This window comes from Rhodococcus sp. UFZ-B548, from assembly GCF_903819475.1.
Lineage (GTDB): Bacteria > Actinomycetota > Actinomycetes > Mycobacteriales > Mycobacteriaceae > Rhodococcus_F > Rhodococcus_F erythropolis.
Window position 1 is genome coordinate 57,672 of record NZ_CAIJDS010000012.1, and the last position, 57,217, is coordinate 114,888.

Here is a 57,217-nt window from a genome sequence, read left to right on the forward strand (position 1 = left end):
GCGCCGGCCTTGAATCCGAGCCCACCTGCCTTGGGGGCGGGAGGCGCGGCAGCAGGCGTCGGAGCTTCCGCGGGTGCGGACGCTTCAGCAGGTGCTTCGGCGGCGGGTTCTGCCTTCACGGGTTCGGCGGCGGGTTCTGCCTTCACAGGTTCGGCCTCGGGAGCCGGTGCCGCAGCTGGCGCCGGGGCTGCAGCAGGAGCTGCCTTCCGAGCGCCGGGAGCCTTTGCGCCCGATTTGAATCCGAGTCCGCCGGCCTTGGCGACCGGTGGAGCCTTCGGGGCTTCCGCCTCGGCGGCGGGGGCCTCTGCGGGAGCCTCGGCGGGTGCAGCCGGAGCAGCGGCAGGTGCTTCAGCAGCAGGTGCAGCCTTCGCGCCAGGAGCCTTGGCCCCGCCCTTCATCTGCAGTCCCTTGCCGCCGGGAGCCTTGGCGCCGGACGCCAGGCCCAGACCCTTCGGCTTGGCGACGGGCGCAGCAGCTTCGGGTGCAGCAGCCTCAGCTGCCGGTGCTTCCGCTGCCGGTGCGGCAGCGGCCTTTGCTCCGGGTGCCTTGGCGGCGCCCTTCATCTGCAGTCCCTTGCCGCCGGGAGCCTTGGCTCCGCCCGCAAGACCGAGCCCCTTGGGCTTTGCCGCAGGTGTGGCCGGTGCAGCAGCTTCGGCGGCGGGAGCTTCCGCGCTTGCGGCGGGAGCCGCCTTCTTGGCGCCGGGAGCCTTTGCCCCGCCGGCCATTCCGAGGCCCTTGCCTGGTGCCTTGGCGCCGGGAGCTTTTGCGCCTGGTGCTTTGGCGAGGCCCTTCATGGCCAGACCCTTGCCTGCCGGTGCAGCCTTGGCTTCCGGAGTCGCGGCGGCTTCCTCGACTTCGGCGACCCGATCCTGCTCGACAGTCTCAGCCTTTGCCTCAGCAGCGACCGGGGCCTTCTCACGCGGGATCACCTTGATGTTCTCGCCGAGCTGGGCGGGATCGAGGCGGGTGACGGAGTTCAGCATCAGCTGCGCGACGTCGACGACCTCGACGCCTTCGCCCTGGCCTTGCTCCTGGCGGGCAGTGACGCCGTCGGTGAGCATGACGCGGCAGAACGGGCAACCCGTGGCGATCTTCTTGGGGTTGGTGGAGAGCGCTTCGTCGACGCGGTCGACGTTGATGCGCTTACCGATGTTCTCTTCCATCCACATGCGAGCACCACCGGCACCACAGCACATGGAACGTTCGCCGTGACGCGGCATTTCGACCAGCTTGGAGCCTGAGGCTTCCATGAGTTCACGGGGAGCGTCGTAAACCTTGTTGTGGCGTCCGAGGAAGCACGGGTCGTGGTAGGTGACGTCTTCGCTCACGGACGCAACCGGGATCAGCTTCTTCTGGCGCACCAGACGGTTGAGCAGCTGGGTGTGGTGCACGACCTCGTAGTCGCCGCCCACCTCCGGGTACTCGTTGCCGAGGGCGTTGAAGCAGTGCGCACAGGTGACGACGATCTTGCGCTTCTTCTGCTCGATACCGTCGAAGACCGAGTTGAGCATCTCGATGTTCTGCATTGCGAGCTGCTGGAACAAGAACTCGTTGCCGGCACGACGTGCGGAGTCGCCGGTGCAGGTTTCGTCGGCGCCGAGGACCATGAACTTCACTCCCGCGGTGGCGAGGAGTTCGGCGACAGCCTTGGTGGTCTTCTTGGCACGGTCTTCGTAGGCGCCGGCGCAGCCGACCCAGAAGAGGTACTCGTAGTCCTCGAAGCTGTCGGCGTCCTTGCCGAAGACGGGGATCTCGAAGTCCATCTCGTTGATCCAGTTGAGGCGATCCTTGGAGTTCTGGCCCCAGGGGTTGCCCTTGTTCTCGAGGTTCTTGAACAGGCCGGCGAGCTCGGAGGGGAACTCCGATTCGATCAGGACCTGGTAGCGACGCATGTCGATGATGTGGTCGACGTGTTCGATGTCGACGGGGCACTGTTCGACGCAGGCGCCGCAGTTGGTGCAGCTCCACAAGGTTTCGGCGTCGATGACCGGGGCCATCTCACCTTCGACGGTTTCACCGACGAGCTTGCGGTCGGCCTCGAGGCGTGCGGCCTCGGGGATGGCTGCGAGTGCGGCTTCCTTGACGTTGCCTTCGCTGTCGACGAGTCCGATCTCGTCGCCGCCCATGTCCTTGCGTCCACCAGCGAGCAGGTACGGGGCCTTGGCGTAGCCGTGGTCACGCAGCGACATGATGAGCAGCTTGGGGGAGAGCGGCTTTCCGGTGTTCCAAGCAGGGCACTGGGACTGGCAACGCCCGCACTCGGTGCAGGTGGTGAAGTCCAGCCAGCCCTTCCAGGAGAAGTCTTCGATGTTTCCGGCGCCGAGAGTGTCTGTGTCGGGGTCGACGTTCTCCATCGTCAGGACTTTGCCCTTGGACATCATGGGCTTTGCCGCGCCGAGCGCGACGGTGCCGTCGTCTTCACGCTTGAAGTAGATGTTGAAGAACGCGGAGAAGCGGTGCCAGGCGACGCCCCAGGTGATGTTGCGGCCCACGATCGCGAGCCAGATCATGCCGGTCATCAGCTTGACGAACGCGAACACCGAGATCATGACGGGGCTGGCGGGAAGCAGTTTGGCGACCTGCATGGTGAAGAAGTCGGTCCACGGGTTGGCGTGACCGTAGGTCGCGATCTTGCCGGCCTTGACCATGATCATGCCCAGGCCCTCGAGCAGGACGATGCCCTCGATGACGTAGGCGGCCTTGAAGTTGGAGCCGCCGAACCGGGACAGGCGCGCAGGCAGGCGCGGGTGGTTGAGCTGACGGATCACGATCAGCGTGGTGATACCGATGACGGTGCCGAGGCCCAGGATCTCGTCCCACAGGTGCCACGCCCACGTGTTACCGAAGATGGGCCAGTGGAACTCGGGGTTGAACGTCTGGCCGTAAGCCTCGAACCAGAGCAGGAATCCGCCGAGGAAGCCGACCATGACGAGCCAGTGGGCCCAGCCGACGCTGCGGAACTTGTTCATGCGCGTGTGCGCGATGAACTCGATGATCATCTGCTTGAAGCGAGGGAAGAACGGGCGCCATCGATCGGGTGCCGACTGGCCGATGCGCACGGTGTTGAACATCCTCAGCGCGCCTGAGAGGAAGATGTACCAACACACCAAGCTCAGCAGAGCACCAATCGTGCCCAACGTAATCGTCAGGGCATTCATGTCGCGGCCTTTCGTTTCAGGGCGACGCGTCGGCCACCTCGGGACAGCCCACTGATACTAACCTGCGTTATGTTACCCGCCAGTAACTAGCATTACCAGCCTGTAGATACCGACTGGTAACCGCTCGTGGCCTGGAGAGATCAATCTTCTGCGTCGGACGGGCTTGGTCAAACGCAGACATGTCTGGTCGTCACGTTAGGCGGTGGCCGTCGGGCTCCTTTCTGTCAGGCAGCCCTAACTCGGTTTCCGGGCAGGTGAGGACAACCGACCGGCTGTTATCGTTACGCCCGTCACGCACAGGGGAAACGGGTGGTGTGAGTCATCGACTTGCGCCCGCTCGCTCCCGGGGAGGATCAAAAATGTTCATTCGTAAAGCTGCGGCCATCGCAGCGATGACCATTGCCGCTACGGGCATCGCTGCAGGTACTTCTTACGCAGCTCCGGAGACGTCACCCGACGTTTCGTACACCGCCGAGGTCGTCGACCAGGCTGTTGTCACCACCATCGATGCCGGGGCATTCCGGGTATCGGGTGACGGCACATACGTCGACTTGCAGAACAGCCAGGGCGCAACTCTCGTGAGCCTGCCGCTCGCGTTCAACCTCGGGGACGTTCAGTTCCCGTTCGACGAGACCATCAGTGAGGACGGCAAGACCCTCACCCTCAAGCCGAACCTGGACCCGGCCAGCTCCAAGCCGAAGCCGGTCGCTGCCGAGTTCACCCCGGTTGCTTCGCCTGACGAGGATCAGAAGGCAATCGAGAAGTTCCAGTCACAGCTCGGGCTTGCCACGCAGATCGGTAGCCTCACCGGCACGATCGTCGGAGCAGTCATCGGTTGCATCGTGGGTCTGCCCGGCCTGGTTATCGGCTGCCTCCCCGGCATGGTCACCGGTGCCGGTATCGGTGGAGTCGCCGGTACCATCCTCGCCGGCGGCGGAACCGCAATCGTCGCGGGCATGGACCTGATCAAGGTCCTGAACGCTCCGGCCGGAACAACTCTCTTCCAGTAAGCAGCTCTACCGGTTAGACGTCACGAACGCCGAAACGGGCGCCACACCTTCGAAAGGTGTGGCGCCCGTTTTGCTGTCTCGGGGAATGCGTGCGATCAGTAGTCGCGAACCTTCAGGCCTGGATTGGCGGCGAGGATGTCGTTGATCGGCGTCGCGTACTGCGTCGGTGCTTCTTGTCCGAACAACGTCTCGGCCTGAGCGATCTCGCAAAGGGGAGAGGTGGCGACGTTGGACGCACTCGTGATGCCCACTGCCAACGTTCCGGAGACGATGGGGCCACCGCTGTCACCCTGCAGGACGCAGATGTTGGTGGTGAAGCCGTTGTCGAGGGTGTGATCCAAGACCTTGGCGACGCGGTTGACCCCGGTGACGACGCCGCAGCTGAAGCCGGTGGTCGATCCCGCCTTGCAGACCGGGGCGCCCACAATGGGATCGGCGGTACCGGTGATATTGACCGAACGGTTGAACGGGACCCGCACGCTGTTGTTCTCGAAGCGGTACTTCGCGTTGTCGTCGATGTTGATGATCGAGTAGTCACGCCCGTCGAAGCTGCTCTTGGCGAAGTATCCGACGCGGGGCCCGGTCTGGTTGTTCACCATCGGGAAGACCTGGCTGGAGTTCGAGGTGCCGGCAGCGGCACGGTTGGGATCGCAGTGACCGGCGCTGATGTTGACCGTGCGTCCTGAACCGTCGGTGCCGTTGAAGCCGAATGAACAACGCAGTCCGGTGTTACCGGAGGTTGCGCCGAAGGCGTCTCCGCCCAGTGCAGCGTCGCCGGTTGCGGATCCGGTTGCGGGAATGAGGTCCGCGACGATCGGGGGAACCAGTAGCGGAGCAGCGGTGTGGACGACGGTCCGCTTCAGGAACTCAGGCAATTCGATGCCGGCAGCAGGATCGGCGGTGAGGGCGACTCCGTTGCCGACCACGTCGACGGCGATGCCACGCACGAGGTCTGCGACCTCGGCAGGCTGCGAATCGAGCCAGGTGTTGAGTGCCGAGAGTTGACCTTGCAGAGCCTGCTCGCTCTGCGCGACGTCCTTGACCTCGAAGCCGGCCTTCTCGGCGGCCTCGCGGGCAGCATCCTTGTCGCGACCGTCAGCGAGAGCGACGATGCCCTTGCCGAGATCGTCGAGCCACACGCCGGCAAAAGAGTCGGGAAACTGGACGCGCGCGATGGCGGCGAACTCTGCGAGCTTCTGCGCGAGTTCGGAACGCGAGACGAACTGGTCGGGCGTCAGCGCCAAGTCGTGCTGTAGGGCTTCGGCGAGTTCGACGGGCAGATGGGCTGCCTGATCGGATACCCCGGATTCATTCGGTTCTGCGTTCGCGACCGCGGTAATCGGTCCGAGGAGCAGCAGCGCGGCCGAACCGAACACTGCGGCGCGACGTGCGATGGAGCTTCGCATGTGGGCCTTTCCACTTCGTTGACCGCGTACCACCCCCCTGGGAGCACACGGATACGGCTCACGGACTTGTGGTGAGCCGATCACAGTCGACCATGACTATATGGGTTCGAACGCGCTATTCCCACCCGTTACATGAGCAAACAGCGCTGACCCCGACCGACAACAGCACTGTGCCCGCCGATCAGAACAGATCGGCGGGCACAGTGCTGTGAATCAGGCGTTGGTCAACCCGCAGTGCGAACGCGGATTCCGGAACCGATACCGCCACCGGATGCACGATCTGCAGCGTCGAGGATGTCTCCGACCGGGATACCCAGATTCGAGGTTCCACCGGAGGTCGCGAGTACCAGGTTCGCTTCGTTGCAACTGGGTGCGCCGCTGCTGTTGGAACCGCTGGTGATGCCCAGCGCCAGGGTTCCGGAGACGATGGCGCCGCCACTGTCCCCGGCGAGGGTGCACGCGGTACCAGCGAACCCGCGGACGGTTCGTGAATCGCCGTCAGCCATGACCAGTTGTGTTTCGACGCGATCGGCTGCCACGACGCCACAGGTGAAGGACGACGTCTGACCCGACTTGCAGATGGGAGCGCCGATCACGGGACGTGCTGTTCCGGTGATCGCGAGGGTGGTCCCGTTGGCACCGCGGACGGCAGCGCGGTCGAGGCCCGCGTCGATGCCCGACTGGTCGAACTTGATGACCGAGTAATCGAGATCACCGGCGTTGTTGCCGACGGAAGACTGTGAGAAGGCGCCGATCAACTGACTGTCGTCGACGTTCGCGTGATTCGGCAGGTAGACCGGCGACTTCGAGCCCTCGGCCGGATTGCAGTGTCCGGCACTGATATTGAGTGCATTGTTCTGATCGTCGACGGCGTTGAACCCGAACGAGCAGACCGAGATGTTCTCGGTCGGCGTCTCGCGAATGGGACCTGTCGACGTGATGTAGGTGTCGCCGCCGAGCGCTCCGGGATCAACCGATCCGCCACCGTCCGGGCTGAGAACGATCTTGGTGTTCTCGAGCAGGGTCGGAAGATTGAGTGCCTGCCCGACGGGGCTGTTCGCAACGTCGATGACGACCTGGTTGTTCAAGACGTCGATAGTCGCCGAATTGACTGCGCGTGATATTTCCTTGGGAAGCCCGGCGATCCATCCGTTGACGTCGGCCAGCGTCTTCTCGAGGGTGTCGGCGGAGACGGGGGCGACGTGGGTGCGGTATCCGTCGTCGGCCGCGATTCGAGCAGCTTCGGTGGTGGTGACGGCTACGACGGGTTGACCGTCGAGTCCCATCCACGATCCGGCGTAGTCGCCGGGGCGCTCGGACTTGAATTCCTGGGCGTACGCGCCGAGTTCCTGAGCTTTGGCAGCGCGGTCGAGATACTCCTGTGGGGAGATCTTCAGATCGCGTGTGATCGCCTCGACCAGCTCAGCCGGAAGCTGGTCGGCTTCGAGCTGTTCGACATGCGTGTCGGAGGCGGGCTCTGCCGATGCCGTCGTGGTGAATGGAGCTGCGAGCAGTAGTGCCGAGGCGCCGACCACAGCGGTGCGGATCGCCAACGAGTTACGCATGAAATCCCTTCAAGTCCCCGGCACCGAGCCGGTAGGTACCGCACCCACCATAGGGGAAAAGTTTCGACGAGGAATATGCGCCTCCTGTCTGGCTGTTCAATCTTTCTGTCTAACTTGGCATTCCGGGTCTCGGGGCCAATGGCATGACGGGCATGTCGGGATTCGGCACCACCGGATCGGTTGTGTCGGTCGGGTTGGAGGGCTGCGTCGGCGTTGTCTGTGTATCAGTGGGGTCGGTCACGGCGGGAGTGTCCGGGGTAGCCGGATCGACCGGATTCAGCGGTCCGACGACCGGCGGCAGGTTCTCGATCCGAAGGGGGTCGAGCTGGATGGTGATCGGCGATCCCTGTTGCGCGGGGACGTTCGCCGTAGTGGATTTCTCGGTACCGGTGCCCGGACTCGCCGGGATGGGCTGGGATTCGGATGAGGTCGATTCCGCGTCGGATGACCACGACTGCGCCGTCGGCTGCGCGCCGAGAGCGGGTACTTCCGACGGGAGCGAGGTCGCTGAGTGCGAAACCGTGCCGGGCTGACTCGCCGCAGTGGCGGGCGTGGTGCCGGTGGGCAGGGGAGATTGTGCGTCGAGAATCCCGGGCGCTGAAATGGTCGGAGTGTGTCCGATGATGACCGCGGCCGCGCACCCCGACACCGTCAGAAAGACTGCGGCGGCGGCTGCGGCGATGATCGGTCGGCGCTCCGACCGCCACTGACGATTCAGCCAACCGTCGACGCTCGGTGCTTTCGTGCCCGGTACTTCCACGCCGGATTCCGGCTCCGGTTCGATCAGGACGAACGGCGGAAACTCCTCGAGGGTGTCCTCTGGCTCGGCAAGATCGGTTGGCTCGGGTTCGGAACAGGTAGAGGTGATCGAGTAAGGCGCGGCCAACGCTGCGGCTCCGCGGGCTGCACTGTCGTCGGCATCCGGATCCGCGAGCCACGCCGCGGAGGCCTTCTCTTCCGGAATCAGTTCGACGCCGTCGAGATCCATGCTGTCGAGTGCGCCGCGCAGTGCGTCGACGGAATCGTTCGACCAACCTGCCGGGATCACCGCAGAGATGTTCAGGTTCTGATCAGTGAGTGTTCGGACCTCCTTGACCAGGCAATACATTGCTGTTGCTACGAGTTCCTCTCCTCGCGTCATGTGCTCGGAGAAGTTGTCGGTATCGTCAGTTCCGACCCTGTCGAGGAACCCGCGCAAGCCGGTTGACCCCAACGCGGTTTCACCTAGCTGCACGGTGCCGTCAGGAGCGTGGTGCAGCACCGATTCGCGTTCGAGGATCACTGGTTCCGAGTCGGGCTTCGCGATCGCAGCAATGCTTCGTTTATTGCCGACGGCGAGTTCGACTCCCCACTTCATAGCGATCCCCGTTTCACAGTTACCGAACTTTGCTCGGCATGCATGTCCTGATTCCTGTGAAAACTATCACTTAAACGGATATACGCAACCCTCCGGACAATATGCAGCTAACTATTTGTTCGGCGGTGTCATGCTGCGAAGGATGGTGAGCAGTTCCGAACGAGACTGCGCCCCGACGCGCCGCTTGATGCGTGCGACATGGTGCTCGACGGTTTTAGCGGAGATGTAGAGGCGTTCGCCGATTTCCCGATAGGTCAGGCCGACGACGACGAGTTCGGCAACTTCTTGTTCGCGCTCGGTCAGTACCGACGGTGGTGCCGCGCTGTCGGTCGAATCGGTTGCATTCGTCTCGGCCGTCGACGTTGTGCGTAGCGAGCGCGCAACGTGGAGCAATGCGGTGGCCGATTTGGTGTCCGGTGTGCGCAATGCTGCTTCGCCCGCCAAGCGGGCCGCGTCCCAGGGCAGCCCGATGCGGTTGAGTGTTCGCGCTGCAGCTTCCACGTCGTCTGCGTCGACGCTGCCCTGCATGAGTAGGAGCCATTGGCGTCCGGCGGTCGCCAAACCGGCTGCGTAAGTGTGGGTTTTGGCTGATTCCGCGAGTGTATGGGCGTGTGGAAGGAGATCGGCCGGTGACTGCGAGAGGATCGACGCCTGGACGCCGTACCAATGCAGCGGCGACGACCACAGCGGAGGCTCGCCGAGTGCTCGGAGGAGCGTGCGTGCGTCGTCGACCAGATGCTCGACCTGCTCGGCCTCGTCGAGTCGTACTGCCGCAAGCCACAGTTCGCCGATGGGAAGCAAATTGAAGAGATCCACGCTGCAGGACGAGAGGGTGCCGGCTGCGCCCGACCAGGCTCGCCGCAGCTGGGCGAGATCGCCGGAGCGTCGAGCGAGACCCACGATCATGGCATGCAGAAACAGTGCGTCACGCTCACGGAGGGGGCCGCGGACTACCTCCTCCGGTAGATCTTCGACAGCAGTGTCGTGCCCACGGGTCATCGCGATCCACGCGTCGAGAAGGTGAAGCCGCGCCCACGTGTGACTGCTTGCGTCGTCGGCGGCGATCGCGGCCGCGACGACAGCGGCGGCCCGTTCATGGGCGCCGTTGTGCAGGAGTGCAAGAGCTACCAGCGCCGGGGCGGAATCAGGCTGGAATTCAGATGTGCCGGAGCCGCCGGGGAGCGAAAGTGCGCGCGACATCGTGTTGAGCGCACTCGGTGCACTCCCCGTGACTGATTGCATCAGTCCATTGGCCAGTGTGGCAGCGCCGACAGTGGAGCTCGACGGTGATCCTGTGTGCCCGGTGAGCGCCGCGTTCGCGTCATCGACGTTGCCGATGCCGAGGAAGGTGATTGCGGCGAAGGGGGATTCGGTTTCGGTGCGCCCTGGCCCGAGCCAGGTGTAGAGATCTGCGGCGGCGCGGAGTTGGCCGCATGCTGCGGACGAAGCTGCGCGGATTCGCACCGCCGCAGCCAGTCTCGCGTTGTCGAGATCGGGTTCGGCGATGACGGAATCGGCCAGGCGGCAGGCAGTGTCGAGGTCACCACTCCGAGCCGAAACCTGGGCGTACAGCAGCGTGTCCGCCACGCCGAGAGGCTCGATCGAATTCACACGACGAAAAAGATCTGCCGCGACCGTCGGCGTGCTCGCGTCGACTGCGTCTCGTAGTACAGCCGTGAGATCGCGGTGGCGGATGCCGGAGTCGAAAAGTCTTCGTGCTGTATCGATATCGAGGGTTCTCGCGTTCGCTCGTGATTCGACGATTCTGATCAGCTCGCTGCGGATACGTCCTGTGCTGGTCGACTCTGCCACAACGCTCGCGACGAGAGGTGATCGCGAACCGAACAGTCCGGTGGCCAGTGCTCGGTCGAATGCCGCTGTGAGACTGAACTTCTCCTGTCCCAGATCGAGCTCGAAAGCGTCGATGTCCGGGACGGCGAATGAAACCTCGATGATCTCACGCTCGATCGGATGCAGAGCGGTGACCTGATGGAGGATGTGTGTGCGTACGGCTGTCGCCATTTCCGGGCGGCCCGCCGAGGCGGCGGCGAAATACGCTTCGACGGCCCCGAAGGAACCACCGGCCAGATGCTCGAGCGTCAGCACGGCACGATCGTCGAGCGGAACTCTTCGCTCCGCGGCGATCTTCCGAATATCTGACCGGTTCAACGGGTTCAGATGTAGGACGGTACCGAAACTCGAGATGTTCGAGTAGATCGGTGCGAGTGGAGGATCGATCCGATCGGAGGCGATGACAACTCCGAGGTCGTCACGTTGAACCAGTTCGTTCAGGGCACGGATTTCATCGGAGGTCAGAGCCTGTGCGTCTGCGATCACCACAATCGCATCGGCCGGGGCGTCATGCGTGACGACGGTGACCACTGGTCTGTCACCAGATTCGATCCTCTTGCGCACCGCCCTCGTCACTTGGGGCCGAGCGCTGGCGTCGGTCCCGGTGACGAACAGGCGCAGTGGCGATGCAGTCAGGTCGATGCCGCGCAAAAGTCCTGCAATGTAAGACGATTCGGTGCCGCTGTCACGGTTCATCGAAAGCCCGCCGGTCAGCGGATCGGCGCGGTGACGCCGCCGACGACACCACCGACCACGTTTCCGACACCACCGACGACGTTACCGAGACCTCCGACCACGCCGCCGACACCGTCCCCGACGCCGTTGACCAAACCGCCGACACCGTTGCCGATGCCGGTCGCAGCATCACCGATACCGGTTCCGACGCCTGCTCCGGGCGCGGGCGCTGGTGCCGGTGCCGGGGCGGGAGTCGGTGCGGGCGCCGGGGCGCCGGGTGCGGCAGGTGCAGGCGCCGACTGGGCGGTCTCACCTGGTGCGGGAGCAGATCCAGCTGGTGCGCCGGCAACCGGAACTGCCCCTGGTACCGTCGTCGAACCGCCTGCGGCAGCAGGAGAGCCGGGCTGATTGTTCTGAGTAACGTTGTTCGCAGTCGTGGATCCGGTGCCTGCTGCTTCGGCTGCCGTGGTGCTGCCGGGGGTAGAGCCCGGCGTGGTCGAAGCGGTGGACGAGGTGGACTCACTGGTGGTGTCCGCCGAACTGGACGGAACGTTGATCTTGTCCATGGCCGTTCCGATTCCGAGTCCGCCTGCGGCGAGCACGATGAACGCTCCTACCACCGCAGCAACGACGCCCACCCTCGACGAGCGTCGAGTCGCCGTGTTCTCTTCCTCTGTCGGCTCGGCAAGCAACGGAGTGGAGAAGGCAGGAACCGGTGCGGGCTTGCGCGACGGCTCGGCGGGAATCACTGCAGTGGCGGCGGCCGGCACTTGCGAGTCTCGGGCGTCGAGGGCGAGTGCCGCGGCGCCGGACGCCGCGCACGACGCGGGATCGGCGTCGGCGATCACCGGAACACGAAGCTCCGCGGACAGTAGTTCGGCGACAAGGGGAATGGACGAGCTTCCGCCGGCCAGAACAACCTGATTGACATCACTGGACTCGACGCCGGCAGATCGCAGGCTTTCGCGCACCAAGGCCACCGATTCGGTGAGGGCGGGCCTGATCAGATCCTCGAGCTCGGAACGAACCAGTCGAATGTCGCTGACGGCGCCGGGAAGCGTCACGCGAGCAACGGTTTCCGTCTCGGTGGAAAGTTCCTCCTTGGCTGCGCGGGCTTGCTCGCGCAGAGTTTCCAGCGCTGCAATCGTCTCGGGAGCAAAGGGATCAAGGGCTGCGAAGTGGTCGGAAACCGCATCGAGCAGGTGCACGGTGACGAGGTGATCGAATTCGTCGCCGCCGATGTCCTCGCTGCGCAGTGGCTTTCCGAAGATCTCGCTTCGTCCGCCGGTCGTGGACATCATCGTGACGTCGAGCGAGCGAGCGCCGAGGTCGTAGACGACGGTCAGACCGTCGTTGGCAGCGTTTCCGGAAGCGGCGAGCCACGCCATGACGGCCGCGGGTTCGGCGACGAGAGTAGCCCCGTGAACCCCGGCGTCGTCCAGCGCGGACTCCATGGTGCGTGCTGTGTGGCGGTTCCACCCCACCGGATGAGCCAGGACAACAGTTGGCCCTTCTTCGCGGCCAGCCTGGCCGACGAGCGCGCCTACCGCTGTCGCTGCGAGAGACTCGCCGCGGTACTCGGTACCGTCGGCGGCAAGTATCGGGATCGGGTCTCCGACGCGCTCGACAAATCCGGTGATGACGGATCCGTCGTCCAATTGCAGCGCACTGGGTAAGCGGACCTGTTGCGTTTCACCGGTCGAGCCGTCGGTGACAGCTACGAGAGTGGCCGAACCGATGCTGATGCCGAGCCCTGCCGCCATGAACGAACTCCCCTGGTCGTGGGCGACAGAAGGACTGTCGCGGTTGTCTGCGATGTCGGTTTCAGGACCTGGATCGTTACCGGATCGGAGGCGTCGCGGCGAAGTAGGGGACCGATCCCCTAATCGGAGCAAATCCCCCTATTCCGAGCGGGCGTACCCCGTAGGGGGCTTCCCCGTCTGTCCACGCAGAAGAGGGGGGTGCTCCCCGTTGGCCCCAGTCGCAAAAGTTCTTAGCGTTGATTCCACTCGCTACCTCTGGCAGCGCACCAGTTTCCGGATCACCGGCAACAACCCACCGGCAACAACCCGGTCAACGAACTTCAGGAGAACCCGCCATGGCAACGAACGCCGTACTCGAATTCATCCTCGGGCTACTTCGTGACGACGAGGCAGCTGCCAACTACTGCGCCAACCCGACCGCGGCACTCAATGCTGCCGGTCTGTGCGACGTCAGCCCCGCCGACATCGTCGCGGTCGCTCCGCTGGTTGCCGAGTCCGGACTCTTTGCCGGTGGCGGCGCCGACCTGTCCGCGATCGTCAACGCCGGCGCGTCCGCTGCGGGTGCCATCGGCGGCGGTCTCGGAATCGGTGGTGGTCTCACCGGTGGACTGGGTGGCGGCCTCGGCGGCAGCCTGGGTCTCGGTGCCGGTGCAGGCCTCGAAGTCGGAGGCGCCCTCGGCGGCCAGTTCGACCTGGTCGGCGACTTCGCAGCAGCCCTCAGCGCTGCGCTTGCCATCGGCGGCGAGATCAGTGCCGACCTCGGCGCAGCCTTCGGCGCCGTCATCGAAGCCGGCCTGGGCCTCGGCGGTGCACTCGATCTCGAAGGAGCTCTCGATCTGGGCGCACAGCTCAGCGCGGCTCTGGGCGGCGCCCTCGGAGTGACCGGCGGTCTGACCGCGGAACTGGGCGCAGCCATCGACGCCGCCATCGGTGCGGTCGGCGGACTCGACCTGACGGCGGGGCTCAGCGGAGCCCTCGCACCCGTCTTTGCCATCGGTGGCGACCTCGGAGCCGACCTCGGACTGGCTCTCGGTGGACTCCTCGGCGGCGCAGCAGACCTCAGCGGTCTCCTCGACATCGGCGGCGAACTGGGCGCGAGCCTGACCGGCGCACTGGAATCCGCCCTTGCACTGGGCGGCGGCCTCGATCTGGCCGGCGCTCTGACCGGCGACCTCAGCACGGCGTTGTCCGGCGCGCTCTCCGGTGTCCTGGGAGCCGGCGGCACGATCGGCGCCGATCTGGGTGCATCACTCGGCGGCGTCCTCGGAGCGATCACGGATGTCAGCGTTCTCACCGATATCGCGGGCGGCCTCGATCTCGGTGCTGCACTGAGCGGCGCACTCGGCGGAGCTCTCGGAGTTGGCGGCGGCTTGGAAACTGCACTCGGCGGCGCACTCGACGCAGCACTGGGCCTCGGCGGAGGACTCGACCTCGACGCCGTACTCGGCGGCGGTGCAGACCTGGGCGCTCAGCTCAGCGCGGCACTCTCCGGCGCCCTCGGTGCCGGCGGAACGGTCGGCGCCGATCTGGGCGGCGCACTCGGTGGACTGCTCGGGGGAGCACTCGACCTCGAAGGCGGTCTCGGCGCAGACCTCGCAGCGGCTCTGGGCGGCGGTGCGAATCTGTCGACGGCCCTCGAAGGTGTCCTCGGTTCGGCACTCGGCGTCGATGCCGGGCTGGCGGGCGGTCTCGGCGGCGCACTCGACGCAGCGCTGGGCGCAGGCGGACTTACCGGAATCGACCTCGGTGGTGCACTCGGCCTGGGCGGCGAAGCAGGCTTGGCAGCCGGTGTGGCTGCGGCTCTCGACACCGCTCTCGCAGGTGCAGGCGGCTTGGGTGCTGTCGGTTCCGTGGGCACGGACCTCACCGGCGCGCTGGACGGTGCGCTGGGCGCCGGCCTCGGGCTGGGGGGCTCTCTCGACAGCGTTCTCGGTGCCGAAGGCGCACTCGGTGGAGCGCTGGACACGGCACTGAACCTCGGCGGAATCGACACCGGTTCGATCGGCGCCGACCTGCCCTCCGTCGACCTCGGCGCAGTGAACCTTGGCCCGATCTCTGCTGAACTGCCTTCCGTCGACCTCGGAAGCATCGCGGCAGACGGCCTGAACCTCGGCGGTGTGACCGGCGACCTCGGAGCAACGGTGGGCGGTGCTCTGGACGCAACAGCAGGTCTCGACGCAACAGCAGGTCTCGACGCCGCCACGAACGCTGCGGCTGGTTTGGGTGGGTCGCTCGGCGGAGCACTGAACGGCGTCACCGATCTCGGTGGATCGCTCGGCGGGGCTGTCGGAGCAGTCACCGACGTGACAGGTTCGATCGGTGCCGACGTAGCCGCGGCTGCCGGTGGCACCGTCGACGGTGGCGGTACCGTTGGCGGCGGCGGAGTCGCTGACCTGGGTGGATCCCTCGGTGGAGCAGTCAGCGGCGTGTCCGACCTGACAAGTTCCTTGACCGGTGCGCTGAACCCGTGGTCGTCGATCGATGCGACCGACGCTTTCGGTGCGGGCTCCGATTCGGGACTGAGCGCCGATACCGGACACTCGCTCTTCGCCGAGGATTCGGTTGCAGCGCCGGTCGATCACATCGACCCGGTTGCGGTTGTCGATCACCTGCATCCCTGATCTGCTGACGCAGGAACTGAAATCGGTCAAAATGACCTGATGTAACAAATCCGGCCCTGCGTGCGCTATGCGTTCGCAGGGCCGGATATTCGAGTCGGGAAGAATTGCGGGTCAACGTAGCTCATGAGTGATTCAGCGAGTCAGGTAAGCAGTCGGAAGGCGCGCGTCGCGTCGTCGACGGCGTCGTTGCTCGAACGAACAGCCGTCGTGGCGAAGGATTTCGGGCGCACGGATCTGGTGCGCCGACTCGAGAATGCTCAGGTCAGAGTCAATGATCCACGTATTCGTATCGTGGTGGTCGGTCCCCTCAAACAGGGCAAGAGCCAGTTCGTCAATTCTCTGCTCGGCATTGACGTGTGTTCGGTCGGTGACGACGAGACCACTGCCGTGGCGACGGTCGTGCAGTACGCGGAGACCGCGGTCGCCGAATTGATTCTCGCCGATCCGGGTGCGGCGCCCATCCGGGTGCCCCTCCCGCTCGAAGAACTGATGGGGATCACCCCGGCCACGCCTCGCGCCGAAGGGCGTGAAGTTCTGCGTGTGGAAGTGGGTGTTCCCAGTCCGCTGTTGGCCGACGGTTTGGTTCTGATCGACACCCCCGGTGTCGGTGGTCATGGAAATCCGCATGCTGCAGGAACATTGGGATTGATCACTGCGGCCGATGCCGTGTTGGTTCTGTCGGACTCCAGTCAGGAGTTCACCGAACCCGAGCTGGGATTCATCCGCCAGGTCGTCAATCTGTGTCCTGCGGTGGCCGGTCTGATCAGCAAGACCGATCTGTACCCGCACTGGCGACAGATCCTCGACGCCGATCGCGGACATCTCCAGCGCGCCGGGTTGGACCTGCCGCTCATTCCGATCTCCTCGGTACTGCGGTCGCACGCACTGAGGCTGGGGGACAAGGAACTCGAGGCGGAATCCGGATTTCTGGACCTCTATCAGTTCCTGCGGGACAACGTGGTTGCGCGTGCCGAGTCGAACACGCGACGCGCAGTTGCGATGGACGTGCGTTCCTCGGCAGCACATCTGACGTTGGAGATGGGCAGTGAGCTTGCGGCGCTGAAGGATCCGTCCACCGCTCAAGCGGCGGTCGCCGGCCTGCAGCGTGCCCGGGCAGCGGCCGAGGAACTGCACAAGAAGACCTCGCTCTGGCAACAGAGCCTCGGCGACGGCATTGCAGACCTCGCCGCCGACATCGATCACGACCTCCGGGACCGGTTGCGCCGGGTCACCCGCCAGGCCGAAGAGACGGTCGACGAAGGCGATCCAGGTAAGGACTGGGACGTAGTGGGGGAGTGGCTCGAACAGGAGATCGCCACCGCTATCGGTGACAACTTCGTGTGGGCTCACGATCGAGCTCAATGGTTGGCAGAAGTTGTGGCGCAGCACTTCGCGGAGACCGGCGACGTCGCGCTCCCGCATCTCGACGTCGCCGACACCGACGGTTTCCTGGAACCGGTTGGCGCGTTGTCGGACCTCGAATCCGGCCGTATCGGCATCACTCAGAAGGTCCTGGTCGGCATGCGCGGTTCGTACGGCGGCGTCTTGATGTTCGGCTTGATCACCACGATGATGGGCATGGCACTGGTCAACCCGATCTCCATCGGAGCCGGGGTTCTGCTGGGCACCAAGGCTTATCGCGAAGACAAACAAGCACAGGTGCTCAAGCGTCGGGCCGAGGCGAAAGCGGCTATCCGACGGTTCGCCGACGACGTCAGCTTCCAGGTGGGCAAGGAGTCGAAGGACCGCCTCCGCCTGGTGCAGCGGCTCCTGCGGGATCACTTCACCGACATCGCCGAGCAGGCGCTGCGCTCGATCAACGAATCCCTCCGCGCCACGCAGGAAGCTGCGCAGTTGGAGTCGAGCGAACACGCCGCTCGTATCAAGCGTCTGGAGACCGACATGCGCGTCGTCGCAGAGCTTGACACCGTTGCCGGAAAGCTGATCGGCGAAACTCCGGCTCCTGCTTCGGCAAAGGTGAGCAACGCATGAGTGCCACGACCGCCGTGACCGCTGTGGAGTCGGCACATGCTCTGATCGACCAGGCCAGACGGGTCTACGCGGACCAGCCGCAGACGCGAGCCCAGTTGGACGAATGCGCTGCCCGACTCGGCGAGCCACTCCGGGTGGCGCTCGCCGGCTCCCTCAAGGCGGGGAAGTCGACGCTGCTCAATTCGCTTGTCGGACAGGATATAGCGCCTACCGACGCGACGGAGTGCACGCGCGTCGTCACCTGGTATCGGAACGGGACAACGCCCCAGGTGACTGCGACGGCCGAGAACGGTGCCGAGTTCAACGTGCCGGTGACGCGCCGCGACGGCAGGCTCACGTTCGATCTGGGGGAGTACACCGCAGACTCGGTGGACCGCATCGACGTCGACTGGCCGTCTTCGGCATTGGCTCGTACGACGATCATCGACACCCCAGGTACGTCGTCGCTCTCGACCGAGGTTTCGGCCCGAACCTGGGACATGCTGGTTCCCGATGGTGGTGCGCCCGGCGCGGACGCGGTGGTCTACCTGCTGCGCGCCCTGAACGCCAGTGACATGCAGTTCCTCGGGAAGATCGCTGATCATGTCGGCGGAGAATCCGGCCCGCTCGGAGTGATCGGTGTTCTCTCGCGTGCCGACGAGGTCGGCGCAGGCAGGCTCGATGCGTTGTCTTCGGCGAAGGACGTCGCGGCACGATTTGCCGAGGAATTGGAGCGAACCGGCCTGTGTCAGTCGGTGGTTCCCGTGGCAGGTCTGCTGGCACTCGCCGCACGGACGATGAGGCAGAGTGAGTTCGCTGCCTTCTCGGCGCTCGCGCAGGTCCCATCCGAGGATCTGAGCCTTGCACTGCTCTCCGCGGATCGTTTTGCCAGGCAGGACAGTCCGCTCCCGGTCGACGCGGCGATGCGGGCGCAATTGGCCGATCGGTTCGGGCTCTTCGGAATTCGCCTCGCCGTGACGTCGATCAAGCTGGGGGCCACTGATTCACCGTCTCTGGCAGCCGAATTGCTGGAGCGAAGCGGACTGGACGACCTTCGTCAGGTGATCGACGTTCAGTTCGGGCAGCGCGCGGATCAACTGAAATCGCACACCGCGCTGGTGACGTTGGGCCGAATCCTCGAAGCCGATCCGAGTGAGGAAGGCGATCTGATCGCGGCGGAGGCACAACGGTTGCTTGCCGATGTTCACGGTTTCCACGAACTTCGCCTGCTCGGGCGACTTCGTTCGGTACACACAGATCTGCCACCCGACGACCTGGCACAACTACAAAGGCTGATCGGTGGCTACGGAATCCGGGCCAGTGACCGGTTGGGCTGCGAACCGGAAGAATCGCCGGAGGTCCAGCGTGCGCAGGCTACCGCGGCTGTCCGGCGATGGCGGGAGTTGTCCAGGCATCCGCTCTTCGACAGGTTCACCTCCCGCGCCTGCCTGGTTGCTGCCCGCAGCGCCGAGGGCGTCTTGGCTGAAATTGTGCCCGAATAGGGACCCGTTCACTGTGCGAGCGCTTGGAGAGGGTTCTATCTTGAGTTCGGGATGACCCGGACATAACTCCCAGGTTCGGGTCCCACCTCGATGGGAGCACGCGCATGGCGAGTGACATCAAGTCCGCTTCACCGGATCGAGCCACCCTCGTCCTGGGGACGCTCATCCTGGTCGCTGCGGTCGCGAATCTCAATCTCTCGGTCGCGAATGTCGCGCTGCCGGACATCGGGCGGGCCTTCGACGCCAGCCAGACGCAACTGAACCTGATCGCGGTCGGGTACTCGTTGGGCCTGGCCGGAACGGTGCTCTACCTTGGGGCGTTGGGAGACCGATACGGCCGCAAGATGCTGCTGGTCACCGGCATGGCGCTGTCTATTCCGGCGTCGATCGTGGCTGGATTCGCCGGGAACTTCGAAGTGCTGTTCCTTGCTCGGATAGTCGGAGGCGTCTCGGCAGGTCTTGCATTCCCGACCACGCTGGCGATCATCACGGCGCTGTGGGCCGGACCGGCACGGACCAAGGCGATTGCCATGTGGTCCGCAATCGGTGGCGCGATTTCAGCACTCGGTCCGATCGTCTCGGGGGCGCTGCTCGAGCAGTTTCACTGGGGTTCGGTCTTCTTCGTCACCCTTCCGTTGGCTCTCGTGGCACTGATCTGTTCGCTGGTGTTGGTGCCCGCGCACGTCAACGAGACGACCGAGCGAGTTGATCACCTCGGAGGCATAGTGTCGATCGTCTTCATCGGGGCGCTGGTGCTGTCCATCAACTTTGCGCCGGTGAAGGGTTCGGGCACGTTGGCTCTGGTGCTCGGGGCGATAGCGGTCGTCGCGGGTATCGGGTTCTTCCTGCAACAGCGACGCGCGGTCAATCCGCTGTTCGATCTTCACGTAGCTGCGCGCCCGACCTTCTGGGTCGCGGCGGTGGGCGGGTTGGTCGTGTTCGGTTCGCTCATGGGCGCGATGTTCATCGGCCAGCAGTTCCTGCAGAACGTCCTCGGCTACTCGACGCTGGCAGCCGGTGCGGCCATCATTCCGGCTGCGCTGGCGATGGTGATCGTTGCGCCGCGCTCGGCGACCATGATCGAAAGGTACGGCGCCCGCGTCACGCTGCTCTCCGGCTACCTGTTCGTGGTTCTCGGGTTGTTTGTCGCGCTTTTCCTGTGGAACGAAAGCACACAGTATTGGCAGGTCGCGCTGGCCTATGCGCTTGTCGGGATCGGGGTCGGCCTGGCAGGCACACCGGCATCGCGTTCGCTGACCGGATCCGTTCCCGTGCACCGCGCTGGTATGGCGTCGGGAACCTCGGACCTGCAACGCGACCTGGGCGGCGCCATCATGCAGTCGATTCTCGGCGGAATACTCACGGCCGGGTACGCAAAATCGTTGGGGAATGCGATCTCGTCCTCGCCGAACGCATCCGAGGTGACTCCCGAAACTCAGGCCGCGCTCACCAAATCTTTCTCCAGCGCCGAAGTTCTCGCGGAACGCTACCCGCAATACGCGGACCAAATCATGACCGCCGCCAAAAACGCCTTCCTGGACGGGGATACAAACGCCTACATCGCGGCGATCATCATCGTGTGTGCCGGTGCCGCGGTGGTGACGTTCTTCTATCCGCGCCGCGAGCGCGAACGTGTCCTGCTGGCGCAGTACGCGGCAGAATCCGATCTCGCCGCGGAGAAGAGTTGAGCGCGCTCTGGTACTGATGAAGGATGCCACAGCTACTTCACATCGATTCGTCTGCCGAACTCCACAACTCGACCTCTCGTGATCTCACCGCCCTGTTCGCTCAGCAGTGGTCGAACAACAGTCCGGATCACACGACGGTGACGGTGGACCTGCACCGGGATCCCTTGCCGCACCTCGCGGACGCGGCTCTGCACTATGCACCACGTTTGCGGGTCGAGGGAGAGATTCCGGATCCCGCCGCGGAAGCACTACAGGCTCGGGTCATCGAGCAACTTACCGCTGCAGACGTAGTCGTGATCGGCGCGCCGATGTACAACTGGTCGATCCCGTCCACGTTGAAGGCGTGGATAGATTACGTGCACGTCCTGGGGACTACGGTGCCTTTCGACACGCGTACTCAGCCGCTCGCAGGTAAGCCCGTGGTGATCGTGTCCAGCCGTGGGAACACCTATGCACCGGGCTCGGGGAACGAGGCCAACGATCACACCGTCCCGCCACTCGTTCAGGTGCTCGGGGTGTCGATGGGAATGGATGTCTCCGTCATCACCGCGGAACTGACTTTGGCGCAGCGTATTCCGGCGATGGCACCGCTGATCGAGCAGGGTGACGCGAGCCTGCGTGCTGCCCGGGAGTCGTTGACCGAGCTGGCCCGTACCTTGGGGGCCTGATCAGGAAGTTCGACCAGGTTCAGGTGAGAAGCGAGATCATCGACGCCACGTCAGCCGGCTCTACGTCGTAACCCGGGAAGTAGCAGCACACTTCGTCGGCATGCTCGCCGAACCGCCGCCGAATCTCGGCAGCACACTCTTCGGGGGTGCCGACGACGGCGAGTGTGGTCAGCATCGGATCGGTGATCAGTGATGCCATGTCGGCGTAACCACCTCGCTTCGACAGGGCATTGAGTTCCGGTTGGACCTCGCCCCACCCTTCGACGTCGAGCACCGGACGGTATGCGGGCGTCGAACCGTAGAACGAGAGCAGGGCTCTGACGCCTCGGGCGGCCGCGGCAAGTTGATCGTCGCCGCGGCCGACGCCGACGATGACCTGCGGGATGATCGTGAATTCGTCTCGGGTGCGGCCGGATTCACGGAGGCCGGCATCGACGGCCGGAAGTGTTCGTTCGAGGAAATGGCGTTGCGTGTGGAACGGCATGACCAGGAGTCCGTCGGCCACCTCCGCCGCCGTCCGGGTCATCACCGGTCCGAGCGCACCCATCAGGATGGGCGGCGGTCCATAGGGATTGGGGCCTGGATCGAACGTCGGGGGCATCAGAGTGTGGGTGAAGAACTCGCCGCGGAAGTTCAGCGTCGAGGTGTTCTCCCACGCCGTGAAGATCGCCTTGACCGCTGCGACCGTCTCCTTCATGCGGGCCGCTGGACGCGACCACGTTGCGCTGTAGCGTTTTTCGATGTGTGGTTTGATCTGCGATCCGAGACCGAGGCGAAAGTGGCCGCGACTGAGCAACTGTAGGTCGTTGGCCGAATGCGCCAGATGCATGGGACTGCGGGGGAATGCGATGGCGACGTTGGTCATCAGGTCGAGGTCGACGGCCGATGCCGCTTCGACGAGCGGGAAGAACACGTCGTGTGGTCCCTCGAAGGTGAACAGGCCACCGGCGCCGGTGTCCGCGAGTCCACGGCTGCGAGCAGCGCCCGCGCCCGGCGCGGAGTCGAGTTGTACGTGAACCTTCATCGGCGTACTCGCAGCCAGGTGCTGACACCGGGAGCAAACGGAGCGATCGCCGCCACTGCTACAAGGACGCAGTAGAGAATCGGACCCCATCTCAGAACTCCGGCGCCGATATCCGCGGCGCCGTCGACCAGAGACATGAAGCCGAGTCCGGCCGCGATGCTGAGGGCTCCGACGATCGCCGTCATCACCCGCCCGGCGTTCTTGCGGGCACGGAGGAGTTGAAGGCTCATGAGTGCGAGCAGGATCAGGACGAGAGCGCCGCCGCCACTGCCGGCCAGGACGACCGTGACGGCATCGGAGATGTCGGTGGACGAGTATCCGGGATTGTCGCGCGCAGTCGATTCTTCGAGGGCTGACCGGACGTCGTCGAGGCTGGTGACTACCACTCCGGCGATACCGGCCAGGACGACGAACGAGCCGATCCAGGCAGAGGTGGACAAGGTCACGGCCTTGGGTATCTCGTCGTTCGCTGCAGGTCGGAGCGGCCGAACCGAGACGTCGGGTCGCTCGGGTGCCGGGCGCGCCGGCGCCGGTCGAGCAGGTCGAACGGGAGAATTGTCGGGATCGGTCACCGGCCGATCGTAGCCATTCGGAGAGATTCGGAAGTGATGTGGCGCACTTTTTCGGCTTTTCGGGGAAGGCGGGAACAAATCTACGTGGGCTGTAGTTGACCATTTCGACAAGCTTGAGCGCCCTCGGCTCAACTTCAAGTTGACTCCCGGCCACGGTCGGAGGCAAACTTGAGCGGAGGACGCTCACCAAGCGAAAAACTCGCGGTCATGTTCGAGATCAACCACTCGGGCAGAGAACCGCAGAACGAAAGGTAGGAACACTATGGCTCGTGCAGTCGGTATCGATCTCGGTACGACCAACTCGGTAGTTGCAGTGCTGGAGGGCGGCGAGCCCGTAGTGGTCGCCAACGCCGAAGGCTCACGTACCACCCCCTCGGTGGTCGCATTTGCCAAGAACGGCGAGGTTCTCGTCGGTCAGCCCGCGAAGAACCAGGCAGTCACGAACGTCGACCGCACCCTCCGCTCCGTCAAGCGCCACATCGGCACTGACTGGAACGTGGAAATCGACGGCAAGAAGTACACGCCGCAGGAAATCAGCGCCCGCACGCTCATGAAGCTCAAGCGTGACGCGGAGGCTTACCTCGGCGAAGACATCACCGACGCCGTCATCACCGTCCCCGCATACTTCGAGGACGCACAGCGTCAGGCAACCAAGGAAGCCGGCCAGATCGCCGGCCTCAACGTCCTTCGTATCGTCAACGAGCCCACCGCGGCTGCACTGGCATACGGACTGGACAAGGGTGACACCGAGCAGACCATTCTGGTCTTCGACCTCGGTGGCGGCACCTTCGACGTCTCCCTGCTCGAAATCGGCGACGGCGTCGTCGAGGTTCGCGCAACCTCCGGTGACAACCACCTCGGTGGCGACGACTGGGACGAGCGCGTCGTCGCTTGGCTGGTCGACAAGTTCAAGGCTCAGAACGGCATCGATCTGACCAAGGACAAGATGGCCCTGCAGCGTCTGCGTGAGGCTGCGGAGAAGGCGAAGATCGAGCTCTCCAGCTCGCAGAGCACCTCCATCAACCTCCCGTACATCACGGTCGACGCGGACAAGAACCCGCTCTTCCTGGACGAGCAGCTCTCCCGCAGCGAGTTCCAGAAGATCACCTCGGACCTGCTCGATCGCACCCGTGCGCCGTTCCAGGCAGTGATCAAGGACAGCGGAATCGCTGTCAAGGACATCGACCATGTCGTGCTCGTCGGTGGTTCCACCCGTATGCCGGCAGTCTCCGATCTGGTTCGTGAACTGACCGGTGGCCGTGAGCCCAACAAGGGTGTCAACCCGGACGAGGTCGTCGCAGTCGGCGCCGCACTCCAGGCCGGCGTGCTCAAGGGCGAGGTCAAGGACGTTCTGCTCCTCGACGTCACGCCGCTTTCCCTCGGTATCGAAACCAAGGGTGGCGTGATGACCAAGCTCATCGAGCGCAACACCACCATCCCCACGAAGCGTTCCGAGACCTTCACCACCGCTGACGACAATCAGCCTTCGGTGCAGATCCAGGTCTTCCAGGGTGAGCGCGAAATCGCTTCGCACAACAAGCTGCTCGGCTCCTTCGAGCTCACCGATCTGCCGCCCGCCCCGCGTGGCGTTCCGCAGATCGAGGTCACCTTCGACATCGACGCCAACGGCATCGTGCACGTGACGGCGAAGGACAAGGGCACCGGCAAGGAAAACACGATCAAGATCCAGGACGGCTCCGGTCTGTCCAAGGAAGAGATCGAGCGCATGGTCAAGGACGCCGAGGCTCACGCCGAGGAAGACAAGGCACGTCGCGAAGAGGCAGAGGTCCGCAACCAGGCCGAGTCGCTGGTCCACCAGACGGAGAAGTTCGTCAAGGAGCAGCGTGAAGGTGAGAACGCGGGCAAGGTCTCCGAGGAGATCCTGACCAAGGTCGAGGCAGCGGTCAAGGACGTCAACGACGCCCTGGCAGGCACCGACATCGCTGCAGTGAAGACCGCAGTGGAGAAGCTGGGCACCGAGTCGCAGGCTCTGGGCCAGGCCATCTACGAGGCTTCCGCTGCAAACGAGGCCGGAAACACCGACGGCGCAGGCAATGACGACGACGTCGTCGACGCCGAGGTTGTCGACGAGCCCACCGACTCGGACAAGAAGTGACCTCGGACAACTCCGAGAACAACCCGGTCGACCCCGAGACCGGTGCACAGGGAGAGGCGGCGGGGGAATCCCTGCCGCCGCTCGACTCGGAAGACACAGGGGTAGTTCAGGAAGCAGAGTCGATCGTGGAGGAAGCATCCGCCACCGATCAGCTCGCCGAACGAACTGCGGATCTGCAGCGACTTCAGGCGGAGTTCACCAACTACCGTCGTCGCGTCGAGCGTGACAAGCAGGTCATCAAGGAAACCGCGCGCGCTTCGGTCATCACCGAACTCATCGGAATCCTCGACGACCTGGATCGCGCTCGGGCACACGGTGACCTCGAATCAGGTCCACTGCGTGCACTCGCGGACAAGCTCAACACGACCCTGACGGGTCTGGGTTTGACCGACTTCGGTAACGAGGGCGACGATTTCGATCCCGCACTCCACGAAGCGGTGCAGCATGAAGGCGAAGGCCACGACCCCGTACTCGGGACGGTCATGCGCAAGGGTTACAAGCTCGGCGACCGGGTCCTTCGGACCGCAATGGTGGCCGTGACGGACCGGGTAGGCGACAAGCCTGCAGACGGTTCAGAACAAGAAGCGAAGTAAGAGTGAGAGGAGGAGACGCCCAGTGAGTCAACGGGAGTGGATCGAGAAGGACTTCTACAAGGAGCTGGGCGTCTCGTCCACCGCGACGGCCGACGAAATCAAGAAGGCGTATCGCAAGCTGGCCCGGGATCTTCATCCCGACGCCAACCCTGACGATGCGAAGGCCGAAGAGCGTTTCAAGTCCGTCAGTGAAGCTCATGCCGTTCTGTCTGATCCGGACAAGCGCAAGGAGTACGACGAGGCCAGGCGTCTCTTTGCCAGCGGAGGCTTCGGTCCCCGTGCGCAAGGTGGCGGTGGATTCAACCCCGGCGCTGGTGGTTTCGACATCAACGACCTGTTCGGCGGCGGTGCCGGCGGGCAGGACTCGGGTCTCGGAGACATCTTCGGCGGATTGTTCAATCGCGGGGGAGCGGGCCAGCGCACCGCTGCGCCCAACCGCCCGCGTCGAGGCAAGGACCTCGAGACCGAGACGACGCTCGCCTTCCGCGAAGCGGCGCTCGGTGTCACCGTCCCACTTCGTCTGACCAGCCCGACGTCGTGCACCACGTGTCACGGCAGCGGCGCAAAGCCGGGCACCAGCCCGCGAGTGTGCCCGCATTGCAACGGAACCGGCGTGGTCAGCCGCAACCAGGGCGCATTCGGATTCAGTGAGCCGTGTGACGACTGCCGGGGAACCGGCTCGATCATCGACTCGCCTTGCGAGGACTGCCACGGTAGCGGCGTCACCAACCGGACACGGACCATCACGGTTCGCGTGCCGGCAGGCGTGAGCGACGGTCAGAAAATCAGACTCAAGGGCAAGGGCGAAGCGGGTCTCCGCGGAGCTCCGGCGGGTGACCTGTTCGTCAACATCCGCGTCAAGCCGGACAATGTCTTCGGCCGTAACGGCGACGATCTGACGCTGACGGTTCCGGTGAGCTACGGCGAACTGGTGCTCGGGACGACACTGTCCGTGCCGACCCTGGACGGCCGTGTCGGAGTGAAGGTTCCGGCCGGAACGGTGGACGGACGCATTCTGCGAGTTCGCGGACGCGGCATCCCCAAGCGTCCCGAGGGGGCAGGCGACCTTCTGGTCACCGTCAAGGTATCCGTCCCGCAGAAGTTGGACGACCCGGCGATCGAAGCGCTGAAGACCTATCTCGAAGCCGAGAAGGCGAGCGGGTTCGATCCACGGGCCGGGTGGGCCGGTGCATGATGACCGAACGACCGCAGAATCAATGGGATGCGACGGTCGATCCTGACGCCCAGATCTTCGTGATCTCGGTGGCAGCCGAGTTGGCCGGAATGCATGCGCAGACCTTGCGTAACTACGATCGACTCGGTTTGGTCACCCCTCACCGAACCACTGGTGGCGGACGACGCTACTCCCCGCGTGATGTTGCGCTTCTGCGTGAAGTGCAACGGCTTTCGCAGGACGAGGGCGTCAACCTCGCCGGAATCAAACGGATCATCGAACTGACCAACCAGGTCGAGGCTCTGCAGCATCGCGTCCGCGAACTGGCCGAGGAAATCGCGAAAGTCCATGCGGGCTATCGCCGGGACCTCGTTCCGATTCCACGCAACAACGCGTTGGTGGTTTGGAAGCCACGAAACCAGCGATAGTTCAGACCTTTACGCAAACGGCTCCACGCCCTGCTCGGATTCACCTCATCGAATCCCGCAGGGTGTGGGGCCGTTTTGGCGTTTCCACCCAGCGGGAATCGGTCTGTCGAGGCCGCCCGAATATGCATAGCGTCCGCTTCCATGACTCCTCTTTTGTGCGTTTGACGTTATCCAGATCACATTCTATGCTCCAACCCAAGCAACTGCTTGCTAGATCATCAAGCGGGTGCTTGGTTGGCTGGTGCTCGAAATCAGGCGTTCCCACCGGCCGATCCTTCTTTCGTCAGGTATTCGCCTGACGTTCGGTGCATACATGTGTTCTAGGAGTGCAGACATGAATCGTCGGCCCATTCTTGTTGCGGCAGTTGCCGTGACGGCTCTGGCTCTCGCGGGGTGTAGTGGTTCTTCGGAGTCCGAAGGTGGCGCGGATTCGCCGTACCGCGTCCTGCTGACCGGCGGGATCAGTGCGCAGGGTGTTCTCGCGGCGAACTCGCAGACTTCCCTGCTGGCCACGAAGGCCGGCGTTCAGGTCCAGAACGAGGCCGGGGGCATCGGCGGCCGTCAGATCGAGCTCACCACTGTCGATGACGCGGGTGATGCAACCATCGCCGTCACCAAGCTGCGCGAAGCCATCAACTCGGGGAACAAGCCTGACCTCTACCTCAACTCGGGTCCTTCGTCGATCGCGGCTGCGGTTCTCCCGATCCTCAAGCAGAACAACATCCTCTCGCTGAGCATGGCGCCTTCTCCCGATTCCACGGACCCCTCGAAGTTCCCGCTGAACTTCGACCTGGCTCCGGGCGCGACCGACACCGCTCGCGGCATCTCCGAGTATGCAAAGACCAAGGGCTACAGCAGCGTCGGAGTCCTGCACGGTAGTACCGCTTACGGTGAACTCTTCGGCGAGGAGATGACCAGTGCGCTCGAGAAGGTCGGTCTGAAGGCTGCCGGCAACGAAGAGTACGACGCCGCTGCTCTGGACATGACGGCGCAGTTGCAGTCCCTCAAGAATGCCGGTGCAACGGCAATCGCGTTGGACGCGTACGGCGCCCCGCTCGGATACGTGTTGCAGAGCCTGGAGCGACTCGGCTGGGACGTGCCGTTGATCGGCAACACGTCGGTCTCTGCCACCAACCTCATCGCCAATGATCCGCCCGCCGGTGTGCTAGGCACCCCGCAGGTGAAGAACCTGGTGACGCAGGTGTTCACCAGCACGGTGTTCGATCCGAACAACGTGCTCGTCAACACGATGGTGGACACGATGGCGTCGCTGGGCTCGATCCCGTCGACGCTGATCCTCGCGGACAACTACGACGCATTCCCCCTCGTCGCGGCAGCAGCGGAGAAGGTCGGCAGTTCGACCGATCCGAAGAAGCTCGCCGAAGCACTGGAAACCGCAGAGGTTCAGGAGAATGCCAAGACCGCATTCCTCTCGCGCTACAACTTCAGCTCTGACAACCACGGCCCGAACCCGGATACCAGTGAGCTGAAGTTCATCAGCCCGACGAAGATCCTCAACGGTCAGTTCGGAAACCCGGCTGCGTCATGACCATTCTGTGGTCCGGATTGGCGCTCGGCGCGGTCTACGTGCTGGTTGCCATCGGGTACAACATCGTTTTCGTTTCCTCCAACACTTTCAACTTCGCTCAAGCTCAGCTGATGATGGTGGGCACTTTCGTCGCCTACACGGGTCTCGTGACCCTGAAACTTCCCGTTCTCGTGGTGGCCGTCATGGCAACCGTGACCGTGATGCTCCTCGCCTCGGTCGAGGAGATCGTCGCGATCAGACCGGTGGCCGATCACCAGAACCAGCTGGTCACCACGCTTGGCGTTGCCACGCTGCTCAATGGTGCAACTCAATTGATTTGGGGTAGTGAACCTCTCACGGTTCCGTTCTTCGGATCGAACGAACCGATCACCCTACTCGGCGGCCGTACCTACCCGGTCGAGATCGCTCTGCTTGTTGCGGCGATCGCACTGGTCATCGGGTTGAGTTACGTCTCGAAGAAGACCATGACGGGTCTGGCTCTGATCGGCATCTCCGAGGATCGTGAAGCCGCGATGCTGCGAGGAGTCAACGTACGACGGTTGGCGCTGGGTGCGTTTGCCTTCTCGGGTGCATTGGCCGGTGTCCTCGGACTCCTTGTCGGCCCCAAGACGTTTGCAGTTGCGACGTTGGGTGCCGCGCTGGCCCTCAAGGGATTCGTGGCGTTGGCGATCGGCGGGTTCGGCTCTCTGCCAGGCGCTTTGATCGGCGGCCTGACCGTCGGCCTGGTGGAATCGTTCACCGCCCTGTGGGCGGGAAGTCAGTACAGCAATATCGCCGTCTTCACGGTGCTGATCATCATCTTGATGGTCAAACCTGCCGGCTTGTTCGGCAACGTCCGAGAACGGGTGGTGTGAAATGGTTAGCGCGTGGCGGACTTTCCGTTCCCTTCCGAGCTGGATCATCCCGCTGGTCCTGGCGGTAGTGATCTTGCTGCTGCCCGTGATGGGGCTCGACCTGTCGACATCACGGCAGATTCAATTGGCCTGCATCCTGGCACTTGTGGTCAGCGGCCTGAACCTGAGCCTCGGCTTTGCCGGTGAACTGGCGCTCGGCCAGGCCGCGATGTACGCGGCGGGTGCATACACCGCGGGTCTGATGTCCCAGGCCGGTCACACCGACATCCTGGTCCAGCTCGCTGCGGCCGGTGCGGTGGCATTGGGCGTCGGCATCTTGACCGGCGTTCCCGGTCTGCGACTGGGCAACTGGTCCCTGGCGATGACGTCGTTCTTCCTGGTCCTGCTCGTGCCGGACGTACTGGCGATCTTCGGCGGCAAGACCGGCGGCCGAAACGGCCTCACCGGTATGGAGCCGCCGACGCTCTTCGGCTCCGAACTCGACACCCAGCAGTACTACATGGTGGTTGTCGTGGTGACCGTCCTCTGGTTCGCGGTGATGCGCAACCTGGTGGTCTCGCGCCACGGCATCGCGTTCCGCACGCTCAAGCAGTCGCCGGTGCTGGCGTCGTCGCAGGGTGTGTCGGTGTTCCGGATGAAACTGCTCGGCTATGCGATCGGTGCGTTCCCGGCCGGTCTGGCGGGTGCGTTGTTCGCCAATACCGACCTGTTCATCTCGCCGGAAGCCTTCGGGTTCACCTTTGCGACAGCGGTTCTGGCGGCATCCATCCTGGGCGGTGCGGCAAGTGTGTACGGCGCCGTAGTCGGTGCCGCGATCATGCAGCTCGGTCCCAACCAGTCGACGGCATTTCAGGAATACTCGCTGATCTTCTACGGAGGCTTCCTGATCATCGGCGGTGTGCTGCTCTCCGGTGGGCTGACCAAGGTCGGGCGAGCGATCGTCTCGAAACTCGATCGCAGGGCCGGCCTGGGCGTAGTCGTCGCAAAGGAAAACAGCGGCGGAACACCGGAACTGGCGCCGATCAATGGCGCTCGGTTGGTGGTCGACGGAGTGTCCAAGGCATTCGGTGGTAACCAGGCACTCAATGCGGCAACCCTGACCGCAGAGGCCGGTAAGGTCACCGCGTTGATCGGGCCCAACGGTTCGGGTAAGACGACCATGCTCAACATGATCTGCGGCTTCTACACCGCGGACGCCGGCGTGATCACAATCGGTGACACGGTGGTCTCGCAGTCGTCGCCGCACAAGGTGGCGCGCGTGGGGGTGGCGCGCACGTTCCAAACTCCGACGATTCCGGAGAACATCACGGTTCTGGAAGCTGTTGCATCCGGACGGTATTCGGTGCACCGCGCGTCGATGGCGTCGGCTGTGCTTCGCCTGCCCAGCTTCCGCAGGATCGCGAAGGCCGACATCGTCGAGGCCGAGCGTGTTCTCGAGCTCGTGGGGATGTCGCACCTGCGCAACGAGATCGCGACGTCGCTGCCCCTGGGGATGCGTCGCATGCTCGAAGTTGCTCGCGCCGTCATCGCCGAGCCGAGGGTCGTACTCTTCGACGAGGTTGCGTCCGGACTCGACGAGGACGAACTCGAACGCCTGGCGGACCTGATCCGGGTACTGCGTGATGCCGGGGCCACAGTGGTGTTGGTGGAGCACAACTTCCGCCTCGTGCTCTCGCTGGCCGACGAGATCGTGGTGCTGGCGCAGGGGCAGGTGATCGCCACCGGCGATGCGGCGACGATCGAACATCACCCGCGCGTGTTGAGCGAATACCTCGGAGTCAAGTCCGGTGATGAGGATGCGCTGCTCGAAGAAATCGGCGCGGTAGACCATCAGACCAGCGAGGTGAAGTGATGGAACCGATTCTGAAGGTCCGTAACCTGCAGACCGGGTACGGCGATCTGCGCGTCGTCTGGGATGTCTCGTTCGACGTCTATCCCGGTCAGGTGACAGCCCTGCTCGGGCGCAACGGTGCAGGCAAGACGAGCACGCTCCGTGCTCTGTCCGGCCTCAACAAGGTGGCCTCTGGAACCGTCGAAATGGACGGTGCCGACATCACCGGAGTTCCCGCGCACAAGCGGGTGCGGCAGGGTATGGCGTACGTGCAGGAGGGTAAGCGGGTCTTTCACAAGCAGACCGTCGAGCAGAACCTTCTGCTGGGCGGGTACACCCGCAAGGCAAAGCGCGGCGAGCTGATGGAATCCGTCGAGTCCATGTACGAGATGTTCCCGATCCTGGGGGAGAAGCGTGCGCTTCCCGCCGGTTCCATGTCGGGCGGTCAGCAGCAGATGCTCGCGATCGGCGCAGCGCTGATGGCGCAGCCGCGGTTGCTCCTTCTCGACGAACCGTCGGGCGGGCTGGCTCCGGTGATCGTCGGTGAGGTGATGGACCGCGTCCAGCAGCTCAAGGAAACCGGCCTGGCTGTTCTGCTGGTGGAGCAGGCAGTGGAGGCCGCGATGAGCGTCGCCGATCACGTGACGGTCCTCGACATCGGCAAGGTGGTCCTCGACGCCGACGCCAAGGACATCGACGACCTGGCAGTGCTCAAGGACGCGTACTTCGGACGCATCTGATCTGCAGCGATGTCACTTCAGCCCGGCCACCTCGGCCGGGCTGAAGTTGTTTTCCCGCTCCGTGGCACGGGGGCTGGCCAGCTCTGGACCATCGATCTACCGTCCAGCAAACAACCCCTGCGAGAGGCAAACTTGATGACTGCTCCCGACGTGCTCGCCCCGGCAAAGCTGGGCCCGGTGACCTTGCGAAATCGAATCATCAAGTCCGCGACATTCGAAGGCAAAACTCCCGACGCCCTGGTCACCGACGAGCTGATCGAGTTCCATCGCCGCCCGGCAGCCGGCGGAGTCGGGATGTCCACCGTCGCGTATTGCGCCGTGGCACCGGAAGGGCGCACCGAATACGGCCAGCTGTGGATGCGGCCCGATGCCCTCCCCGGACTGCGACGACTCACCGATGCCATTCACGCCGAAGGGGCAGCAGCATCGGCGCAGCTCGGGCACGCCGGCCCCGTCGCGAATCAGAAGTCGACCGGACTGCCTGCGCTGGCACCGTCGAGTTCGTTCAATCCGTTGAGCATGAGGATGATTCGCACTGCCACCACAGCGGACATCACCAGAATTGCGGCGGCGCACGGGAGCGCTGCGCGACTTGCCGTCGAGGCAGGATTCGACGCCGTCGAGATCCACTTCGGCCACAACTATTTCGCGAGCTCGTTCCTGAGTCCGAAACTGAACCGTCGTAAGGATTCTTACGGCGGATCGCTCGAGAATCGGGCTCGCGTCGTACTCGAAACTGCGCGCAGTGTGCGCGATGCAGTCGGCGACAAGATCGCGATCTTGGCCAAGCTGAACATGGACGACGGTGTGCCAGGCGGATTCTGGGTGGACGAAGCAATCCAGGTGGCGCAGTGGCTCGAAGCATCCGGAAGTGTCGATGCGCTCGAGTTGACGATGGGTAGCTCACTGCTCAACCCGATGTACCTGTTCAAGGGCGATGCGCCGATCCGCGAGTTTGCCGCCGCGATGCCGCAGCCTGTTCGACTCGGTGTGCAGTTGGTGGGCAAGAGCATGTTGCATGCCTATCCGTACAAGCCGCTGTTCATGCTGGAAGAGGCTCGCCAGATCCGTGCTGCGGTGAAGTTGCCGCTCGTGCTGCTCGGCGGTGTCACGGACAAAGCGGGCATGGATACCGCAATGGCGGAAGGGTTCGAGTTCGTCGCTATGGCACGGGCACTGCTCAGAGAACCGGATCTGATCAATCGGATCGCAGCCGAATCCGATACCCAATCACTGTGCATCCACTGCAACAAGTGCATGCCTACGATCTTCAGTGGTGCCCGCTGCGTGTTGGTCGAACGCGTCTGAGCTGGTCAGCGCACACCACGTCCCGACATCCATGCGGATACCGGGTCGTGGGCCGTAGCGGATCAAGTTCGTGGTTGCTTCAACGCTCGTTTCAGTTCTGCGTGAAGACGTCGTAGGAGGCGTTCATCGTGGGGTAGCCGGTAGCCATGTAGTCGGTGAGGATGACGTGCGTCGGGTCACCGATGATGCGGGTCCCGTCGAGGGTGGGGTTGCCGGCGTAGTTGTTGGCCGCCATGACGGTCTGGACTCCGTCGGCCACGTTGTAGGTGACGTCGACACCGATGCCGCGCGGATCGCTGCTGTAGGCGGTGACGATTTCGGTCGTGTGCGGAGCCAGGTAGGAGCGGGGGCCGTTGATCCACTGTCCGTAGGGGTTGGACGCGCTGTCCAGCAGCATCGGGTTGTCGGTGTTGTTGGTGATGGTCATGGCAACCGTCGGGCCGTCGGTCGGCATGGTGCCGGCGTTGGCGACCGCCGCGGTTCCCAGTGCGGTTCCGCCGAGAGCGAGGGCGATTGCGGTGACTGCTACGAAGCGAGTGGTGTTGGTACGCATGATGTCTGCTCCTGGGCTGGTGTGTGGTTGCCGTTCTCGGCGATGAATCAATCTTGTCGCGAATCAGGGCTGCTGTATGTCCGCCGACGGGGCCGTGGCGGGGTTGAATCGCGTGTCCCCCGATCGGGGGAGGCGCAAGTGCTCGCATTGCTGGTACGGGCGTGAGAAAGTGAGCAATGCGAGAAGGCACGAAGCCGGTGGTCGGCAAGGTTTCCGTGGTGGTCGGCGACGATCACCCGTTGTTTCGTGAGGGCGTGGTTCGGGCCCTGACCGGCAGTGACCGCATCGACGTTCTGGGCGAGGCCGACGACGGCGCAGCTGCGCTCGCAATGATTCGGGAATTACGCCCGAAGGTGGCGCTGATCGATTTCCGGATGCCGCACCTGGACGGGACCCAGGTGGCAGCAGCAGTGGTTCGAGACGAGTTGCCGACCAGGGTGCTCCTGCTCAGTGCTCACGACGAATCGTCCGTCGTGTATCAGGCTCTGCAGGCGGGTGCTGCCGGATTCCTGCCGAAGGAATCCACCCGGGCCGAGATCGTGAGCGCCGTGCTCGACTGCGCCGCGGGCCGAGATGTGTTGCCGCCCAGCATCGCTGCCGGACTGGTAGGCGAGGTGCGTCGTCGCAGCGAGCCGTCCGGCCCGACTCTCAGCGCCCGTGAGCGTGAAGTCCTCGGATTGATCGCGCAGGGCGCCAGTATCCCCACCATCGCCTCCCAACTCTTTCTTGCGCCTTCGACCGTCAAAACCCACGTGCAGCGCCTCTACGAGAAACTCGGAGTCAACGATCGAGGCGCCGCCGTCGCCGCCGCGATGCGGCAGGGTCTGTTGGAGTGAACGGGAGTCACCGCAGTACGTACGTGACGTTCATGGCCGGGTAACCCGAGGTCATCGTCACCGTCACGTCGTGGCCGTCGGGGGCGTACGTTCCGCCGGCATCCGCCCTGGTCTTCGAGTTGGTGGCGCTGAAGACAAACACTCCACCGTCGTCGGAGCGATACGTGAGCACGACGGGAAAGTCGTTCTGATTCTTGCTCGTGGCGACCACGTTGACGTTCATGTTCGGCAGGATGTAGTCGGCCGGCGGGACGATCCAGTCGCCGTTCGGGTTGGACGCGTCGACCAGATACAGGGCCCCGAAGCCCGAATTGCTGATCATCGCCGTCGTGACGGAAGTGTCGGTTATCGACTTCACAGCGTTCGCACCGGCGGCGCGGGCAACCAGAGCTGCCATGCTGAGGCCGGAGAAGGAAATTGCTTCGGGTCGAATTGTGTTGGTAGTCATGATGGTTCTCCTCGATTTGTCGGTCTCGGTGACCGTGTGTTTCGGTGATGAGACAACTATGGCCCCGAAATCCCTTCGGGTCTGTCCACCTACGGGTCCGAGTGCTGGATGACATCGGTGTCCCCCGATCGGTGGACACCAACGCTCTCCACTGCCGTAGCCCACCCAGCGGGAGAACCCGTTCCTCTACCAACCAGTCCACTCGTAGCGTGACCACCATGACCGATCCTGACTTCTCCACCGCACCACTCGACGTCGTAGTCATCGGCGCCGGCGTCGCTGGCATGTACGCCATGCACCGACTTCGCGAGCAGGGGCTGCGTGTCCACGGCTTCGAGGCGGGCTCCGGAGTGGGCGGCACGTGGTATTTCAACCGTTACCCCGGCGCACGCTGCGACGTCGAGAGTTTCGACTACTCCTACTCGTTCTCCGAAGAGCTCCAACAGGATTGGGACTGGAGCGAGAAGTACGCCGCGCAACCGGAGATCCTCTCGTACCTCGATCACGTGGCTGATCGCTTCGACCTACGCACTGGCTTCACCTTCGACACACGCGTTCTGAGCGCACAGTTCGACGAGGGTACTGCCACGTGGCGAGTACAGACCGACAGCGGTCACGACGTCACCTCACGCTTCGTCGTGTGCGCCACGGGCAGCCTCTCGACCGCAAACGTTCCGAACATTGCGGGCCGTGAGACCTTCGGTGGCGATGTGTTCCACACCGGTTTCTGGCCGCACGAGGGCGTCGACTTCACCGGCAAACGCGTCGGCGTGATCGGCACCGGATCCTCGGGCATCCAGTCCATTCCGCTGATCGCCGAGCAGGCCGATCATCTCTACGTGTTCCAGCGGTCCGCGAATTACAGTGTGCCGGCAGGAAACACGCCTCTCGATGACAAGCGCCGCGCCGAGATCAAGGCCGGCTACGCAGAGCGTCGAGCGCTGTCCAAGCGCAGTGGCGGTGGATCGCCGTTCGTTTCAGATCCTCGCAGCGCCCTCGAGGTCTCGGAGGCCGAGAGAATCGCGGCATACGAGGAGCGGTGGAAGCTCGGCGGTGTCCTGTTCGCGAAGACCTTCGCAGACCAGACGAGCAACATCGAGGCCAACGGGACAGCGGCAGCGTTTGCCGAACGCAAGATCCGCTCGGAAGTCCAGGATCAGGCGATCGCCGACCTGCTCATTCCGAACGACCACCCCATCGGAACCAAGCGGATAGTCACGGACACGAACTACTACCAGAGCTACAACCGTGACAACGTCAGCCTGGTAGATCTCAAGTCCGCACCGATCGAGGCGATCGACGAGGCTGGAATCAAGACGGCCGATGCGCACTACGAACTGGATGCGCTGGTGTTTGCCACCGGGTTCGACGCGATGACGGGAGCGCTCGATCGCATCGACATCCGCGGCCGCAATGGCGAGACGTTGCGCGAGAACTGGCATGCGGGTCCAAGGACGTATCTAGGCCTCGGAGTACACGGGTTCCCCAACCTGTTCATCGTCACCGGGCCGGGTAGCCCGAGTGTGCTGTCCAACATGATTCTCGCTGCCGAGCAGCACGTGGACTGGATCGCGGGCGCGATCAACCACCTCGATTCGGCGGGCATCGACACCATCGAACCGAGTGCCGAAGCCGTGGACAACTGGCTCGACGAATGCTCACGCCGGGCGTCGGCGACGCTGTTTCCATCCGCGAACTCCTGGTACATGGGAGCCAACATTCCGGGAAAGCCGAGGATATTCATGCCATTCATCGGAGGATTCGGTGTCTACTCTGACATCTGTGCAGACGTGGCAGCCGCGGGATACCGAGGCTTCGAACTGAACAGTGCGGTGCACGCATGAGTCGCCTCGAGGGTATCCGCATACTCGTGACAGGTGCGGCCGGCGGGATGGGCCGCTCACACTGCGAGCGTCTCGCCGACGAAGGCGCGTCCGTGATCGCGTTGGATGTCGTGCAGGCAAAGTCCGAGCTGGAGGAGACCGCCCAGGCGGTACGCGAGCGTGGAGGCGTGGCGGTCACCGGCGTCGCGGACATTCGTGACTTCGAAGATCTCGCCGCGGTAGTCGCCGATTGTGTCGCCGAGCTCGGCGGGTTGGACGTCGTGGTCGCGAATGCGGGCGTGTACGACACGCCGGGACCGTCGTGGACCGTCGATCCTGCGGTGTGGAACCGCTCGCTCGACGTCAATCTGACCGGGGCGTGGCACACCGTCAAGGCCTGTGTTCCGCACTTCGGCGACGGTGGATCGGTCGTTCTGGTCAGCTCGACAGCGGGAATCAAAGGTATTGCCGGAGCGAGTCATTACAGCGCCGCCAAGCACGCCGTGGTGGGCCTGGCCAGAACGCTGGCCAACGAGTTGGGCGCGGAGGGTATTCGCGTCAACTCCGTGCATCCGGGTTCGGTACGTACCCCGATGATCATCAACGAGCGAGTGTTCGCGAACCTGTGCCCGGACATCGAGAATCCCACGGAAGCAGACGCCGCTGCAGTACTGAGCGCACGCAACCTGTTACCTGTTCCCTGGGTCGATCCGGTGGATGTCAGCAATGCCGTCCTGTTTCTCGCATCCGCGGAGTCCCGCTTCATGACCGGCTGTCAGTTGGTGGTCGACGCCGGCCTGACCCAGAAAGTGTGAATTGATGACTTCTCGATTGGAAGGCAAGATCGCGCTGATCACGGGTGCGGCACGAGGAATCGGCCGGGCTCAGGCCGTGCGATTCGCCGAAGAAGGTGCGGACATCATCGCGATCGACGTGTGCGCGTCGGTGGAAACGACAGTCACCCCGCCCTCGTCGGAATCCGATCTCGCCGAGACGGTAGCCCAGATCGAGGCACTGGGGCGAAAGGTCGAATCTGCGGTAGTGGACGTTCGGGATCTCGAGGCACTACGCAGCGCGGTGGACTCGGGGGTCGAAGCGCTCGGCGGACTCGACATCGTGTGCGCTACAGCTGGTATCACGTCCTCCGACGGGGCTCTGACGATGTCGGAAACGATGTGGCAGACCATGTTGGACGTGAACCTGACCGGGGTGTGGCACACCACGACGGTTGCGGCGCCGCACTTGATCGCGCGAGGTGGGGGATCGATGACACTCACCAGTTCCATCGCCGGATTGCGGGGGCTGGTCGGAGTTGCGCACTACACTGCAGCCAAGCATGGAGTCGTTGGTCTGATGCGTTCGCTGGCAAAGGAATTGGCGCCGCACAACGTGCGGGTCAACACTGTCCATCCCACCAACGTCGACACCCCGATGATTCAGAACCCGTTGGTGCGCGGCAAGTTCCGCCCCGATCTCGAGAACCCGACGCGCGAGGAATTCGCTGCGGCGGCGATGACGATGAACATGCTTGCCATTCCGTGGATCGAACCGGTGGACGTAGCGAATGCGGCACTGTTCTTGTCGTCCGACGAGGCCCGCTACATCACGTCGGTCGCCCTGCCGGTGGATGCGGGGAGTTCGTCCCGCTGAAGTTTTGAATAGCTGAGGTTTGTCGCGCTGGGTTCCGCCACGGTGTGTAGCGTCGGTTTCACCTAACCGAAAGGCGCACACCGTGGCGGAACGACGCTATCTGGAAGTCACCGTCGGGACCAACATCGTCATGGTCCTCGACCACCGCACGGTGGAGGTCTTCGACCGCACCGCCGCGAGCACGAGCGAAGTGGCTCGCTGGCATGTCGAACACATTGCGGTGAAGGCGAAACCGTCGAAATCGGGATTGAAACTCACCATTGGAAACCGGCTCGCCGACGACTCCATCGCGGTAGCGGGTCCACGGGCATCGCTCACCGTTCCGCCGGAGAACGAAGCCGCCGTCGTCGCGTTCTTCGACGAGGTCAAGGCCGCTCGGGTGTGAAGCGACAGACAACCTTCGGGGCAGATGATTCGGGTTCTCTCGTCGAACACGTCGTACGCTGCCACGAAGATCGCCTCGGACGCACTATCGTCGGGATTTCAGGAATCGAGGCATCCGGAAAATCGACGATCGCAGACGAGTTGGCTGACGGGATCTCGACGTCGGGCCATGACGTGATCATGATCCGTGGCGACGAGTTCTCGACTGCGAAAGCGATCCGGAACAAAAATCCTGACACGGTGCGTGGGTATCTCGAGGATGCGTACGACTATTCGAACCTGAGTAGCCGTGTGATGGTGCCGCTGCGGTCGGCCGAAGTTACCGAAATTTCCTACGTCTCGACTGATCCGGAGACAGACGAATCGGTGGTATCGAAGCCCCGAGTCCCGGATCGCGCCATTGTAATCGTCGAGGGAGTGCTGCTTTTCGCGGACTGATGCGAGATCAGTTCGACCTACGCATCTGGGTTGAAGCCAGCTTCGACGAGTCCTTGCGGCGTGCGAAGGTACGCCCGCGCGATGTGAGCTATTACGGGACCGCCGAGGCGATAGCGTCCCGCTACGAATCTCGGTTTCATCCGGCGCAGAGGGTCCATCTGCGTGACGATCGACCACAACTGACCAGCCACGTAATTGTGCGTGGCTAGTCAGTCGAAAGGCCGGCGATATCAAGCTTTACGCGCGGCAGCATGGGCGCCGGCAACACGACCGAACGCGAAGGCGTCGGCAATATGGAATCCACCGTCCTTCGCCGCGCTGTAGGTGGAACTCACTGCGCCCGCCGCATACAGCCCCGGAATCGGGCTACCGGCGGTGTCGAGGACGCGGGAATGACCGTCGCGGCGCGGCCCACCGCTACTCCATCCCAGCAGTGGCGGCCCGGAGACGGCGTAGAACGGAGCGGTAGCCACCGGGGCCAAAGTATCCGGATTGCGGCCGAAGGAATGGTCTACGCCGTCCGCGCACGCCTCGTTGTAGCGGTGCACACTTGTTTCCACGACGGCGGGGTCCAAGCCGAGCTTCCCGGCGAGTTCGGCAAGCGTGTCCGCTTTGACGATCCAACCCTTGTCGATCTCGGCTTGATTGTCCGAACTCCACTCGTACCCTTCGTCGAGGACCATGTGTCCGACGGGCAGTGCGTCGCGACCGGGGCTCAGCTGCCCGGCCAACCTCATCGTCTCGTCGAACACAATGTTCATCGGTTGCACCGGAAAGTGTTGGTAGGAACCCTCTCTGAACACATGACCGTGCCGCATTTCGGCTGACTCGTCGGTGAAGCGTCGACCTTCCCGGCTGAGGAACACATAGTTGTGCGCGTTCCACAGTGCGAGGAAGAATCCAGTCGGATTTTCGAGGTCGCCGGGGATTCCCGTAATGGTCATCATGTTGTTCATGTGCCATAGATCCGCGCCCACTGCCTGTGCCATCCGGTGGCCGTCGCCGGTTGCCGAAGGTGAGCCCCAGATCTTCGGATTCTCCAGGCGTAGGTAATCGCGCACCATGGCCGGATTTGCTTCGAAACCTCCGGTGGCAAGGATGACACCTCGGCGCGCATGGATCTGCGAAGTTTGTTCACCCGAACGGATCTCGACTCCGGTCACCGCTCCGGATTCATCCGTCAGGAGTCTGGTGGCCTCGGTGTCGAAAAGAGGTGTGATGCCGCGTTCAGCGAGAGCGGAAACGAGGAAGCGGTAGAGAAGTTCATTGCCCATCTTCCCTTCGATGGTATCCATCCCTGCGTAACAAGAACTTCCGTCGAGTTCGCCGTACTCCGCCGTGGAATGGAAATCGCCGGTCATCGCTACAGTTGCACCCAGACTGCGGAGCCAGTCGGACAGTCCTTGCGTATTCTCTGCCCAGGCGTCGATGACGTCGTCGGCAACGATGAACGATCCGTTCAACGAACGCAGGAAGGTTCGGGCGGCAGCCGGGTCCTGGTTGACGAACCATCCACTACCGGACAGTCGAGTGTTGCCGCCCGCGGCATCGCGTCCACTCTTCTCCAGAATCACCACCGACGCGCCGTCAGCGTGTGCTTGGAGTGCTGCGGCGGATCCGGCAGCGCCCGATCCGATGACAATGACATCGACGTTGTTGTCCATGTCACAAAGCTATGGTCGGATGGTGGCGCCTCATACGTGCCTTCCCGGTGAGCGAGAGAAGGCCTGTTCCGGACATTCGCCTGAGGATCAGTGGGTGCACATCAGGTACTCAGCTGTTGGGTCTCGACTTGAATAGCTGGACCGCACTGAGTGTTGCGACAATCGGCCAACACACAACGGCGATCCATACACTCGTTGAACGCTCGCCTTGAACGAGATCGTAAATTGCGAGGGCAGTCAGCAGAATCCCGATCCCGAATGCGATCCAGTTCAGAGTTCTGATGCGGGAGGCGGTTGGTGACGTCATTGAGAAACCCTACTCGACTTCTCACGACGTTCGGGAGAATTCCCAGGCCGGGAGGGATGGCGGAATACGAGTATCGCTCGCGATCTCGACGCGATATCAGGAGTGGATGCGCGGCATGCCCGGGTCGGAGTTGTCGATGACGCAGTCGGCTCGGGTCCAGGGTTTTGCAGCGGCGAAGTAAAGCCGTTGCCCGCCCACATATCTGTTCATCGAAGGATGATCCGGATCCGCGTTCGTTCCGTCGCGAAGGTTCATGCGCCGCGCGGTCTCCTCGAAGGGCGCATCGAGGAAGATCGAATAGTCCCATCGTTCGGCGAGTTCGTCTCGATGCAGGAAGAGTCCTTCGACAAGGACTATCGCTCCATCGGCTGCATGCAGGTACGCGTCGCTGTCCCGCCGTTGTCGGTACCTTCTGCTCCCGCCCGGCCCCAACGGATCGAGAACATGTCGTTCGAGGGCGTCGTAGTCGTAGCTGTCGAGCCAGAAGCCTTCCGGTGATTGCCGACCTCTACGATGACGAATCTCCGGCGGATTCAGAAAGTCATCGACGTGAATCACGATGGCTGTGCGTGCATTCAGCTGCGCTGTAATGCTTTTCGCGAATGTCGTCTTGCCGCTCCCATCGACACCGTCGATCGCGACGAGAGGCGAGCCGCGCAACGCGGATATTTCGGCGGCTAAGGTTTTGAAGACCGACGCAGTGCTCATCGATCAATTCCTACTGCACTCGCAGCGACACGAAGAGGCCCCGTGTCGTACAGGATTCGGTGACCGTCTTCGAGAACACGTCGAGTACCCGCGTCGAGCGGAACGTCCGCCCAGCTCTCGCTCGCGAAATTCAGCTCGACGAGGAGGCCGGACCGTAGGCGGAAGCGTCGTTCTCGAACTGGCCCCCAGTTTGCGACTCCGATGAATCGCGCGTCGGGGCGGAGCCGCACGAACCAGTCTTCACTTGCGAGCGCGTTCGCGTCGTCGGCCAGGATCATCAGATCAAGATCACTCGCCATACGCTCCGCGCCGCGCGCGTAGGACCCGACCAGCGCTAGAGCCTTGACTCCGTCGTGTTCACCGGCCCATCGTTCGACGTCGACGAGCAAAGCGTTGACCGCGCGCCTACGTCCTTTCAATCGTGCTGACATACCGGCATCATTCCCCACCGTCACGGCTGTCCGTAGCTTCGCTGGTACCTCTATCCTGGAACTGGCAGTGATGAACCAGGGGAGGGATGCGTATGTCCAAGGAAGTATCGGCAGGTCTGGCTGTTGGTGCGATGGTCCTTGTTGCAGGCTTGATCTGGACTGGGTTTCCGCTCGACGCATATTCGGTTGTCGCCGTGATTTTTGCAATCTGCGGGGGATTCATCACCTGGATCTACCTGCGCGAGAACGTAGATGGCGTCCCACACACAGCGACGAAAGAAGGCAGTCGATGAAGGCAATCATCGTGTGTACCTCTGTCTCCCATGGCAATACGAAGCGTATCGCCGACGTCATCGGAGAAGTTCTCGATGCTCGCGTGGTCGAGCCCGGTGACATCGACGCCGCGCAGCTCGCCGACTACGACCTGGTGGGCTTCGGCTCCGGCATCTACCTACGCTCGTACCACGAAGATCTACGCTCGTTCATCGAGGCACTCCCCGAAGAACGGCGATCCAAGGCTTTTGTCTTCGCCACCAGTGGTTTTCCCGACAAGGGGATTCATCGCTTCTCGCGTCCACTGGTTCAGCTGCTCGAGCAGAAGGGCTTCGATGTGGTCGCAGCCTTCTCGTCCCGCGCGTGGGATACGTATTTTCCGTTCAAGCCGTTCGGAGGTATCCGGAAGGGGCGGCCGAACGCCGACGACTTGGAATCGGCGCGCACGTTCGCCGAAGTCCTACGCGAAAGCGTTCAGGACAGCTTGCCCGGCACCGGGTAGCTGCGCAGGCTCATCTCCAGCTCACCGGCGTCGGCAAGGTCGTTGATCGTCTGACGCAGAGCGCCACACGTCCGCTGAGCGTTGGCTCGACCGTTCTCACGCCCCAGTTCCGGGCACACCACTTGCGACTCTTCGAGCCATTGAACGCTGGTGTGCGCTTCGCTGTATTTCTCGACCAGAACGCGGTTTCCGCAGTTCCGACAGCTGACCTGACGCATCAGCGTGCAATCAGATCGGCCGGTGACCAGAACGCGCGCATGCTCGTGATCTTGGCGTCCGCGTCGAAAGTCATGACGTCGATCGGTTCGACCTCGTAGACCTGATCGCCCACCGGTGTGACGACGCGGAAGTGGAAGGCCGCGCTGGATCCGCTCACCCGCAAGGTGAGAAGCTCCGTCTCTTGCGAACCGCCCTCGAGAGCGCCGTAGAACTCGGTGATCGCCGCTTTGCCGACACGGGGTTCGCTGCCGACCGGGTCTTCGAGTGTCGCGTTCTCGGCGTAGAGGGCGGCGATGTCCGCTGACGATCCGCGAGCCACGGCGTCGAGGTAGGTGGTAACCGTCGCCGTGATCGTGGCCGTGGTGTCTGATTCGAGAGTGGTCATCGAGTTAGTCCGATCAGTCGAGAAGTTCAGGGTCTGACAACTACTTCGGACGCTATCGGTGCCGTCTCGATTCGGCGTCGCAATCTCCCACGCAGCGGGACGGCCCGCAAGAAATTCAGGCGTCGAAGCGTCCGAAGCCGCCGCGGTAGAACAGAAGCGGACCGTCGTGGCGCAGCACGTTCAGATCGGTGATGCGTGCGACGACGATGGTGTGATCACCGGCGTCGTGCTCCTGCTCGACGGTGGCCTCGATGCGAGCGAGTGCGCCGCTGAGCGCCGGAGCGCCGTTGCCGGCCGCGTCCCACTCGACGCCGAGGAACTTGTCGGTCCCGCCGCGAGCGAACGCCGAACACATGTCCTGCTGATCGTGGGCGAGAACATTGATGCAGAGAGTTCCGGATTCGCGAAGCTTCGGCCAACTTGTCGACGTCTTCGCCGGGCAGAACGAAAGCAACGGGGGATCGAGCGATACCGAGACCAGAGACTGGCAGGTGAAGCCGAGGGGTGAGTCTCCATCGTGAGCGGTGATGACGGTGACGCCAGTGCAGAAATTGCTCATCACGTTGCGAAGTGTGCGTCCGTCCAGAACTGGCGGCTCGGCGTTTTCCACGGTCATGTCGTCTCCTTGTTCAAATCTCTGTTCAAAACTCTGCAAACAGCTTCAGAAGCAACGATGTGTGGCGCCGCGGTCGTAATCCAGCGGCAGTCCCACTCAATGGCAGCAATGGCTTCTCGCCACGGGTTCGGACCGACCGAGTGTCAGGTGGAGGGGTCTCGGGCAAATTTGATCCCGCTCAGCGGTCCGTTCGGATTCTACGAAACCAGCAAATCACCAGTGATTGTTAGACTTCGGGCATGTCCGAACCTGATGACGTGTCCCGAGGACTTCCCGCTACCAGCTGGGCAGTGCTCGGGATGCTGACGTTCGGGGAGGAACTGACCGGAAACGATTTGAAGAAGTGGGCCGACTGGAGTGTCGGCTTCTTCTACTGGAGCCCGTCCATCAGCCAGGTCTACGCAGAGCTGAAGAAGCTCGAAAGCATCGGATTCGTGGAGTCCCGGGTCGTTTCCGAGCCCGGGGTGCGGGGCAAGCGCCTCTACTCGATCACCCAATCAGGAACCGACGCCGTCCGGACGTGGTCACGGGAGGCGCCGGTGGAAGTCCCGGTGCTCAAGCACGGCGTGATGTTGCGTCTGTGGATGGGACACCTCAACGAACCCGAGCGACTGAAGGCACTGGTCGAAGCCCATATCGCCAACGTCGAAGAGCAGATTCGACGCGCGAAACTCCACGCAGATCATGCCGAGAACGAGCCGGCCTGGTCGTTCCCGGTCATGACGTTGCGATGGTCGGAACGGTACTTCCGAGCCGAGATCGAACTTGCTCGCGAACTACTCGAAGACATCGATCGTGCGTCCGCCGAGTTCGCGAACGTCGCCGAGCACGACCGACTGGGATCGCCGTTGCCCTCGACGCCTGGCAGATGGAAGAACGTCGAGGAGTACGTGTTGGCGCTCGAGCAAGCCGGTCTCACCGGCAACGGCTCGAATATCTGAGTCAGGCCCCGGCCGCGGTCGGCATGTTGCGCAGCAGGTGACGACGCTGCAACGTCGGAGTGACGCTCAGCGATCCGCCGTCGATGCCACGCCAAATGGCAGCGGCCGCCATCCGAACCGGCGCTGCGCTGACGTGGTCGAGTCGGAGAGCCTTCGACGGCGCGCAGATGGATACCGCGGCAACAGCGCGGCCGATGGGGCCGATCGGTGCCGCAAGACAGCTGAATCCCGGTAGGCCGTTTCCGGTTTCGAATGCCACCCCTGATTCGCGAATCCTGGCGAGGTGGGGCAGTGCGTAGCCCGAGGACTTCGGCGAACCGAATGCAAGCAGTGCCTGACCGATCGCAGTGGTCTCGGCCCGGCGTCGACCACCGACACGCGTCGGCACCGCGGCAGCGAGGCGTCCGCCGATCTTCTCCATGTAGACCACATCGGGCCCGTCGAGGATGCCGAGGTGAACCACGAAGCCGGTAACGCGGTAGAGCTCGTGGAGGAGCGGCATGGCTGCAGCGTGGAGGCGGTCTTGATGAACCGCGAGCGATCCCAGTTCGACGAGGCGCATACCGAGTTCGTAGTCGCGGCCGTCGCGGCGCAGCCAACGCATCGAGACGAGACGTTCGAGCATGCGGTGGGCAGACGAGCGTGGCAAGCCCGTGCTCCGAACGACCTGAGCGAGCGTCAACCTGCCGGGACCGTCGAAGGCGTCGAGAACCAGCGAGACGCGATCGAGAATTGCTGTCGGGGCCGAATCGGCGCCTAAAGCATCCACAGCCTGCAGTGTCATCGTGTACCTCACTTCTCTTAGAGCTCCACAACCAGTGAACTGGCTATTTCAATTAGAAATAGTGTCATAGAGTTGTGGATTTGTGAAGTGGATCACCGGTCTGTTTTCGGGCGCGTCACGGTGGAAACGACGAAGGGGCTTGCGCGAATGCTCGCGCAAGCCCCTTCGTCGGTTTACTACCGGCGGGTACTACATCGTCACCGGCAGGTAGTACATCGTCACCGGCAGGTATTACATAGCTGCCAGCGGTTCGCTTCCGGACCAGTCGTGGCCCCAGTAGCTGTCAGCGGTGATCTCCTCGGAGGAGTACGAGTCCTGATCCACCTTCGCGCCCTCGGTGCCGAACTCGATGTCCCAGCCGCCGGGTGCGCGGACGTAGAAGGAGATCATCTTGTCGTTGGTGTGGCGACCCAGGGTCGACGACACGGAGAATCCGTCCTTCATCACTCGGTCGAGAGCCTGGCCGACGGCGTCGAGGGTGTCGACCTCGACCATGATGTGAATCAGGCCGGGTGCGCCGCCGTGCGGTGCCGGGCACAGGGCCAAGCTGTGGTGACGCTCGTTGACGCCCATGAAACGGATTCGCAGCGGCCCGAATTCGGGCGGGGCCGGCAGGCGGAAGGCGCCGCGCGGGTAGAAGCCGAGCACCTCGGTGTAGAAGTCGAAGCTCGCAGCACTGTCCATCACCGGGAGCACGACGTGGCCGAGACCCTGTGCGCCGGTGACGAATCGAGCGCCGAAGGGCGTCACCACGGGGCTGTGGTCGAGGATCGCGCCGTGGAAGACCTCGATGGCTGCTCCACCGGGATCGGTGAAGGCGATGACCTCTTCGACCCGTCGAGCGTCCGCTTCGGCGAGCGAAAGCTGCTCCACCTCGGTGCCGTTCTTTTCGAGGGCCTCCTGAACGCGGCGCAGTGCGGCGTGATCGGCGACCTCCCAACCGATGTTGACGATCTCGTCGCGCTCACCCTCGACGACGACGATGCGAGCAGCACGCTCGTCGAGCCGTAGGTAGAGAGCGTTCTCGTCCGGCCCACTGCCCTTGGCGAATCCGAGAACATCGAAAGCGAAAGTGCGCCAACGTGCCATGTCGTTGGTCGAGATCTTGACGTAGCCAAGTCCCTTGATGTCAGTGTGTGTCATCGTGTTCTGTTCCTGTCGATTTCTTGTGTCGAAGTCTGATCAGATCATCGCCCGCAGCGGACCCTGCGGATCTGCGCCGAGACGGCTCAGTGAGGCGGCGTGGAATACAGTGCCCGGCACGTGAATTGCGTGGTGCTGTCCCGCGTGAGCGTCGCGCCAGAATCGCTGCAGCGGCTTGTCCATCCGCAGTGCGTTGCCGCCGCAGCGCGGGTAGACCTGATCGATCGCGTTGATTGCGCGCCACGCGGCCTGCACCTGAGTCTGACGTCCCTCGGCCCGCTGCTCGAAGGTCACTTCCTTGCCGGCATCCACTCGATCCCACATGCGGTCGACGTTGGCCAGCAGGGTGTCGCGGGCTGCCCGGATGTCGGCAGTTGCCTGACCGATGGCGAACAAGGTGTACGGGTCGTCCTTGACTGCCGTGCCCTGTGCGTTGATGCGATCGGCCTGGTACTCGTTGGCGTGGAAGAGCATTCCCTCGCAGATGCCGATGGTGGCGGCGGTGATACCGAGGGGGAACATGTTCGACCACGGCATCAGGTACAGCGTCTCGGTGCGCCCGTACTTGCGCACCGCCGTTCCGTCGATGACCTCGTCGCAGTCCATGACGCGGTAATCGGGGACGTACGCATCCTTGACCACGAGGTCCTTGGAGCCGGTGCCGCGAAGTCCCATGACATCCCACGAGTCTTCGATGATCTCGTAGTCGGTGCGCGGAATGATCACATGGAGCATGCGCGGCGGCATCTCCATGTTGCCGTCCTTGTCGCACGCCATCGCACCGAGGAATGCCCAGTCGCAATGGTCGGTGCCGGAGGAGAACTGCCAGCGGCCGGAGAACTTGTAGCCGCCGTCGGTGGGGATACACATTCCGCCGGGCATGTACGGCGATGCCATCCAGGTGTCGGGATCCGATCCCCAGATCTCCTGCTGCACCTTGGGATCGGCGAACGCGAGCTGCCACGGGTGAACTCCGACGATCCCGTGTACCCAGCCGGCCGAGGGATTGAGCGAAGCCATGCGCATCACGGTCTCGGCGAACTCGCGAGGATGCGCCTCCATTCCGCCGTGTTCCTTGGGTTGGAGCATGCGGATGGAACCGATTGCCTTCATCTTCTTGGCGGTGTCGTCGGCCACCCGGCCGATCTGCTCGGCCTCGATGCCTTCGGCGAAGATGTCGTCGGCCATCGCGTTGATCTGTTCGAGCACTTCGTACGTCATGTTGTTCCTTGCGTTCAGTCAGGTTGTCTCAGCAGTGTTTTCGACTGCGAATCAGGAGGTTGTCTCGAGCGCCTGGGCGTCACGTGCGGCAACGTTTTCGGCGACTTCCCGCTTCCAGCTCTCCACTGCGCGGGTAGTGTCGATCTCGAATTCGAAGCGCTTCGTCATGTCTTCCGTGACGTTCTCGACATCGGTGTAGAACTGGTTGTACCAGCGCCGCAGCTGGTAAACCGGGCCGTCCTCCTCCGAGAGCAGCGGGTTGTCGATCGGGGCCTTGTTCTTCCAGATCTCCACGTCCTGAAGGAATCCCATCTCGACGCCCTCGGTGAACTGCGCGGCCATCGCGGCAGTGGACTCGTCGTCCATACCGGGAAGCTTCTTGACCATCGCGCCGTACTGCAACACGAAGGCATTGTTCGAGATGGGGTAGTGGCAGTTGATCAATACAGTTTCGATGATCTGCCCGTTGGCTTCGCTCTTGATCCAGTCGATCATGTACGACGGACCGAAATACGAAGCATCCGAACGAAGAACAGCGTTGGGATCGCCGTAGTTGGTGCCGCTGATGATGTCCTCGCGTCCCACCGATTCCATGTACTGGCTCGCTACGTGACCTTCGAAGATGTTCTTGAAGTACTTGGGGAACGAGTAGTGAACGTAGAAGAAGTGGGCCATGTCCACGACGTTGTCCACGATCTCGCGGCAATGCGAGCCTTCGATGGTGAGCGTGTTCCAGCTCCAGTCGCTCCACTCATCGCTTCCGAAGCCCTCGATGTCGGGAATCGTGACCTCGGCGGGCGGGGGATTTCCCTGGGGATCGTGCCAGACGAACAGCTGACCGTTCTTCTCGAGTGTGGTCCACGCCCGCGTCTTGGCCAGCGGCGGAACGCGTCGTGCGTAGGGGATCGCCGTACATTTTCCGTTACCGCCCCAACGCCAGTCGTGGAACGGGCAGGCGATCGAATCGCCCTTGACGGTTCCGTGAGCGAGGTTGCCACCCATGTGGCGGCAGTAGGCGTCGAGAATCTTGATGTCGCCCTTGCTGTCGGCGAAGACGACAAGGCTGGTGCCGAATGCCTCGATCTGGTGGGGCTGACCGTCGCGATAGGTATTGCTCAGTCCGAGGCAGTGCCATCCACGCGCGAACCGCGCCGGGGGCGCTGCCGCTTCGATTTCTCGAATTTCCTCGCCGGCGCCCGACTGCGTCGAGGCGTCCGTAGTGGTGAGTGGGCCGGTTCCGAGTGCCATGTCTTCCTCCGAGCCGCGTCTTGCGACGCTCCAGTGATGTGATCCGTCTCATACAACGACGAAGCGTCCTCTGGAGATACGGCAGTTCCCGCTGGATGGAACACCCGCTCGGTGACCTGCAGAGATTCAGCTCGCGAGTGTCGCCACATCGTCGATCGCGTAAGTCGCCCAGGCCCGAGCGGTGACGACCCCGGTGGGATCGGTGGCGACCAGAGCTACGTCGGCGACGCTCTCGTGGTCCTTCTCGTACGTAGCGAGCACCGTCACGGAGCAGTTCAGATCTGCTCCCGCGGAAGTTGCGGTGCAACGTCCGCGGAACCGTCGTAGCGACGCCGAACCGTAACGACGAGCGGCGAAATCGGCAAGGGCAGCAACGGAATCGGTTCCGGTGCCCGCTGTCGGGGCTTCCCGGACGAAGACCTCGGCAACCAGATGCCCGGTCTGGTCGTGGTATTCGGTGATCCGCTCGAGAGTCGAGCCCAGCGGCCTCACGGATCCGGTGAGCAGTGCGCCCGGGTCAGGGCGCCCGAAGAACACGACGTCCTGTTCGACGACGGACCCGTCGGGTGCCGAGCGCACGGTGCCGTACAGCGAGTCGAAATCCGAGAGGAGCGTGGTGGACGTACGGGGAGCAGATGCCGTGAAGTGGGCGGTACCGAGGTTGGTAGTCATGACACTCTCCGTTGGACGCGACCGAGACGCTGTCGTCTCGGTGGGTACATCGACGCTAACCACCGCTCTCGCGGGTGACGACGGGCTTCCCGCTGATCGGGAGCATTCTCGGATTCGATCGAAGAGGTGGAACCTGTTCCAGTTTTGTGCAATTCTGGATATCGTATCCGTGACCGGGAGCACATCTCGATGACTGCACGCGCCGAGCAGAAGGAAGACCAGATGACAGACGAGTTCGCTGACCTGCACCGACCGGTATACCGTCCGGACCTGCTCATCACCGCTCTGGAACGCAATCACGACAAGCCTGCGCTGTACCTCGGAGACGTGATCCTCACCGGAGGGCAGATGCGCGATCAGATCAGCTGCTTCGCCCAGGCTCTCGCGTCGCTGGGAATCACTCAGGGCACCAGCACCGCGATGCTGTCGAAGAACCGCCCCGAGGTGCTGATCAGCATGGGCGCGACCATGATCACCGGCTGCCGGGCGAGTGCCCTGAACCCGATGGGATCGCTCGACGACCACAAGTACATCGTCGACGACGCCGAGATCGAGACCCTCATCTTCGATCCCAATGCCTTCGAAGATCGTGCCGCCGAGTTGAAGGCGTCGTCGCCTTCGCTGACCAACGTGCTCTCGATGGGCCCGTCCGAAGTGGGGATCGACATCCTTGCTCTGGCCGCGACATTCGAGCCTGCGCCGCTGAAGGCAGCGCACGTCGATGCCGAAGACGCCAGCAGCATGGTCTACACCGGTGGAACGACCGGAAAGCCCAAAGGTGTTGTGGGATCGTTCCGTTCGGGTGCAGCGCTCAATCAGATCCAGATGTCGGAGTGGCAGTGGCCCGAGGACAACCGCTTTCTCATCTGCACGCCACTCTCACATGCAGGCGCGGCGTTCTTCATCCCGACTTTGCTGCGCGGCGGCGCTCTGATCGTCCTGCCCGCCTTCGAACCGGGGGCCGTGCTCGAGGCGATCGAGAAGCACAAGATCACGGCAACCATGTTGGTGCCCACCATGATCTACATGCTCATGGACCACCCCGATCTGCCCAAGCGTGACGTATCGAGTTTGCAGACGCTGTTCTACGGAGCGTCCGCGATGTCCCCGGCCAGATTGCAGGAGGGCATCAAGAAGTTCGGTCAGATCTTCTTCCAGTTCTACGGTCAGACCGAGTGCGGCATGACAATCTCGGTGCTGCGCAAGGAAGAACACCTCGCCGACGATCCGGCCCGCCTCGCGACCTGTGGGCGGCCGGTGCCATGGCTCGACGTCCGGTTGCTCGACGACGACCTCAACGAGGTGCCGCAGGGAGAGCTCGGTGAGATCTGCGTGCGCGGCCCGCTGATCATGAAGGGCTACTGGAAGAAGCCGGCCGAAACCGCCGAGGCGTTCCGTGGGGGTTGGCTGCACACCGGCGACATCGCACGTAAGGACAAGGACGGGTTCATGTCCATCGTCGATCGCAAGAAGGACATGATCGTGACCGGTGGTTTCAACGTGTTCCCGCGCGAGATCGAAGACGTGATCTCGGCGCACCCGTCCGTCGCATCGGTGGCGGTAGTCGGTGTGCCGGACGACAAGTGGGGCGAAGCCGTCAAGGCCTGCGTGGTGCTTCGTGCCGGACTGGCCGTGGACACCGAGGAACTGGTCGACAAGGTGAAGGCAGCCAAGGGTTCGGTTCACGCTCCCAAGAGCATCGACTTCGTGGATTCACTCCCGTTGACGCCGTTGGGCAAGCTGGACAAGAAGGCACTGCGCGCGCGGTACTGGGAGACCAGCGCCCGCGCAGTCTAGGAACCAGCGTCGTGTAGCGAAGGGTCAGCGTTTCCAGACGTAACGACGCTCCGGGCGGCCCACCACTCCGTATTTCAGCGAGGTGGTGGACCGCCCGGACTCGTAGAGGTACTCGAGGTAGCGCCTCGCGCTCGCGCGCGAGATACCGACTCTCTCGGAAATGTCTGTTGCCGAGGCGGGTTCGGTGTCGTCTCGCAGAGCTGTCTCGACCAACAGAAGAGTCTCGGGACTGAGTCCCTTGGGTAAACCTTTGTGGGACGACGCCCCGGGCGCGCCACCTGCCACACCGAAGGCCTCGTCCACTGCTGTCTGTTCTGCTTCGCCGGAGCTGTCGAGATTCGCGTATGTCGATCGGTAACGCTCGAGACGCTCACGGAGAACCTCGAACGTGAATGGCTTCATCAGGTAATGCACGACGCCGCTGCGCAGCGCCTTCTTGACCGAGCCGGCCTCGCGCTCACTCGTGATGACAAGAACATCCAGCTCCGGTGCCAGCTCGCGAAACGGGGCGATCAGATCGAGTCCGGTGGTGCCAGGCAGGTGGACGTCGAGAAGCACCAGGTCGGGTTGGAACTCACCGACTGCGGCCAGCGCGGCCTCGGCCGAATGGGCGACGCCACACACTTCGAAACCGTCTATCCGCGAGACGAATCCGCTGTGCACCTTCGCCACCATGAAGTCGTCGTCGACCACCAGTACCCGGATCATGCGCCCTCTCCGTCGCGTAGGACTGCGGTGAATACAGTCCATTCGATGCCTTCTGTCGAACGACTACTCACGGTGACGTCGCCACCGCGTCGACGACACGTCAGGCGTACCAGTGCCAAGCCGAAACCGTGTCCGTCGCTCGATTGTCCCTTGGTGCTCCAGCCCTGGCCGAAAACCCTGTCGCGATTCTCCGGCGCGATACCGGGGCCGGCGTCCTCGACCCGCACTTCGACTGCGGTGCCACGGCCCCGAACCGACAATCGAACCTTGCGGCGCGACGCTTCCGGCATCTCACCGACAGCGTCGACGGCATTGTCGACGAGGTTTCCGACCACCGTCACGAGGTCTCGGCCGAGTCGGCGATCAACCGAGTCCAGGTGCGTGTCCGAGGTCAGTTCCACGGTGACCAATCCCTGTGCAGCGGCACCTATCTTGGCGATCACGAGTGCGGCAGTGCCGACGTCGGCGATCTTGTCGGTCACGGCTGCACTGACCTGTGCGCGCTCCATGGTCAGGCCCTCGACGTAGCCGACCACCTCGTCGTACTCGCCGAGCTGGATGAGGCCGGAAATGGTGTGCAACTGATTGTCGAACTCGTGGATGTGGGCGCGTAGCGCGTCCGTGCTGGTTTTGGTCACGTCGAGTTCTTCTTCCACGGAGCGCAATTCGGTGCGGTCGCGGAAGGTGGTGACCGACCCGATGGTGCGGCCTTTCGATTCGATCAAGACGGTGTTGAGGACGAGTAGTCGATCTCCGACAAGAACCAACTGATCGGATTCGGTTGTGCCGGAGGTCAGTACACTCTGGAGTCGGTCGTCGAGACCGAGGTCCCGCACAGATCTACCGGCACTCCCGCGTGGGATGTCGAGGAGTTGGTGGGCACTGTCGCTCATCAGCACCACCTTTCCCTGCGCGTCGAATGCGATGACACCTTCCTTGAGGCCACGCAGCATCGCCTCACGTTGGCGAACCAGATCCAGGATCTCGCGAGCCTCCATGCCGAGAGTCTGCCGTTTGACCCTGCGGGCCAACAGGATCGAACCGACGCCCCCGAGAAGCGAGGCCACCGCGAGGTATACCAGGAGGTTCGGTGCAGACTGCAGCAGCCGCGTCCAGATCGAGGGGTACTCGATGCCGACGATCGCGGTTCCGGTGATCCCTCCTTCGCTGCCGAGAATCGGAACGTGCGCTTCCACTGCCTTGCCGGAGGACGTGTCGACCAAACCCGTCCATGACCGATCCTGTGTCTGACGTGCGTCGACGCCGACATCACCGGGACGCGTCGAAATGACGACACTGCCGTCGGCGTCGGCAAGCGAGACGTAGGTGACGCCCGAGATTGCGCGCACCGAGTCGACCGAACCTTGTAGTCCGGAGCGGAGACGAGTCTGTGCCTGGGGGAGTAGTTCACGTACCGCTGGATTGGCTGCGAGTGATTCCGCTGCCGAGAGTGCGCGACGTCCCTCCTCGCGTTGGAAACTCGCAGACGACTGAGCGAGAGAGAGGGCGGTGACACACACGAGAACTGCGACGACGATCAGAAGTTGCAGTTCGAGAAGTTGGGTCGCCAGAGTGTGCCGGCGCCGAAACAGGCGCTCACGCAGAGGCGACTTGCGCTCTCGCTCGGCCTGCTCGTTTCCTGAGGACACCAGCCAGACCCTAGCCTTCGGTTCGATGCCGGGAAAGCAGTTGTTCGTGAGCACAATGAGCACAAATCAATTTGCTTTCCCAATGGTGACCCCAGTCACAAAGTGCGTCAGTATGAAACCTGTTCACACAGCGGTACCAGCAGACAGCCAGTAGACAGCCAGCAGACAAGGACAAGGCCATGAGGACATCGAAGCGACTGAGCAGGCATATCGCCCTGCTCGGTGCTTGCGCGATGGCTCTCGTGCTCTCGACCGGATGCACTCCGGTCGAGTCCTTCTTCGCCGGTGGTCGAGCGGGTGAGACTTCCGAAGAACTGCGTGTACTGGTGCCCTCGGTGGCCGGTGGTGGTTACGACCTGACCGCCCGGACCATGGTGCAGGCACTGGCCGACGAAGGGACCGTCGACGCCGACGTCGTTGTTCTGCCCGGATCGGGTGGCATCGTCGGACTCAACCGGTTGGCTCTCGAACGCGGAAATCCCGATCTACTCATGGTCATGGGACTCGGCGTTCTCGGTTCGCTCGAGATACTGCCGTCCGAGCACACCCTTTCCGACGTGACACCGATCGCGAGACTGGTCGAAGAGCCGGAAGCTGTACTGGTCCCAGCAGATTCGCCTTACAAAACTCTGGCAGATCTGACGCAGTCCTGGGTGGCGGATCCGTCGTCGATCTCGATCGGTGGTGGTTCGAGTGAAGGCGGACCGGACGGGCTGTTCCGCCTTCTGTTCGCACGGGCGGTCGGCGTCGATCCGTCGCTGTCCCCTTACCGAATCTACGACGGCGGCGGAGAGCTGCTTCCGGCGCTGCTGACCAGGCAGGTCGACGTCGCCGCCACCGGTATCGGGGAGTACCTGGATCAGATTGCGGCAGGCACGGTTCGGGTCCTTGCGGTCAGTTCGCCGGAGCGCACTCCGGCGGTGGATGCACCGACCATGGCGGAGTCGGGCGTCGACGTCACGTTCACCAACTGGCGGGGTCTCATGGCGCCCCCCGGATTGAGTGACGACCAGCGTCAGCATTTACAGAATTTAGTGCGGGATCTGGCGGCAAGTCCACGGTGGAACGAGCTGTCCGACCGAAATGGTTGGAACAGCGCAGTTCTCACCGAACCCGAGTTCTCTGCCTTCCTCGCCGAACAATCCCGGTTCGTCGACGCGACACTCGATCCGCCCGGCACCAACTGAGCACAACCGAAGTTTCGTTTCATCTCCACGAAGGCCACCGGCTCGATTTGCCGTGCCGTTTTTCTCGGCAACTCAGCACAAAAGGAGTTCATCATGCTCGTCACACTCGGCTTCCTCATGGTTGCGGTGTTCATGTTCCTGATCCTCACCAAACGCGCGACCCCGGTGGTGGGACTGACCCTGGTGCCGGTGGCCTTCGGACTACTCGCCGGAGCGGGCCTCGGCATCGGCGACATGATCACCGACGGCATCAAGTCGCTCGCACCCACCGCGGCGCTGTTGTTTTTCGCGATCATCTTCTTCGGAATCATGATCGACGTCGGCCTCTTCGATCCGCTGGTCAAACTCATCTTGCGGATGGTGCGAGACGATCCGATGCGGCTCGTGGTCGGCACCGCGGTGCTCGCGATGGTGGTCTCGCTGGACGGAGACGGTTCGACGACCTTCATCATCGTGACCTCCGCGCTACTGCCGCTCTACCTCAAACTCGGTGTCAGTCCCGTTGTACTGACGGTGATCGCCGGCTTGTCCAACGCGACGATGAACATCATTCCGTGGGGTGGCCCGACCGTGCGGGCGGCTAGCGCGCTGGGACTCTCGCCCTCCGACGTGTTCGTCCCGATGGTGCCGTCGTTGATCGTCGGCCTGATCATGGTGCTCGGATTCGCGATTCACCTCGGGATCATGGAGCGTCGCAGGATCGGGACTTTGGTCCTGACTTCTGAGCGCATCCTCGAAAAGGTCGGAAACGGTGGAAGTTCCAGCGCCGGTAGCGCCGGCACCGGCGGCTCGAACGACTCCGAAGACGACGGCGGCGACACCGGACGATTCATCGACGGCCTCGACCCCAAGCGGGACACCTTGCGACCGAAGCTGCTCTGGTTCAACGCCGCGCTGACGACGATCCTTCTCGTCGTGCTCGTGATGGACATCCTGCCCATCCCGGTGCTGTTCATGATTGCGTCGTCGATCGCTCTCGCGGTCAACTTCCCGGCGGTCAAGGATCAGGGCGAAGCAATCGCACGCCATTCGTCGAGCATCGTCTCCGTTGTCGCGATGGTCCTGGCAGCAGCGGTGCTGACCGGCGTTTTCCAGGGAACCGGCATGGTCGAGGCGATGGCAGAGTGGCTGCTCCAGGTCATTCCCGACGCGATGGGCCCGCATCTGGCCGTCATCACGGGCGTCCTGAGCATTCCGCTCACGTTC

50 protein-coding genes (2 of these 50 only partly in view) are annotated in these 57,217 nt (G+C 63.3%); 27 read left to right on the forward strand and 23 right to left on the reverse strand.

The genetic code is table 11. The features are described from left to right. On the reverse strand, positions 1-3,158 hold the 5' portion of the coding sequence (locus H7C86_RS13125; RefSeq protein WP_182261661.1) for a (Fe-S)-binding protein. The gene continues 25 nt to the left of window position 1, outside the view; 3,158 of the gene's 3,183 nt are visible here — the first part of the coding sequence; it begins with the start codon at positions 3,156-3,158; the stop codon falls past the left edge of the window. Between the two features lie 359 nt (positions 3,159-3,517). On the opposite strand from H7C86_RS13125, the gene H7C86_RS13130 reads away from it, so the two are divergent. Beyond that, entirely contained in the window at positions 3,518-4,168 is a 651-nt protein-coding gene (locus H7C86_RS13130) for an ammonium transporter (RefSeq protein WP_182261662.1), read from the forward strand. Positions 4,169-4,263: 95 nt separating this feature from the next. On the opposite strand, the gene H7C86_RS13135 is transcribed toward H7C86_RS13130, so the two are convergent. The 5 genes from H7C86_RS13135 to H7C86_RS13155 all read right to left on the reverse strand — a co-directional run bounded on the left by H7C86_RS13135 (position 4,264) and on the right by H7C86_RS13155 (position 12,785). Then, positions 4,264-5,574 (reverse strand): S1 family peptidase, encoded by a 1,311-nt coding sequence (locus tag H7C86_RS13135; RefSeq protein WP_029254718.1) that lies wholly within the window; start codon positions 5,572-5,574, stop codon positions 4,264-4,266. Positions 5,575-5,798: 224 nt separating this feature from the next. Next, on the reverse strand, positions 5,799-7,139 hold the full coding sequence (locus H7C86_RS13140; protein WP_020906592.1) for a S1 family peptidase: 1,341 nt from the start codon (positions 7,137-7,139) through the stop codon (positions 5,799-5,801). Between the two features lie 109 nt (positions 7,140-7,248). Further along, on the reverse strand, positions 7,249-8,496 hold the full coding sequence (locus H7C86_RS13145) for a hypothetical protein (RefSeq protein ID WP_021343218.1): 1,248 nt from the start codon (positions 8,494-8,496) through the stop codon (positions 7,249-7,251). 111 nt (positions 8,497-8,607) lie between these two features. After that, positions 8,608-11,043: a LuxR C-terminal-related transcriptional regulator gene (locus H7C86_RS13150; RefSeq protein WP_134998301.1), complete on the reverse strand. Its 2,436-nt coding sequence runs from the start codon at positions 11,041-11,043 to the stop codon at positions 8,608-8,610. A gap of 14 nt (positions 11,044-11,057) precedes the next feature. Beyond that, positions 11,058-12,785: an Hsp70 family protein gene (locus H7C86_RS13155; protein ID WP_182261663.1), complete on the reverse strand. Its 1,728-nt coding sequence runs from the start codon at positions 12,783-12,785 to the stop codon at positions 11,058-11,060. A 335-nt stretch (positions 12,786-13,120) separates the two neighbouring features. Here H7C86_RS13155 and H7C86_RS13160 point away from each other — a divergent pair, with 335 nt between their 5' ends. The 5 genes from H7C86_RS13160 (at position 13,121) to H7C86_RS13180 (ending at position 21,235) form a co-directional block, all read left to right on the forward strand. Further along, positions 13,121-15,406, forward strand: a complete 2,286-nt coding sequence (locus H7C86_RS13160) for an IniB N-terminal domain-containing protein (RefSeq protein ID WP_182261664.1) — start codon at positions 13,121-13,123, stop codon at positions 15,404-15,406. 123 nt (positions 15,407-15,529) lie between these two features. Continuing rightward, on the forward strand, positions 15,530-17,398 hold the full coding sequence (locus tag H7C86_RS13165) for a dynamin family protein (RefSeq protein WP_019749378.1): 1,869 nt from the start codon (positions 15,530-15,532) through the stop codon (positions 17,396-17,398). Then, positions 17,395-18,879: a dynamin family protein gene (locus H7C86_RS13170; protein WP_182261665.1), complete on the forward strand. Its 1,485-nt coding sequence runs from the start codon at positions 17,395-17,397 to the stop codon at positions 18,877-18,879. The genes H7C86_RS13165 and H7C86_RS13170 overlap by 4 nt, the downstream gene beginning before the upstream one ends. Before the next feature lie 104 nt (positions 18,880-18,983). Beyond that, positions 18,984-20,567: an MFS transporter gene (locus tag H7C86_RS13175; RefSeq protein WP_019749380.1), complete on the forward strand. Its 1,584-nt coding sequence runs from the start codon at positions 18,984-18,986 to the stop codon at positions 20,565-20,567. A gap of 23 nt (positions 20,568-20,590) precedes the next feature. Continuing rightward, complete coding sequence (locus H7C86_RS13180; protein WP_019749381.1) at positions 20,591-21,235, forward strand: FMN-dependent NADH-azoreductase; 645 nt, start codon at positions 20,591-20,593, stop codon at positions 21,233-21,235. A gap of 19 nt (positions 21,236-21,254) precedes the next feature. Here the strand turns inward: H7C86_RS13180 and H7C86_RS13185 are convergent, their stop codons facing one another. Next, a complete protein-coding gene (locus H7C86_RS13185) occupies positions 21,255-22,259 on the reverse strand; it encodes a TIGR03617 family F420-dependent LLM class oxidoreductase (RefSeq protein ID WP_182261666.1) in 1,005 nt (334 codons plus the stop codon). Further along, complete coding sequence (locus H7C86_RS13190) at positions 22,256-22,831, reverse strand: hypothetical protein (protein WP_021343221.1); 576 nt, start codon at positions 22,829-22,831, stop codon at positions 22,256-22,258. Before H7C86_RS13190 ends, H7C86_RS13185 begins: the two co-directional genes overlap by 4 nt. 262 nt (positions 22,832-23,093) lie before the next feature. Between H7C86_RS13190 and dnaK the strand changes: the two genes are divergently transcribed. The 9 genes from dnaK to H7C86_RS13235 all read left to right on the forward strand — a co-directional run bounded on the left by dnaK (position 23,094) and on the right by H7C86_RS13235 (position 33,424). After that, the gene (gene dnaK / locus H7C86_RS13195) at positions 23,094-24,947 is read left to right on the forward strand and encodes a molecular chaperone DnaK (RefSeq protein ID WP_019749384.1); all 1,854 of its coding nucleotides are present in this window, start codon (positions 23,094-23,096) and stop codon (positions 24,945-24,947) included. Beyond that, on the forward strand, positions 24,944-25,540 hold the full coding sequence (grpE, locus tag H7C86_RS13200; RefSeq protein ID WP_019749385.1) for a nucleotide exchange factor GrpE: 597 nt from the start codon (positions 24,944-24,946) through the stop codon (positions 25,538-25,540). Before dnaK ends, grpE begins: the two co-directional genes overlap by 4 nt. Positions 25,541-25,562: 22 nt before the next feature. Beyond that, entirely contained in the window at positions 25,563-26,735 is a 1,173-nt protein-coding gene (dnaJ, locus tag H7C86_RS13205; RefSeq protein ID WP_019749386.1) for a molecular chaperone DnaJ, read from the forward strand. Beyond that, a complete protein-coding gene (locus H7C86_RS13210) occupies positions 26,732-27,142 on the forward strand; it encodes a heat shock protein transcriptional repressor HspR (protein ID WP_003944355.1) in 411 nt (136 codons plus the stop codon). Before dnaJ ends, H7C86_RS13210 begins: the two co-directional genes overlap by 4 nt. Before the next feature lie 334 nt (positions 27,143-27,476). Further along, positions 27,477-28,691, forward strand: coding sequence for an ABC transporter substrate-binding protein (locus tag H7C86_RS13215; protein ID WP_182261667.1), 1,215 nt, complete (start codon positions 27,477-27,479; stop codon positions 28,689-28,691). Continuing rightward, entirely contained in the window at positions 28,688-29,545 is an 858-nt protein-coding gene (locus tag H7C86_RS13220; RefSeq protein ID WP_019749388.1) for a branched-chain amino acid ABC transporter permease, read from the forward strand. The genes H7C86_RS13215 and H7C86_RS13220 overlap by 4 nt, the downstream gene beginning before the upstream one ends. A gap of 1 nt (position 29,546) precedes the next feature. Next, positions 29,547-31,397, forward strand: a complete 1,851-nt coding sequence (locus H7C86_RS13225) for an ABC transporter permease subunit (protein ID WP_097387723.1) — start codon at positions 29,547-29,549, stop codon at positions 31,395-31,397. Next, positions 31,397-32,116 (forward strand): ABC transporter ATP-binding protein, encoded by a 720-nt coding sequence (locus tag H7C86_RS13230; RefSeq protein ID WP_020723665.1) that lies wholly within the window; start codon positions 31,397-31,399, stop codon positions 32,114-32,116. Before H7C86_RS13225 ends, H7C86_RS13230 begins: the two co-directional genes overlap by 1 nt. A 132-nt stretch (positions 32,117-32,248) precedes the next feature. Then, on the forward strand, positions 32,249-33,424 hold the full coding sequence (locus tag H7C86_RS13235) for an NADH:flavin oxidoreductase (protein ID WP_024487410.1): 1,176 nt from the start codon (positions 32,249-32,251) through the stop codon (positions 33,422-33,424). 91 nt (positions 33,425-33,515) lie between these two features. Here the strand turns inward: H7C86_RS13235 and H7C86_RS13240 are convergent, their stop codons facing one another. Beyond that, positions 33,516-33,977, reverse strand: coding sequence for a hypothetical protein (locus H7C86_RS13240; protein WP_019749392.1), 462 nt, complete (start codon positions 33,975-33,977; stop codon positions 33,516-33,518). A gap of 176 nt (positions 33,978-34,153) precedes the next feature. Here H7C86_RS13240 and H7C86_RS13245 point away from each other — a divergent pair, with 176 nt between their 5' ends. Continuing rightward, the gene (locus H7C86_RS13245) at positions 34,154-34,813 is read left to right on the forward strand and encodes a response regulator transcription factor (protein WP_019749393.1); all 660 of its coding nucleotides are present in this window, start codon (positions 34,154-34,156) and stop codon (positions 34,811-34,813) included. Positions 34,814-34,820: 7 nt separating this feature from the next. On the opposite strand, the gene H7C86_RS13250 is transcribed toward H7C86_RS13245, so the two are convergent. After that, positions 34,821-35,261: a hypothetical protein gene (locus H7C86_RS13250; protein WP_060939120.1), complete on the reverse strand. Its 441-nt coding sequence runs from the start codon at positions 35,259-35,261 to the stop codon at positions 34,821-34,823. A gap of 218 nt (positions 35,262-35,479) precedes the next feature. Here H7C86_RS13250 and H7C86_RS13255 point away from each other — a divergent pair, with 218 nt between their 5' ends. From H7C86_RS13255 to H7C86_RS13275, 5 genes are all read left to right on the forward strand, one after another. Beyond that, entirely contained in the window at positions 35,480-37,105 is a 1,626-nt protein-coding gene (locus H7C86_RS13255; RefSeq protein WP_182261668.1) for an NAD(P)/FAD-dependent oxidoreductase, read from the forward strand. Then, on the forward strand, positions 37,102-37,899 hold the full coding sequence (locus H7C86_RS13260; protein ID WP_046378128.1) for a mycofactocin-coupled SDR family oxidoreductase: 798 nt from the start codon (positions 37,102-37,104) through the stop codon (positions 37,897-37,899). The genes H7C86_RS13255 and H7C86_RS13260 overlap by 4 nt, the downstream gene beginning before the upstream one ends. A gap of 4 nt (positions 37,900-37,903) precedes the next feature. Further along, positions 37,904-38,734: a mycofactocin-coupled SDR family oxidoreductase gene (locus H7C86_RS13265; protein ID WP_182261669.1), complete on the forward strand. Its 831-nt coding sequence runs from the start codon at positions 37,904-37,906 to the stop codon at positions 38,732-38,734. Between the two features lie 82 nt (positions 38,735-38,816). Further along, entirely contained in the window at positions 38,817-39,119 is a 303-nt protein-coding gene (locus H7C86_RS13270) for a hypothetical protein (protein WP_113682298.1), read from the forward strand. After that, the gene (locus H7C86_RS13275) at positions 39,116-39,556 is read left to right on the forward strand and encodes a hypothetical protein (RefSeq protein ID WP_259349109.1); all 441 of its coding nucleotides are present in this window, start codon (positions 39,116-39,118) and stop codon (positions 39,554-39,556) included. Before H7C86_RS13270 ends, H7C86_RS13275 begins: the two co-directional genes overlap by 4 nt. 230 nt (positions 39,557-39,786) lie before the next feature. Here the strand turns inward: H7C86_RS13275 and H7C86_RS13280 are convergent, their stop codons facing one another. From H7C86_RS13280 to H7C86_RS13290, 3 genes are all read right to left on the reverse strand, one after another. Continuing rightward, the gene (locus tag H7C86_RS13280) at positions 39,787-41,220 is read right to left on the reverse strand and encodes an FAD-dependent oxidoreductase (protein ID WP_182261670.1); all 1,434 of its coding nucleotides are present in this window, start codon (positions 41,218-41,220) and stop codon (positions 39,787-39,789) included. Positions 41,221-41,623: 403 nt separating this feature from the next. Further along, on the reverse strand, positions 41,624-42,235 hold the full coding sequence (locus H7C86_RS13285; RefSeq protein ID WP_182261671.1) for a uridine kinase: 612 nt from the start codon (positions 42,233-42,235) through the stop codon (positions 41,624-41,626). Continuing rightward, the gene (locus H7C86_RS13290) at positions 42,232-42,666 is read right to left on the reverse strand and encodes a nucleotidyltransferase domain-containing protein (protein WP_182261672.1); all 435 of its coding nucleotides are present in this window, start codon (positions 42,664-42,666) and stop codon (positions 42,232-42,234) included. The genes H7C86_RS13285 and H7C86_RS13290 overlap by 4 nt, the downstream gene beginning before the upstream one ends. A 92-nt stretch (positions 42,667-42,758) precedes the next feature. Between H7C86_RS13290 and H7C86_RS13295 the strand changes: the two genes are divergently transcribed. Together H7C86_RS13295 and H7C86_RS13300 are read left to right on the forward strand one after the other, a co-directional pair. Then, positions 42,759-42,959, forward strand: coding sequence for a hypothetical protein (locus H7C86_RS13295; protein ID WP_021334256.1), 201 nt, complete (start codon positions 42,759-42,761; stop codon positions 42,957-42,959). Continuing rightward, positions 42,956-43,441, forward strand: coding sequence for a flavodoxin family protein (locus H7C86_RS13300; protein WP_070797228.1), 486 nt, complete (start codon positions 42,956-42,958; stop codon positions 43,439-43,441). The genes H7C86_RS13295 and H7C86_RS13300 overlap by 4 nt, the downstream gene beginning before the upstream one ends. Here H7C86_RS13300 and H7C86_RS13305 read toward each other — a convergent pair. The 3 genes from H7C86_RS13305 to H7C86_RS13315 all read right to left on the reverse strand — a co-directional run bounded on the left by H7C86_RS13305 (position 43,414) and on the right by H7C86_RS13315 (position 44,661). Beyond that, the gene (locus H7C86_RS13305; RefSeq protein WP_020906615.1) at positions 43,414-43,659 is read right to left on the reverse strand and encodes a hypothetical protein; all 246 of its coding nucleotides are present in this window, start codon (positions 43,657-43,659) and stop codon (positions 43,414-43,416) included. The two genes, H7C86_RS13300 and H7C86_RS13305, sit on opposite strands and share 28 nt — an antisense overlap. Then, positions 43,659-44,045, reverse strand: coding sequence for a nuclear transport factor 2 family protein (locus tag H7C86_RS13310; protein WP_182261673.1), 387 nt, complete (start codon positions 44,043-44,045; stop codon positions 43,659-43,661). The genes H7C86_RS13305 and H7C86_RS13310 overlap by 1 nt, the downstream gene beginning before the upstream one ends. Before the next feature lie 115 nt (positions 44,046-44,160). Next, the gene (locus H7C86_RS13315; protein WP_020906617.1) at positions 44,161-44,661 is read right to left on the reverse strand and encodes a flavin reductase family protein; all 501 of its coding nucleotides are present in this window, start codon (positions 44,659-44,661) and stop codon (positions 44,161-44,163) included. 239 nt (positions 44,662-44,900) lie between these two features. On the opposite strand from H7C86_RS13315, the gene H7C86_RS13320 reads away from it, so the two are divergent. Continuing rightward, positions 44,901-45,602, forward strand: a complete 702-nt coding sequence (locus H7C86_RS13320; RefSeq protein ID WP_019749414.1) for a PadR family transcriptional regulator — start codon at positions 44,901-44,903, stop codon at positions 45,600-45,602. A gap of 1 nt (position 45,603) precedes the next feature. Here H7C86_RS13320 and H7C86_RS13325 read toward each other — a convergent pair whose 3' ends face one another. The 5 genes from H7C86_RS13325 to H7C86_RS13345 all read right to left on the reverse strand — a co-directional run bounded on the left by H7C86_RS13325 (position 45,604) and on the right by H7C86_RS13345 (position 50,670). Beyond that, on the reverse strand, positions 45,604-46,386 hold the full coding sequence (locus H7C86_RS13325; protein ID WP_020968790.1) for an IclR family transcriptional regulator: 783 nt from the start codon (positions 46,384-46,386) through the stop codon (positions 45,604-45,606). A gap of 231 nt (positions 46,387-46,617) precedes the next feature. Continuing rightward, the gene (gene bphC / locus H7C86_RS13330) at positions 46,618-47,529 is read right to left on the reverse strand and encodes a biphenyl-2,3-diol 1,2-dioxygenase (protein ID WP_029254739.1); all 912 of its coding nucleotides are present in this window, start codon (positions 47,527-47,529) and stop codon (positions 46,618-46,620) included. Between the two features lie 39 nt (positions 47,530-47,568). Continuing rightward, a complete protein-coding gene (locus H7C86_RS13335) occupies positions 47,569-48,750 on the reverse strand; it encodes an acyl-CoA dehydrogenase family protein (RefSeq protein ID WP_182261674.1) in 1,182 nt (393 codons plus the stop codon). Between the two features lie 51 nt (positions 48,751-48,801). Beyond that, positions 48,802-49,998 (reverse strand): Rieske 2Fe-2S domain-containing protein, encoded by a 1,197-nt coding sequence (locus H7C86_RS13340; protein WP_020906621.1) that lies wholly within the window; start codon positions 49,996-49,998, stop codon positions 48,802-48,804. Between the two features lie 126 nt (positions 49,999-50,124). After that, positions 50,125-50,670 carry a hypothetical protein gene (locus tag H7C86_RS13345; protein WP_020968793.1) on the reverse strand — a complete coding sequence of 182 codons (546 nt, stop codon included), beginning with the start codon at positions 50,668-50,670 and terminating at the stop codon, positions 50,125-50,127. 222 nt (positions 50,671-50,892) lie between these two features. Here H7C86_RS13345 and H7C86_RS13350 point away from each other — a divergent pair, with 222 nt between their 5' ends. Further along, the gene (locus H7C86_RS13350; RefSeq protein ID WP_182261681.1) at positions 50,893-52,467 is read left to right on the forward strand and encodes an AMP-binding protein; all 1,575 of its coding nucleotides are present in this window, start codon (positions 50,893-50,895) and stop codon (positions 52,465-52,467) included. Positions 52,468-52,491: 24 nt separating this feature from the next. Here the strand turns inward: H7C86_RS13350 and H7C86_RS13355 are convergent, their stop codons facing one another. Further along, entirely contained in the window at positions 52,492-53,175 is a 684-nt protein-coding gene (locus H7C86_RS13355; RefSeq protein WP_020906624.1) for a response regulator, read from the reverse strand. Next, positions 53,172-54,824, reverse strand: a complete 1,653-nt coding sequence (locus H7C86_RS13360; protein ID WP_259349110.1) for a sensor histidine kinase — start codon at positions 54,822-54,824, stop codon at positions 53,172-53,174. Before H7C86_RS13360 ends, H7C86_RS13355 begins: the two co-directional genes overlap by 4 nt. Positions 54,825-55,003: 179 nt before the next feature. Here H7C86_RS13360 and H7C86_RS13365 point away from each other — a divergent pair, with 179 nt between their 5' ends. Beyond that, positions 55,004-56,011 carry a tripartite tricarboxylate transporter substrate binding protein gene (locus H7C86_RS13365; protein WP_256922207.1) on the forward strand — a complete coding sequence of 336 codons (1,008 nt, stop codon included), beginning with the start codon at positions 55,004-55,006 and terminating at the stop codon, positions 56,009-56,011. 93 nt (positions 56,012-56,104) lie between these two features. Then, positions 56,105-57,217, forward strand: the 5' portion of a protein-coding gene (locus H7C86_RS13370) for a CitMHS family transporter (protein WP_153210894.1). 273 nt of this gene lie beyond the right edge of the window; 1,113 of the gene's 1,386 nt are visible here — the first part of the coding sequence; its start codon is at positions 56,105-56,107; its stop codon lies beyond the right edge, outside the window.

What these genes read in the sequence shown, in the direction of transcription:
- H7C86_RS13230 (WP_020723665.1), top strand. Translation starts at nt 31,397, where the DNA reads ATGGAACCGATTCTGAAGGTCCGTAACCTGCAGACCGGGTACGGCGAT.
- H7C86_RS13295 (WP_021334256.1), top strand. Translation starts at nt 42,759, where the DNA reads ATGTCCAAGGAAGTATCGGCAGGTCTGGCTGTTGGTGCGATGGTCCTT.
- H7C86_RS13240 (WP_019749392.1), bottom strand. Translation starts at nt 33,977, where the DNA reads ATGCGTACCAACACCACTCGCTTCGTAGCAGTCACCGCAATCGCCCTC.
- H7C86_RS13335 (WP_182261674.1), bottom strand. Translation starts at nt 48,750, where the DNA reads ATGACGTACGAAGTGCTCGAACAGATCAACGCGATGGCCGACGACATC.
- H7C86_RS13265 (WP_182261669.1), top strand. Translation starts at nt 37,904, where the DNA reads ATGACTTCTCGATTGGAAGGCAAGATCGCGCTGATCACGGGTGCGGCA.
- H7C86_RS13180 (WP_019749381.1), top strand. Translation starts at nt 20,591, where the DNA reads ATGCCACAGCTACTTCACATCGATTCGTCTGCCGAACTCCACAACTCG.
- H7C86_RS13245 (WP_019749393.1), top strand. Translation starts at nt 34,154, where the DNA reads ATGCGAGAAGGCACGAAGCCGGTGGTCGGCAAGGTTTCCGTGGTGGTC.
- H7C86_RS13345 (WP_020968793.1), bottom strand. Translation starts at nt 50,670, where the DNA reads ATGACTACCAACCTCGGTACCGCCCACTTCACGGCATCTGCTCCCCGT.
- H7C86_RS13140 (WP_020906592.1), bottom strand. Translation starts at nt 7,139, where the DNA reads ATGCGTAACTCGTTGGCGATCCGCACCGCTGTGGTCGGCGCCTCGGCA.
- H7C86_RS13260 (WP_046378128.1), top strand. Translation starts at nt 37,102, where the DNA reads ATGAGTCGCCTCGAGGGTATCCGCATACTCGTGACAGGTGCGGCCGGC.
- H7C86_RS13325 (WP_020968790.1), bottom strand. Translation starts at nt 46,386, where the DNA reads ATGACACTGCAGGCTGTGGATGCTTTAGGCGCCGATTCGGCCCCGACA.
- H7C86_RS13355 (WP_020906624.1), bottom strand. Translation starts at nt 53,175, where the DNA reads ATGATCCGGGTACTGGTGGTCGACGACGACTTCATGGTGGCGAAGGTG.
- H7C86_RS13170 (WP_182261665.1), top strand. Translation starts at nt 17,395, where the DNA reads ATGAGTGCCACGACCGCCGTGACCGCTGTGGAGTCGGCACATGCTCTG.
- H7C86_RS13145 (WP_021343218.1), bottom strand. Translation starts at nt 8,496, where the DNA reads ATGAAGTGGGGAGTCGAACTCGCCGTCGGCAATAAACGAAGCATTGCT.
- H7C86_RS13300 (WP_070797228.1), top strand. Translation starts at nt 42,956, where the DNA reads ATGAAGGCAATCATCGTGTGTACCTCTGTCTCCCATGGCAATACGAAG.
- H7C86_RS13185 (WP_182261666.1), bottom strand. Translation starts at nt 22,259, where the DNA reads ATGAAGGTTCACGTACAACTCGACTCCGCGCCGGGCGCGGGCGCTGCT.
- bphC (WP_029254739.1), bottom strand. Translation starts at nt 47,529, where the DNA reads ATGACACACACTGACATCAAGGGACTTGGCTACGTCAAGATCTCGACC.
- H7C86_RS13160 (WP_182261664.1), top strand. Translation starts at nt 13,121, where the DNA reads ATGGCAACGAACGCCGTACTCGAATTCATCCTCGGGCTACTTCGTGAC.
- H7C86_RS13135 (WP_029254718.1), bottom strand. Translation starts at nt 5,574, where the DNA reads ATGCGAAGCTCCATCGCACGTCGCGCCGCAGTGTTCGGTTCGGCCGCG.
- H7C86_RS13175 (WP_019749380.1), top strand. Translation starts at nt 18,984, where the DNA reads ATGGCGAGTGACATCAAGTCCGCTTCACCGGATCGAGCCACCCTCGTC.
- H7C86_RS13365 (WP_256922207.1), top strand. Translation starts at nt 55,004, where the DNA reads ATGAGGACATCGAAGCGACTGAGCAGGCATATCGCCCTGCTCGGTGCT.
- H7C86_RS13220 (WP_019749388.1), top strand. Translation starts at nt 28,688, where the DNA reads ATGACCATTCTGTGGTCCGGATTGGCGCTCGGCGCGGTCTACGTGCTG.
- H7C86_RS13250 (WP_060939120.1), bottom strand. Translation starts at nt 35,261, where the DNA reads ATGACTACCAACACAATTCGACCCGAAGCAATTTCCTTCTCCGGCCTC.
- H7C86_RS13290 (WP_182261672.1), bottom strand. Translation starts at nt 42,666, where the DNA reads ATGTCAGCACGATTGAAAGGACGTAGGCGCGCGGTCAACGCTTTGCTC.
- H7C86_RS13130 (WP_182261662.1), top strand. Translation starts at nt 3,518, where the DNA reads ATGTTCATTCGTAAAGCTGCGGCCATCGCAGCGATGACCATTGCCGCT.
- H7C86_RS13350 (WP_182261681.1), top strand. Translation starts at nt 50,893, where the DNA reads ATGACAGACGAGTTCGCTGACCTGCACCGACCGGTATACCGTCCGGAC.
- H7C86_RS13315 (WP_020906617.1), bottom strand. Translation starts at nt 44,661, where the DNA reads ATGACCGTGGAAAACGCCGAGCCGCCAGTTCTGGACGGACGCACACTT.
- H7C86_RS13310 (WP_182261673.1), bottom strand. Translation starts at nt 44,045, where the DNA reads ATGACCACTCTCGAATCAGACACCACGGCCACGATCACGGCGACGGTT.
- H7C86_RS13255 (WP_182261668.1), top strand. Translation starts at nt 35,480, where the DNA reads ATGACCGATCCTGACTTCTCCACCGCACCACTCGACGTCGTAGTCATC.
- H7C86_RS13165 (WP_019749378.1), top strand. Translation starts at nt 15,530, where the DNA reads ATGAGTGATTCAGCGAGTCAGGTAAGCAGTCGGAAGGCGCGCGTCGCG.
- H7C86_RS13285 (WP_182261671.1), bottom strand. Translation starts at nt 42,235, where the DNA reads ATGAGCACTGCGTCGGTCTTCAAAACCTTAGCCGCCGAAATATCCGCG.
- H7C86_RS13340 (WP_020906621.1), bottom strand. Translation starts at nt 49,998, where the DNA reads ATGGCACTCGGAACCGGCCCACTCACCACTACGGACGCCTCGACGCAG.
- H7C86_RS13305 (WP_020906615.1), bottom strand. Translation starts at nt 43,659, where the DNA reads ATGCGTCAGGTCAGCTGTCGGAACTGCGGAAACCGCGTTCTGGTCGAG.
- H7C86_RS13280 (WP_182261670.1), bottom strand. Translation starts at nt 41,220, where the DNA reads ATGGACAACAACGTCGATGTCATTGTCATCGGATCGGGCGCTGCCGGA.
- H7C86_RS13210 (WP_003944355.1), top strand. Translation starts at nt 26,732, where the DNA reads ATGATGACCGAACGACCGCAGAATCAATGGGATGCGACGGTCGATCCT.
- dnaK (WP_019749384.1), top strand. Translation starts at nt 23,094, where the DNA reads ATGGCTCGTGCAGTCGGTATCGATCTCGGTACGACCAACTCGGTAGTT.
- H7C86_RS13155 (WP_182261663.1), bottom strand. Translation starts at nt 12,785, where the DNA reads ATGGCGGCAGGGCTCGGCATCAGCATCGGTTCGGCCACTCTCGTAGCT.
- H7C86_RS13225 (WP_097387723.1), top strand. Translation starts at nt 29,547, where the DNA reads ATGGTTAGCGCGTGGCGGACTTTCCGTTCCCTTCCGAGCTGGATCATC.
- H7C86_RS13215 (WP_182261667.1), top strand. Translation starts at nt 27,477, where the DNA reads ATGAATCGTCGGCCCATTCTTGTTGCGGCAGTTGCCGTGACGGCTCTG.
- H7C86_RS13320 (WP_019749414.1), top strand. Translation starts at nt 44,901, where the DNA reads ATGTCCGAACCTGATGACGTGTCCCGAGGACTTCCCGCTACCAGCTGG.
- H7C86_RS13150 (WP_134998301.1), bottom strand. Translation starts at nt 11,043, where the DNA reads ATGAACCGTGACAGCGGCACCGAATCGTCTTACATTGCAGGACTTTTG.